The organism is Vibrio sp. 5S239 (assembly GCF_041439575.1).
Classification (GTDB): domain Bacteria; phylum Pseudomonadota; class Gammaproteobacteria; order Enterobacterales; family Vibrionaceae; genus Vibrio; species Vibrio kanaloae.
Genome location: NZ_JBGOOM010000027.1, coordinates 1 through 57,671, shown reverse-complemented (window position 1 = coordinate 57,671; position 57,671 = coordinate 1). Strand labels below are relative to the sequence as shown.

58 protein-coding genes and 1 tRNA gene (1 of these 59 running past the window's edge) are annotated in these 57,671 nt (G+C 44.5%); 34 read left to right on the top strand and 25 right to left on the bottom strand.

Translation table 11 applies throughout. The features are described from left to right. The 7 genes from flgF to ACED48_RS17735 form a co-directional block, all read right to left on the bottom strand. Window positions 1-97: the 5' end (the start) of a flagellar basal-body rod protein FlgF gene (gene flgF, locus ACED48_RS17765; protein WP_017056855.1), read on the bottom strand. The gene continues 653 nt to the left of window position 1, outside the view; 97 of the gene's 750 nt are visible here — the first part of the coding sequence; the start codon lies at window positions 95-97; its stop codon lies beyond the left edge, outside the window. Between the two features lie 253 nt (window positions 98-350). Beyond that, entirely contained in the window at window positions 351-1,655 is a 1,305-nt protein-coding gene (gene flgE, locus ACED48_RS17760) for a flagellar hook protein FlgE (protein WP_017056854.1), read from the bottom strand. Between the two features lie 49 nt (window positions 1,656-1,704). After that, a complete protein-coding gene (gene flgD, locus ACED48_RS17755; protein ID WP_017056853.1) occupies window positions 1,705-2,418 on the bottom strand; it encodes a flagellar hook assembly protein FlgD in 714 nt (237 codons plus the stop codon). A gap of 17 nt (window positions 2,419-2,435) precedes the next feature. Next, window positions 2,436-2,849: a flagellar basal body rod protein FlgC gene (flgC, locus tag ACED48_RS17750; RefSeq protein WP_017056852.1), complete on the bottom strand. Its 414-nt coding sequence runs from the start codon at window positions 2,847-2,849 to the stop codon at window positions 2,436-2,438. Window positions 2,850-2,853: 4 nt separating this feature from the next. Then, window positions 2,854-3,249, bottom strand: a complete 396-nt coding sequence (flgB, locus tag ACED48_RS17745) for a flagellar basal body rod protein FlgB (RefSeq protein WP_017056851.1) — start codon at window positions 3,247-3,249, stop codon at window positions 2,854-2,856. 255 nt (window positions 3,250-3,504) lie between these two features. After that, the gene (locus tag ACED48_RS17740; protein WP_017056850.1) at window positions 3,505-4,332 is read right to left on the bottom strand and encodes a protein-glutamate O-methyltransferase; all 828 of its coding nucleotides are present in this window, start codon (window positions 4,330-4,332) and stop codon (window positions 3,505-3,507) included. 11 nt (window positions 4,333-4,343) lie between these two features. Continuing rightward, entirely contained in the window at window positions 4,344-5,270 is a 927-nt protein-coding gene (locus ACED48_RS17735) for a chemotaxis protein CheV (protein WP_017056849.1), read from the bottom strand. Window positions 5,271-5,348: 78 nt separating this feature from the next. Between ACED48_RS17735 and flgA the strand changes: the two genes are divergently transcribed. From flgA to ACED48_RS17720, 3 genes are all read left to right on the top strand, one after another. Further along, window positions 5,349-6,095: a flagellar basal body P-ring formation chaperone FlgA gene (gene flgA / locus ACED48_RS17730; RefSeq protein WP_017056848.1), complete on the top strand. Its 747-nt coding sequence runs from the start codon at window positions 5,349-5,351 to the stop codon at window positions 6,093-6,095. A 181-nt stretch (window positions 6,096-6,276) separates the two neighbouring features. Further along, the gene (flgM, locus tag ACED48_RS17725; RefSeq protein WP_017056847.1) at window positions 6,277-6,594 is read left to right on the top strand and encodes a flagellar biosynthesis anti-sigma factor FlgM; all 318 of its coding nucleotides are present in this window, start codon (window positions 6,277-6,279) and stop codon (window positions 6,592-6,594) included. Between the two features lie 74 nt (window positions 6,595-6,668). Then, a complete protein-coding gene (locus ACED48_RS17720) occupies window positions 6,669-7,094 on the top strand; it encodes a flagella synthesis protein FlgN (protein ID WP_017056846.1) in 426 nt (141 codons plus the stop codon). A gap of 280 nt (window positions 7,095-7,374) precedes the next feature. On the opposite strand, the gene flgP is transcribed toward ACED48_RS17720, so the two are convergent. Next, window positions 7,375-7,806, bottom strand: a complete 432-nt coding sequence (flgP, locus tag ACED48_RS17715; protein WP_017056845.1) for a flagellar assembly lipoprotein FlgP — start codon at window positions 7,804-7,806, stop codon at window positions 7,375-7,377. 9 nt (window positions 7,807-7,815) lie between these two features. Continuing rightward, window positions 7,816-8,451 carry a FlgO family outer membrane protein gene (locus ACED48_RS17710; RefSeq protein ID WP_029627050.1) on the bottom strand — a complete coding sequence of 212 codons (636 nt, stop codon included), beginning with the start codon at window positions 8,449-8,451 and terminating at the stop codon, window positions 7,816-7,818. A 191-nt stretch (window positions 8,452-8,642) separates the two neighbouring features. Between ACED48_RS17710 and ACED48_RS17705 the strand changes: the two genes are divergently transcribed. Beyond that, on the top strand, window positions 8,643-9,776 hold the full coding sequence (locus tag ACED48_RS17705) for a flagellar assembly protein FlgT (protein ID WP_017056843.1): 1,134 nt from the start codon (window positions 8,643-8,645) through the stop codon (window positions 9,774-9,776). A 138-nt stretch (window positions 9,777-9,914) separates the two neighbouring features. Next, window positions 9,915-10,421 (top strand): hypothetical protein, encoded by a 507-nt coding sequence (locus ACED48_RS17700; RefSeq protein ID WP_017056842.1) that lies wholly within the window; start codon window positions 9,915-9,917, stop codon window positions 10,419-10,421. Between the two features lie 126 nt (window positions 10,422-10,547). Here ACED48_RS17700 and ACED48_RS17695 read toward each other — a convergent pair whose 3' ends face one another. The 3 genes from ACED48_RS17695 to ACED48_RS17685 are packed head-to-tail and all read right to left on the bottom strand — an operon-like array spanning window position 10,548 to window position 13,307. Further along, a complete protein-coding gene (locus tag ACED48_RS17695) occupies window positions 10,548-11,789 on the bottom strand; it encodes an NAD(P)/FAD-dependent oxidoreductase (protein ID WP_017056841.1) in 1,242 nt (413 codons plus the stop codon). A 23-nt stretch (window positions 11,790-11,812) separates the two neighbouring features. Continuing rightward, entirely contained in the window at window positions 11,813-12,886 is a 1,074-nt protein-coding gene (locus ACED48_RS17690; protein ID WP_017056840.1) for a methyltransferase, read from the bottom strand. Window positions 12,887-12,917: 31 nt separating this feature from the next. Next, on the bottom strand, window positions 12,918-13,307 hold the full coding sequence (locus tag ACED48_RS17685; protein WP_017056839.1) for a hypothetical protein: 390 nt from the start codon (window positions 13,305-13,307) through the stop codon (window positions 12,918-12,920). A 72-nt stretch (window positions 13,308-13,379) separates the two neighbouring features. Between ACED48_RS17685 and ACED48_RS17680 the strand changes: the two genes are divergently transcribed. From ACED48_RS17680 to ACED48_RS17600, 17 genes are all read left to right on the top strand, one after another. Further along, window positions 13,380-14,129 (top strand): beta-ketoacyl synthase chain length factor, encoded by a 750-nt coding sequence (locus tag ACED48_RS17680; RefSeq protein WP_017056838.1) that lies wholly within the window; start codon window positions 13,380-13,382, stop codon window positions 14,127-14,129. Beyond that, a complete protein-coding gene (locus ACED48_RS17675) occupies window positions 14,126-14,896 on the top strand; it encodes a 1-acyl-sn-glycerol-3-phosphate acyltransferase (protein ID WP_017056837.1) in 771 nt (256 codons plus the stop codon). The genes ACED48_RS17680 and ACED48_RS17675 overlap by 4 nt, the downstream gene beginning before the upstream one ends. Before the next feature lie 106 nt (window positions 14,897-15,002). Next, window positions 15,003-15,263 carry a phosphopantetheine-binding protein gene (locus ACED48_RS17670; RefSeq protein ID WP_017056836.1) on the top strand — a complete coding sequence of 87 codons (261 nt, stop codon included), beginning with the start codon at window positions 15,003-15,005 and terminating at the stop codon, window positions 15,261-15,263. A gap of 10 nt (window positions 15,264-15,273) precedes the next feature. Continuing rightward, a complete protein-coding gene (locus tag ACED48_RS17665; protein ID WP_017056835.1) occupies window positions 15,274-15,531 on the top strand; it encodes an acyl carrier protein in 258 nt (85 codons plus the stop codon). Further along, window positions 15,531-16,088: a septation protein IspZ gene (locus tag ACED48_RS17660; RefSeq protein ID WP_017056834.1), complete on the top strand. Its 558-nt coding sequence runs from the start codon at window positions 15,531-15,533 to the stop codon at window positions 16,086-16,088. The genes ACED48_RS17665 and ACED48_RS17660 overlap by 1 nt, the downstream gene beginning before the upstream one ends. A 6-nt stretch (window positions 16,089-16,094) precedes the next feature. Beyond that, on the top strand, window positions 16,095-17,483 hold the full coding sequence (locus ACED48_RS17655) for an AMP-binding protein (protein WP_017056833.1): 1,389 nt from the start codon (window positions 16,095-16,097) through the stop codon (window positions 17,481-17,483). Window positions 17,484-17,570: 87 nt separating this feature from the next. Further along, on the top strand, window positions 17,571-17,933 hold the full coding sequence (locus tag ACED48_RS17650) for a 3-hydroxyacyl-ACP dehydratase (protein ID WP_017056832.1): 363 nt from the start codon (window positions 17,571-17,573) through the stop codon (window positions 17,931-17,933). Further along, on the top strand, window positions 17,926-19,749 hold the full coding sequence (locus ACED48_RS17645) for a glycosyltransferase (RefSeq protein ID WP_017056831.1): 1,824 nt from the start codon (window positions 17,926-17,928) through the stop codon (window positions 19,747-19,749). The genes ACED48_RS17650 and ACED48_RS17645 overlap by 8 nt, the downstream gene beginning before the upstream one ends. Continuing rightward, window positions 19,727-21,274, top strand: a complete 1,548-nt coding sequence (gene hutH, locus ACED48_RS17640; protein WP_017056830.1) for a histidine ammonia-lyase — start codon at window positions 19,727-19,729, stop codon at window positions 21,272-21,274. The genes ACED48_RS17645 and hutH overlap by 23 nt, the downstream gene beginning before the upstream one ends. 56 nt (window positions 21,275-21,330) lie before the next feature. Then, the gene (locus ACED48_RS17635) at window positions 21,331-21,861 is read left to right on the top strand and encodes a thioesterase family protein (protein WP_017056829.1); all 531 of its coding nucleotides are present in this window, start codon (window positions 21,331-21,333) and stop codon (window positions 21,859-21,861) included. Further along, window positions 21,848-22,534, top strand: coding sequence for an outer membrane lipoprotein carrier protein LolA (locus ACED48_RS17630; protein ID WP_017056828.1), 687 nt, complete (start codon window positions 21,848-21,850; stop codon window positions 22,532-22,534). The genes ACED48_RS17635 and ACED48_RS17630 overlap by 14 nt, the downstream gene beginning before the upstream one ends. After that, a complete protein-coding gene (locus ACED48_RS17625) occupies window positions 22,506-24,878 on the top strand; it encodes an MMPL family transporter (protein ID WP_017056827.1) in 2,373 nt (790 codons plus the stop codon). The genes ACED48_RS17630 and ACED48_RS17625 overlap by 29 nt, the downstream gene beginning before the upstream one ends. Further along, window positions 24,875-25,504, top strand: coding sequence for a DUF3261 domain-containing protein (locus tag ACED48_RS17620; protein ID WP_017056826.1), 630 nt, complete (start codon window positions 24,875-24,877; stop codon window positions 25,502-25,504). Before ACED48_RS17625 ends, ACED48_RS17620 begins: the two co-directional genes overlap by 4 nt. A gap of 5 nt (window positions 25,505-25,509) precedes the next feature. After that, window positions 25,510-26,709 (top strand): beta-ketoacyl-[acyl-carrier-protein] synthase family protein, encoded by a 1,200-nt coding sequence (locus ACED48_RS17615; RefSeq protein ID WP_017056825.1) that lies wholly within the window; start codon window positions 25,510-25,512, stop codon window positions 26,707-26,709. After that, on the top strand, window positions 26,702-27,166 hold the full coding sequence (locus ACED48_RS17610) for a hotdog family protein (RefSeq protein WP_017056824.1): 465 nt from the start codon (window positions 26,702-26,704) through the stop codon (window positions 27,164-27,166). Before ACED48_RS17615 ends, ACED48_RS17610 begins: the two co-directional genes overlap by 8 nt. Beyond that, window positions 27,163-27,888, top strand: coding sequence for a 3-ketoacyl-ACP reductase FabG2 (locus tag ACED48_RS17605; RefSeq protein WP_017056823.1), 726 nt, complete (start codon window positions 27,163-27,165; stop codon window positions 27,886-27,888). The genes ACED48_RS17610 and ACED48_RS17605 overlap by 4 nt, the downstream gene beginning before the upstream one ends. Then, window positions 27,885-29,108, top strand: a complete 1,224-nt coding sequence (locus ACED48_RS17600; protein ID WP_017056822.1) for a beta-ketoacyl-ACP synthase — start codon at window positions 27,885-27,887, stop codon at window positions 29,106-29,108. The genes ACED48_RS17605 and ACED48_RS17600 overlap by 4 nt, the downstream gene beginning before the upstream one ends. An 86-nt stretch (window positions 29,109-29,194) precedes the next feature. On the opposite strand, the gene gltX is transcribed toward ACED48_RS17600, so the two are convergent. Continuing rightward, on the bottom strand, window positions 29,195-30,622 hold the full coding sequence (gene gltX / locus ACED48_RS17595) for a glutamate--tRNA ligase (RefSeq protein WP_017056821.1): 1,428 nt from the start codon (window positions 30,620-30,622) through the stop codon (window positions 29,195-29,197). A 317-nt stretch (window positions 30,623-30,939) separates the two neighbouring features. Here gltX and ACED48_RS17590 point away from each other — a divergent pair, with 317 nt between their 5' ends. Further along, on the top strand, window positions 30,940-33,723 hold the full coding sequence (locus tag ACED48_RS17590; RefSeq protein ID WP_017056819.1) for a heavy metal translocating P-type ATPase: 2,784 nt from the start codon (window positions 30,940-30,942) through the stop codon (window positions 33,721-33,723). After that, window positions 33,713-34,159: a DUF411 domain-containing protein gene (locus ACED48_RS17585; protein ID WP_017056818.1), complete on the top strand. Its 447-nt coding sequence runs from the start codon at window positions 33,713-33,715 to the stop codon at window positions 34,157-34,159. The genes ACED48_RS17590 and ACED48_RS17585 overlap by 11 nt, the downstream gene beginning before the upstream one ends. Before the next feature lie 189 nt (window positions 34,160-34,348). Here ACED48_RS17585 and ACED48_RS17580 read toward each other — a convergent pair whose 3' ends face one another. Continuing rightward, complete coding sequence (locus tag ACED48_RS17580; RefSeq protein ID WP_017056817.1) at window positions 34,349-35,116, bottom strand: ABC transporter ATP-binding protein; 768 nt, start codon at window positions 35,114-35,116, stop codon at window positions 34,349-34,351. Window positions 35,117-35,118: 2 nt separating this feature from the next. After that, window positions 35,119-36,171, bottom strand: a complete 1,053-nt coding sequence (locus tag ACED48_RS17575; protein ID WP_017056816.1) for an iron ABC transporter permease — start codon at window positions 36,169-36,171, stop codon at window positions 35,119-35,121. A gap of 183 nt (window positions 36,172-36,354) precedes the next feature. On the opposite strand from ACED48_RS17575, the gene ACED48_RS17570 reads away from it, so the two are divergent. Continuing rightward, on the top strand, window positions 36,355-37,437 hold the full coding sequence (locus ACED48_RS17570) for an ABC transporter substrate-binding protein (RefSeq protein WP_017056815.1): 1,083 nt from the start codon (window positions 36,355-36,357) through the stop codon (window positions 37,435-37,437). Window positions 37,438-37,674: 237 nt separating this feature from the next. Here ACED48_RS17570 and ACED48_RS17565 read toward each other — a convergent pair whose 3' ends face one another. Continuing rightward, window positions 37,675-40,329, bottom strand: a complete 2,655-nt coding sequence (locus ACED48_RS17565) for a beta-N-acetylhexosaminidase (RefSeq protein ID WP_017056814.1) — start codon at window positions 40,327-40,329, stop codon at window positions 37,675-37,677. 408 nt (window positions 40,330-40,737) lie between these two features. On the opposite strand from ACED48_RS17565, the gene ACED48_RS17560 reads away from it, so the two are divergent. Next, a complete protein-coding gene (locus ACED48_RS17560; protein WP_017056812.1) occupies window positions 40,738-41,625 on the top strand; it encodes a TraB/GumN family protein in 888 nt (295 codons plus the stop codon). 270 nt (window positions 41,626-41,895) lie between these two features. Here ACED48_RS17560 and ACED48_RS17555 read toward each other — a convergent pair. Then, window positions 41,896-41,972, bottom strand: a tRNA-Pro gene (locus tag ACED48_RS17555). 255 nt (window positions 41,973-42,227) lie between these two features. Here ACED48_RS17555 and ACED48_RS17550 point away from each other — a divergent pair. The 3 genes from ACED48_RS17550 (at window position 42,228) to rluF (ending at window position 44,442) form a co-directional block, all read left to right on the top strand. Beyond that, window positions 42,228-42,368, top strand: a complete 141-nt coding sequence (locus ACED48_RS17550) for a DUF3149 domain-containing protein (RefSeq protein WP_017056811.1) — start codon at window positions 42,228-42,230, stop codon at window positions 42,366-42,368. 167 nt (window positions 42,369-42,535) lie between these two features. Then, window positions 42,536-43,117: a DNA endonuclease SmrA gene (smrA, locus tag ACED48_RS17545; protein WP_017056810.1), complete on the top strand. Its 582-nt coding sequence runs from the start codon at window positions 42,536-42,538 to the stop codon at window positions 43,115-43,117. A 191-nt stretch (window positions 43,118-43,308) separates the two neighbouring features. After that, window positions 43,309-44,442 carry a 23S rRNA pseudouridine(2604) synthase RluF gene (gene rluF / locus ACED48_RS17540; RefSeq protein ID WP_017056809.1) on the top strand — a complete coding sequence of 378 codons (1,134 nt, stop codon included), beginning with the start codon at window positions 43,309-43,311 and terminating at the stop codon, window positions 44,440-44,442. 106 nt (window positions 44,443-44,548) lie between these two features. Here rluF and ybaK read toward each other — a convergent pair whose 3' ends face one another. The 8 genes from ybaK to hemA all read right to left on the bottom strand — a co-directional run bounded on the left by ybaK (window position 44,549) and on the right by hemA (window position 52,773). Further along, window positions 44,549-45,022, bottom strand: coding sequence for a Cys-tRNA(Pro) deacylase (gene ybaK / locus ACED48_RS17535; RefSeq protein ID WP_004736243.1), 474 nt, complete (start codon window positions 45,020-45,022; stop codon window positions 44,549-44,551). Between the two features lie 118 nt (window positions 45,023-45,140). Then, window positions 45,141-46,802: a bifunctional UDP-sugar hydrolase/5'-nucleotidase UshA gene (gene ushA, locus ACED48_RS17530; RefSeq protein ID WP_017056808.1), complete on the bottom strand. Its 1,662-nt coding sequence runs from the start codon at window positions 46,800-46,802 to the stop codon at window positions 45,141-45,143. A gap of 430 nt (window positions 46,803-47,232) precedes the next feature. Beyond that, window positions 47,233-48,087, bottom strand: coding sequence for a 3-deoxy-8-phosphooctulonate synthase (gene kdsA / locus ACED48_RS17525; RefSeq protein ID WP_171351091.1), 855 nt, complete (start codon window positions 48,085-48,087; stop codon window positions 47,233-47,235). Between the two features lie 22 nt (window positions 48,088-48,109). Continuing rightward, entirely contained in the window at window positions 48,110-48,919 is an 810-nt protein-coding gene (locus tag ACED48_RS17520) for a SirB1 family protein (protein WP_017056806.1), read from the bottom strand. A gap of 28 nt (window positions 48,920-48,947) precedes the next feature. Continuing rightward, the gene (locus ACED48_RS17515) at window positions 48,948-49,331 is read right to left on the bottom strand and encodes a SirB2 family protein (RefSeq protein ID WP_009848726.1); all 384 of its coding nucleotides are present in this window, start codon (window positions 49,329-49,331) and stop codon (window positions 48,948-48,950) included. Window positions 49,332-49,518: 187 nt separating this feature from the next. Then, window positions 49,519-50,391, bottom strand: a complete 873-nt coding sequence (prmC, locus tag ACED48_RS17510) for a peptide chain release factor N(5)-glutamine methyltransferase (protein WP_017056805.1) — start codon at window positions 50,389-50,391, stop codon at window positions 49,519-49,521. Window positions 50,392-50,396: 5 nt separating this feature from the next. Continuing rightward, a complete protein-coding gene (gene prfA / locus ACED48_RS17505; RefSeq protein ID WP_017056804.1) occupies window positions 50,397-51,485 on the bottom strand; it encodes a peptide chain release factor 1 in 1,089 nt (362 codons plus the stop codon). 28 nt (window positions 51,486-51,513) lie between these two features. Next, the gene (gene hemA / locus ACED48_RS17500; protein WP_017056803.1) at window positions 51,514-52,773 is read right to left on the bottom strand and encodes a glutamyl-tRNA reductase; all 1,260 of its coding nucleotides are present in this window, start codon (window positions 52,771-52,773) and stop codon (window positions 51,514-51,516) included. Between the two features lie 160 nt (window positions 52,774-52,933). On the opposite strand from hemA, the gene lolB reads away from it, so the two are divergent. The 5 genes from lolB (at window position 52,934) to ychF (ending at window position 57,339) form a co-directional block, all read left to right on the top strand. Continuing rightward, on the top strand, window positions 52,934-53,581 hold the full coding sequence (gene lolB / locus ACED48_RS17495) for a lipoprotein insertase outer membrane protein LolB (protein ID WP_017056802.1): 648 nt from the start codon (window positions 52,934-52,936) through the stop codon (window positions 53,579-53,581). Next, entirely contained in the window at window positions 53,578-54,453 is an 876-nt protein-coding gene (gene ispE / locus ACED48_RS17490) for a 4-(cytidine 5'-diphospho)-2-C-methyl-D-erythritol kinase (protein WP_017056801.1), read from the top strand. Before lolB ends, ispE begins: the two co-directional genes overlap by 4 nt. Window positions 54,454-54,480: 27 nt before the next feature. Continuing rightward, window positions 54,481-55,425 carry a ribose-phosphate pyrophosphokinase gene (locus ACED48_RS17485; RefSeq protein WP_012603389.1) on the top strand — a complete coding sequence of 315 codons (945 nt, stop codon included), beginning with the start codon at window positions 54,481-54,483 and terminating at the stop codon, window positions 55,423-55,425. Between the two features lie 221 nt (window positions 55,426-55,646). Further along, on the top strand, window positions 55,647-56,237 hold the full coding sequence (gene pth / locus ACED48_RS17480; protein ID WP_017056800.1) for an aminoacyl-tRNA hydrolase: 591 nt from the start codon (window positions 55,647-55,649) through the stop codon (window positions 56,235-56,237). A gap of 10 nt (window positions 56,238-56,247) precedes the next feature. Next, window positions 56,248-57,339, top strand: coding sequence for a redox-regulated ATPase YchF (gene ychF / locus ACED48_RS17475; protein WP_017056799.1), 1,092 nt, complete (start codon window positions 56,248-56,250; stop codon window positions 57,337-57,339). The last annotated feature ends 332 nt before the right edge of the window (window positions 57,340-57,671 follow it).

Genomic DNA, 57,671 nt, shown 5'->3' with positions numbered 1-57,671 from the left:
CCGTGGTACTTACGTTGGCAAGGTTGTTTGCACGTAGCTGCAACGCCTGCATATTTTGCTTTGCGCCACTCATGGCAAGAAACAGTGCGCGATCCATAATTTTGCTCCAAAAAATCATCTTCTAGAGCTTACAAAGCAAACACTGTGCCAATGTTTTTAACTGTTATTTATCAATAATTTAAATAGAAAATGAACAAAGAGGGGTGATCATTAAAGGAGCATACAGGAAGAATTGTTGCCAGTGGCACTACCGGGCGGCAATAGGAGCGGCAAATAAGAAGACAAACAACAATACCCAATTCAATAACATTGAATTGGGTATTTGCAGATGATTCAAACGCTCGAAACGATTAACGAATCTGAAGAATATTCTGTTGTAGCTGGTTGTGTACTTCTAGAGAACGTGAGTTCGCTTGGAAGTTACGTTGAGCAGAAATCAAATCAACTAACTCTTGTGTCATGTCGATATTCGATTGCTCTAGCGAGCCGTTGTTAATCCCACCAAATGAACCTTTATTCGATTCACCCCAGATTTTATCACCAGAGTTGTTAGTAGAATCCCACTGAGTACCGCCTTTCTTATCTAGACCTTGCTCATTAGGTACACGAACCAGACCTACACGGCCAAGCATCACGTTTTCACCATTTGAGTAAGTACCTAGAACACTGCCGTACTCATCGAAATCGATCTTGGTTAAGAAACCTGTTGTTGCGCCATCTTCATCAAACTTAGTCAATTCAAACGGTGCAGCAAACTGAGTTGAAGAATCGAGACCGAACTTAAGTACTTGCGTTGGATCGGCACCGTTTAAATCAACAGGGTTCGCACCAGCGCCTAATGGCTCAGAATTAATTGGCTGACCATTGTTAAGGCTTGCTAACGTACCGTCATTGTTGAATTTCATGGTGTGGCCAATATGACCTTGTGCATTCGTCGCATCACCACCTGTAATGTTCACCGGCTTTTCGCCGTTCTCATCTGACATGGTGTAGTACGTCTGCCAAGTGTTTGGTTGAGTCTGATCTTTGAGGTAGTAAGTCGTTAACTTGTAAGACTGACCCATAGAATCGTATACCGTCGAAGACGTCGCACGGTTATAGGTGTCCGCATCTTCGAAGTTAAATGCAGCCGGATCTTTAAGATCACCATTTGCAGGCAGGTTAACCCCTACTTCAATGTTTTCTGTCTGTTTTGGCTTACCAAACTCAGCAGGAATGTCGAGAGGCTTTGGCGCGTAAGAAAGAACTTCACCCGAATTAGGATCGACATCATAACCCAAAAGAAACTCATCATTAGCTGTAACCATGTAGTTGTCTTTGTTTAGGTGAAATGCACCATTACGCGTTAGTTCATTGATCTCTGGTACCATGCGGTCTTTCGATACGGCAAAGAAACCTGTACCACTGATACGCAAATCCATTGGGTTATTCGTATAAATACTTGAACCTTCATGGAACTGTTGCGCCACTTGGCTAGCTTGCGCACCGCCGCCTGCCGCCGTTTTTGCGTTAGTGAACAACGAGTTTGAATAAACATCACCAAACTCGGCACGAGACTCTTTAAAGCCAAATGTGTTTGAGTTCGCAATGTTGTTACTGGTTGTATTCAGGTCTAATTGTGCAGCGGACAGACCGCTTAAAGCTACATATGACATTCCAATATTCTCCTAATCTATCTAGCTAGCATAGTCACTTTGCAAAAAGCTACGCTTTACCAACTTCTAGTACTTCAGCAAGTCGTACTGGCGATGTAAAACCAGCCAGATTGAGTAGTACGTTGCCATCACCCTTACCAAGAAGCACACTGTTCACGTTCGCATAACTCGACACCTGGAACTCTGTACTCTCGCCATCCAATAAACCCGACGCTTTCACGTTGTACTTACCGGCCGGCAATGGGTTACCGTCTTCGTCTTTTCCGTCCCATTCAACACGTGTATCACCTGATGGTTTAGAGCCGATATCAAAAGTGCGAACCAATTGGCCTACTTCGTTCTCAACACGGACCATTACATTGTCCATTGCCTGAGGAAGTTTAACCATTGCCGCCATACCGCCATCACCGGGTTTCACACCTGCCGCACCAGGAACCAATACATCACGGCCAACCAAAGAGGATGCCTGCAGTGCTTGGTTAGAGGTCATTGATGAATTCAAGCTTTCAAACTGTGTATTCATTTTGCCAATGCCATCTACGGTCGCAAATGAAGCCATTTGCGCAATCATCTGGTCATTGCTAACCGGCTTAAAAGGGTCTTGTTGTGCTAGTTGCTTAGTCAACAAAGATAAGAAATCTTCTTGTTTAAGATCCTGCTTACCTGTTGTTTCATCGGGCTTCTTAGCGCCATCTTGAAGACTCTTCAGCTGGTCAACATAGGACAAGCCGCTTTGACCAACATTGTTGTTGATTCCAGCCATGTGCTACCTCCTTATCCTTATTGACCCATCTGCAGCGTACGCAGCAGCATTTGTTTACTAGAGTCAGCAACCTGTACGTTTGTTTGGTACGCACGTGATGCCGAAATCATGTTCGCCATTTCTTCCATAACATTCACGTTAGGCTTGTAAATATAGCCCTCGTTATTCGCTAATGGGTGATCCGGGTTGTACTCCGCGCTCAGCGGCTTATCGCTTTCCACAATACCTAATACTTTCACAGGCACAGTGTGACCACTGTTGCGTGCTTTATTTAACTCAGCGCCGAACACGGCGTGACGAGCTTTGTAAGTTTCTTTAGCAGAACTACTTACACTATCTGCGTTCGCCAGGTTGCTCGAGGTCGTATTTAGACGAACAGATTCAGCACTCATCGCAGAACCAGTCACATTGAATACATTAAATAAGCTCATCTAATTATTCCCCTTTAATCGCTTTCGTTAAATTCTTGAACTTACTTCCTAGGAAGTCGAGAGAGGCTTGATGCCTAATTTGGTTTTGCATGAAAAGGTTTCTTTCCAAATCCAAATCAACCGTATTGCCATCTCCTGTATCAGGTTGGGTAGGAATTCGATACTTCGTTTCCCCGTTCACCGTTGTTGAGGCAGAAATGTGCCGACCATCTGTGCGGCTAAGACCAATGCTTGCCCCAGAACTTGCCGCTTGCAGTGATTTCTCAAAGTCTAATCCCTTTGCCTTATACCCAGGCGTGTTCGCTTGCGCGATATTGGTGGAAAGCACCTCAGCGTTACGCTCACGTACACCAACTGTGTGCTGGTGAATGCCTAAAGCATTGTCAAAAGAAATAGCCATGTAAACCTCAACTCAAGAACTGACTGTTATGAAATAACCAAAGCAATATATATACCAACTTTTAAAACAAAGTGGTCTATCAATACTTTCACAGGTTACTCGTGGGTAAACTTGCAATATACAAGCCAAAAAATAGAGTAAATTGGAATGTCACTCTGACTTAAAGATATAGATTAAACAGGAAAAAGAAAACCCAGCACTTGGCTGGGTTTTGAAATTAAACAGTAACGCCGCACCTTATTCTGGTGCCAACCATTACTTTAATTTGTAGATGATGCCTGGATTACAACGAACCATTTCAAAACGATCCGTTAAGCCTGTTAACGATTCAGACGCCCCCAATAACAGGTAACCACCAGGGTTCAGGCTGTTTGCCATCTGGTTAAGTACCTTTGACTTCATTTCAGGCGAGAAGTAAATCAACACGTTACGACAAAAAATAATGTCGAACTTGCCTAACAATGCATAGCTTTCCATTAAATTTTGAGGACGGAAGTTCACCATACGCTTTACGTTATCTTTCACTTTCATACGGCCATCGCCCGCATCTTCAAAGAAGGTACGGCGACGTTCAGGAGAAAGGCCTCGACCTAACGCCAAATTGTCATATGCGCCTGTGCGACACATATCCAACATACTTGCTGATATATCCGTTCCCGTGATCGATACGTTCGGCAACATACCTGGCCTGCGAGCTTGAGTTTCAATAATCGTCATAGCCATTGAGTATGCTTCTTGACCTGAAGAACTGGCCGCTGACCAAATCTTAATAGGACGTTTATTTGCCGCTATTTCCGGTAGAAGTTTATCCGCAAGCACAGCAAACGGGTAAGTATCACGGAACCAAAGTGTCTCGTTTGTCGTCATGGCATCAACTGCAGCCACACGCAGTTCACGGTTTCGACCTGTTACTACGTCCTTCAATAAATCAGATAACGAAGCTAAATTAAACTTCGCTACTAATGGGCTTAGACGACTGCGCACCAAATACTGTTTGCTGTCACCTAATACAATGCCACATTGAGATTCTAAGAAACGGCTGAAATCGCGATACTCTTGATCACTTATTGTTATAGCAGTCATTAATGTCTCTTTTAGTTAGTTAACGCAGCTTTAACTGCTGCACCAAGCTCATCAGGATTGAATTTAGCGATGAAAGAGTTAGCCCCCACGCGCTCAACCATAGCTTGGTTAAATACACCACTCAGTGAAGAGTGTAAAATTACGTATAGATCTTTAAGTTCAGCGTGACGTCGAATCTCGGCGGTTAGCGTATAGCCATCCATCTCTGGCATTTCAATATCAGAAATAACCAATGAGATTTGATCGTAAATACTGCCTTCTGATGACATCTGTACTAGCTTCTCATAGGCTTCTTTACCATCTTTCACTGAGACAACTTCAAAGCCAATCGACTCAATAGCACGCTGAACCTGCTTACGAGCCACCGTTGAATCATCAGCAATCAAGATACGGCGAACTAATGGTTTCTCTTGCTCTACTTTCGCAATATCTTCAGCAATTTTACTGTCCATTGTTTCATCAACAGGCGAAATTTCCGCAAGGATCTTTTCAACATCAAGAATTTCTACCAATTCATTATCAATATTGGTTACCGCGGTCAAGTAGTTTGCTCTACCCGCCCCATCCGGCGGCGGAAGAATAGATTCCCAATGCATGTTAATAATGCGCTCTACTGAACTGACCAAGAATCCCTGAATGGTTCGGTTAAACTCAGAGATAACCACAAAACACTTTTCAACATCCGTTGTAGGACGGCCACCAGTCGCTAAGCTCAAATCGATAACAGAGATCGTCTGACCACGAATGTGCGCTACACCTTTAACTAGTGGGTTTAAGTTTGGCATCTTTGTCAGCTTAGGGCATTGAAGCACTTCTTTTACTTTAAAGACATTAATGCCGTAACGCTGACGCCCCATTAGGCGAAAGGTTAGTAATTCTAATCGGTTTTGACCGACGAGTTGCGTACGCTGATTCACTGAATCAAGAATACCCGTCATGAGCTCATCTCCATATCAAACTTTTTTGGATAAAAAAGTGTTAGTCTACTGCAAGCTACGAACTACTAGAGAAACAGAATGACGAATCGTAAAACAAATCTGCCTGCTTTTTCCATAGCAATGTGTAGAGCTACTTTTAAAACTGTCGTTAAGTTTATCGGCATTTTATCAATATTGTTTAGTTTTTTTATACAAGCTGCGACTCCAGAACAAATTGAAATGATTCAGTCTACGGCAGAGCAACACATCCTTGATACCGTTGAGCAACCACAAGGTGGCGAACTCTTTGTAAATTCAGCAAATGTTGACTCAAGAATCAAAGCAACAGATTGCCCTATCCCACTTGAAACCAGCGCCTCGACGACTACCAATACCCGCAGCAGTATTACGGTTTTAGTGCAATGTATCCCTGATGAGTGGCGAGTTTATGTCCCGGTACGTATTTCGATGTCAGTACCACTCGTCACCACTACTCGTTTAATCGCAAGAGGTGAAATCGTCGGCCAATACGATGTCACCACAGACATGATTTCCCTAAACAAATTTCGTCGTCAAGGCTTTACACTTCCAGAGCAAGTCATCGGGGCGAAAGTGAAAAAGAACTTACGCCCAGGCGATGTTGTCGAAAGAAGCGATGTCTGTGTCGTCTGCCGAAACGAGAAGGTTATCATACAGGCAGTAAAAGGTGGCATGACCATTACCACTAAAGGTACAGCATTGACCGATGGTTCGATGGGCGATCAAGTAAGAGTGAAAAATGATAAATCACAGCGTATAATTGAAGGTATTGTTACCAGCATGTCTGAAGTCACGGTTTATTTTTAACTCTTTACTTCTAAAGTGACGGTATCGTTAGCTAATTTGACTCTCAACACTTAACGCCAAATATAACGGCTGTGGTGTGGCGTCCCTTTTCGACTATTGAGCTAAAAATTTGCTAAAGTATTCGAACCCTTGGTCGATATTGACTGTACAGGTTCCCATTTTTGAAGAAAAAGGCTTAACGATGGCAGGTATTGATAATATACGTTCAGGGCATACCCTAACGACCACTAACCGATCAGCAGCGCGCTCTGATTCTAGCCCTCAAACATCTCATTCTGATGTTGCAGCTAAATCTCCAGCAAGCAAAGACGCGGTTTCTTTGAGCCAACAAAGCAAAGCGATTGGTCAACTGCACCAAGACATGGCCGCACAGCCTAGCTTTGATACAGCAAAAGTAGCAGCGATTAAAGAAGCGATTACAAACGGTTCATATACGGTCGATCCAGAGAAGTTGGCTGATAATATGATCAAGTTTGAGAACGAATTAAAAGACCTTTGATAGATGACTCAGTACGAAGTCATCTTTATTTTAAGATTTCACTTTTTACCACAGAAGTTCAGCAGGTTTAAATTATGGCGGCACTCGCAGACTTAGTTAATTTCCAACTTCAAAATGCCAAAGCCTTATCTGATCTTTTAAGTTCAGAAAAAACCGCTATCACCAGCAGAAAATCAAATGATATTGAACGAATAGCTCAAGAAAAAGTTGTCCTTGTCGAACAACTAAGATCAACCGATCAACGAATCTCTTCCCATACTAATGTCTCAGAACTGACCGATAATCCTGAACTGGCTCAAATAGTCGCGACAATCAAGTCCATAGTGCACGACTGTCATCAAGCAAACCTAGTTAATGGCGAAGCCCTGAACCGAGCACAGCTTAGCTTTAAAAAACTCAGCAATATGATGCAACAAAGCCACGGAAAGGTTGGCATGACTTACAACGCCGGTGGCCAAACTCACACCATCTCTACCTTGGGAACCAACATAAAAGCTTAGTTAGGCTAACCCTCTTCGTAACAACCCCCTTCTTGCTTGTATCTGTATCTGTATCTGTATCTGTATCTGTATCTGTATCTCAGCCTATTCTTCTCGCTCGACCCGTCAAGCTTTCATAGAACCTGTAAATGTGCCCAATAAACCTATAAACAAAAAAGCGGCAAGTATTTTCATACTTGCCGCTCTGTTTTCATACCTGTTACTTGTTGCCGTTACGCCATCTGGAAAGCGAATGACAGCCAATATAACTGGATAATCTTATAACTAGATGATTCTTAAGTTAGAACAACGTTTGTTGTCTTTTCTGAGGTACTGCTTGAACTTCACCGTAATTACGTAGCTGTTCCATCTTACGGATATCTAACTGAAGCTCAGTGACATAACTATCACCGACAGGGTAACTGCGGACCACTTCTGCGCCACGGATTACACCATCAACAGCACCGGAAGTTCTCTCGGTGCCAAGACGTTGATCTTCAAGCTCAGCTCGACCACTCACCCGCATACCATAGACTTGTTCAGCAAGCTCACGGTAGGCATCAATTTTAGAAGCTCTCATCGCTCGGATACGTTTTTCTTCGTCATTACGTCCTTTTTGCTCACTGATACTAGCGTAACCTACAGCAACTAGAAAATCATTTGGCCTCATGTTTTGCAATGGTTGACAACCAACAAGCAATAAAGCGACGACAACAAATATTAACTTCTTCATCACGAACTCCTAAGGGCGAAGAATAACAGTATAAGGCTGAGTCATCGTTGGATCAGAACGAATGATGACACCATCTTGAGTTCGAATACTATTCAGAGTATCTAGGTCACGACCAATACGATCCGCTGGTAAGAAACCTTGAGCAGAAGCAACAACGATACGAGTTTGCATGCCAACCACACGAGCATTCACAAGCACACCGCCTTCTTGGCGAAGCATAGTGCCCGTCAAAACGTACTGGACATCTTGCTCTTGAGCTAGGTCTTTCCAGTCACGACTTAAAGAGAAGTCGCCCTGCTGAGTCACCTGAATTGAGCCTGTGGTTTTGAAATCAACGACTTTGAAACCACGACGCTGAAATTGATGGATAAAGCCTTCTGAAACTGAGTTACCTAACCAGTTTGTTGTGTCCATATGTTGTAGGTCAACAAACGACGTAATGGCAATCGGTGTTCTTGCTGAAATACTCGTATTCGAAATGATCAAATCTTCAGTCATACTTTCCACGAAGAAATCCATGGTATGACGAGGGCTAGCCATCAACATAAACTGACTTCCTGAATACTCAGACTTGCCGTTATATATAGGCGAATAAGCGCATGATGTCATCAACATGACACTCATTACTACGAGCCATTTTTTCATTCTCTTATCTCCAGATGTTTATAGTGCTTACTGTGCCAATATCTTCTCACCATTATTTTTTCAATGGATTACAATGTTGGAACAGTCTTTGCTTTTCAGTAATGGTTCAGATTAAGAAAAACACACTTAAGTCAGCTTCAAGCTTATAGTTATTTGTTAAGCAATATTTATACCCAACTGGTAACGAATAGATGAAAAAAATAATTTCTTACTTATTTTCAATAAGTTTATTAGTCACAATAAACTTCAATGCTCATGCCTCTTGGTATGAAGTTACCGGTACTGCAGCCATCGTATCGTCAGAAGAGACCGCAAGGATTCACGCCCTGGAAGACGCGGTTTATAAAGCCGTGCAGTTCTCAGGAGCCGATATAGGCAGCATTTCCAACCTCACTCCCTACTTAGACGCAAAGAAAAAAGAGTTCCAGTTTACCAATCACGAAGTACGCTACATCTTAGTTGAGAAAGAGAAAACACGCGGTGGCAATTTAATGATCACTGCAAAGATCGACATCTATCCTTCGGCAAATGCTTGCCATGAGAGCCAATATAAGAAGACATTCTTGGTCGGTAATATTGATGTGACTTCCCCTCAACAAGCCGTGATGGGCAGGATCTATAACCTCGGAGATGATTTCGGCCATGTCGTTGACCGCCAACTCGCACAAGAGTCTCGCAGCTTTGTTTCTGTAGGCACGACCGACTACGACATCGATAAACGTCAACCTGAAGTCATCAAGATGATCGCTCAAGATACTGGCGCACAATACATTATTGGTGGCGATATTACCGACTTAACCGCAACGGTCGAGTCTAAGTTGTTGAAAGATGACGTTATCAATCGCCAGTTTGCATTAGAAATGCAGGTATTCGATGGCAAAACAGGTCATCAGGTATATAACCGTAGCTATCGTGAAGTAGCAAAGTGGCCATTCGCTAAGACCAGTGAAGTCGATACCCGGAGTGCGCGTTTCTGGGCATCCACCTACGGCACTATGATGCTTCGTGTCAGCCGCAACATTATGTTGGACTTGGAGTCTGAAGTATCATGCAAGATCACCCTTCCAGAAGTTGCCGCAGTGTTTGGTAACACAGTGACCATCGATTTAGGTCGGCTGCATGGCGTACAACGAGGTGACAAACTGCAACTGTGGCATACAGGTTCCTTTATCGACCAACGAGGCTTACCACGTAATAAAGTATCTCAAAGTGATATCACTCTGACAGTTTCTCGCGTCTACGAAAATGAAGCGGAACTCACTATTGATCAGCCAAGCCTTGCAGGAAGTATTCAGATTGGTGATGTGATGCAAAAGATCATGTAGTTAGCGACATGTTCGCTTCATCGTTTTTCATAAAGCCTTAGCAAAAGTACTAAGGCTTTATTTTTTTCTGATGATTGGTTTCGGTTTAGACGTATTTGTCGTAACCTTATTAATAACATAATCATCATTTAGTAAGCTATGAGTCAGAATAACCTAATTGGTGCGACCGGTTACCGCTTTATTTCGAAAGGTCAAACCGCTTTTAAAATCCATATTCATACTCCCGAAGATACGGTGCTGCATCGCTCTGTCGGCTTTGTTCGTATGGGTGAAAATAAGGCACTGAAGAAAACTATAAAATTGAGAGATGAGCTAGGCAGAAAGCTTTGGGGTAAATTTTGGCCCAAAGTCCTCAAAGAGCCCTACTTGATGACGCGCCTACCCCATAGTTTAGAACCCAAAATTGTATTCAAGCCAAACCCGACTCAGAGTGACCCTGAACACCGTGACGAATGTTATATCGCGAAATGGCGTGTATTCTCTGAGAATGGCGATTACAAATACAAAACTAAGGTGTGCTCAATCAGAAAACACGGTCGACTTGCCGCTTATAGCCAAACCAAACGTGCACTGCTTGATGCTCACAAAGATGTGATTGATTTGCTTATTTTTATGGGACGATTGAACAGTATCGATCTGAAATAGCCTTCACTCGAATACGCTGACTACTCATATTGTTCAGATACAAACACAGCCGCAAATGCGGCTGTGTTTATTTTTAGGCTAGTTACCTTGGCACTTTAAGGCGTCATCGCACGCTAAATAGAGCACCTAGCTTCGGCAGATCTCTGCCAAAGTCGTCAATCGGCGTTGCGAGTCTTTCACATAAGGATTGGTTTGATCCCATGCGTAGCCCGCCAAAATAGAGCACACCATTTGCTTAATCTTCGGATTTGGATCTTGATAGAAAATCACATCCTGCAAAGTACCTGAATACCACCCTTCAACATACGTTCTAAAGGTATTTACGCCAACCATCAATGGATCGGCATAATCGCGTTCCCAATCAACTTTTTCACCATTAAGCTGCTTTTCCACACACTCAACCGCAAGCTGAGCCGACTTCATCGCAATCGTCACGCCCGACGAGAATACAGGATCAAGAAACTCACCAGCGTTACCGAGCAGTGCATATTTGTCTGTGGCAAGATGTTTTACGTTAGAAGAATAGCCACCGATTTCACCCGCAGGGTTCGGATACTCTGCGTGTGCCAATATCTCAGCTAAACCCGGCTCTTCCATTGCCAATTGCTTAATCGCGGCAATCTTGTCTTGTGGGTAGGATTCAAAGAACTTTGGCTCCCCTACCACACCAAACGAAGAGACACCGTTGCTAAATGGGATCAACCAATACCAAACATCAGGGTTAGTTGGGTGCACGGAAATCAGGATTTTATTACGGTCATATTCAAGGTCGGTATCAGCCTCTGCAATATGATCGTTAATGTGCGTGAAAATAGCTTTGCGTGGAGGAAGTGATGACGGCTCTTCCAAGTTAAGCATTTTTGGTAACACTCGGCCAAAACCACTGCCATCTAAAACGTATTGCGCCTCTAGCTGATAGCGCTCTCCATCAAGCACTTGTACATCTAAAACGGTGCTATCTTCGGTGAAGTCAATGCCCATCAACTCATGCTGGTAATCGATAGCAACACCCTGTGCCTCGGCAGTGTCTGCTAGCACCTTATCAAAAGCGCCTCGCTGAACCTGAAACGTAGTTCCCGGCCCAGAAGAAAACTTGTTTTCAAAATTGAATGCGGTGTACACGCCATTTTTGCGAAAGGCAGCGCCATCTTTGTATTGGAAGTTGGCGTTGATTACCGCATCAGTCATCCCAGCCTGTTCAATCACTTCCATACAAGCTGGTAATAGGCTTTCACCAATAGAAAAGCGAGGGAATACGCTCTTTTCAATCACTCGAACATCGATGCCTTTTTTATGAAGCAAAGACGCAGCAATAGACCCTGACGGCCCAGCTCCGATGATCACCACTTGAGTTGATAGTTTTTTCATTATTTAAGCCATGTTTGTTATTTTTATTGTGCGCCAGCTTTCAATTCAAGAAGCGTGTGACCAAGACCGATGTCATCGGTACGAGTTACCACTTCAAAGCCCGCTTCTTCAACGATCTCTAAGAAATCTTCACTGCGGTAAAAACGGCTGTTGCCATTTGCCAAGCAGGTAAAGTAGAGAGACGTCGCGTTTAAGCTATAAGAAGCCGCGTCGTATTTCTGTGCATCCCAAAACAGTTCAAGGATATAGACAGTCGCGTCTTCTGACATATGAGAGCGAACACGCTTTAATATGCTCAGAATCTCCATTGGCGAGAAGCAATCAAGGAACTGACTCATCCACCACACATCGGCGCCCGTTGGCAGAGCTTGCTGTTTATCCAACATGTTGGCCGGGAATGGCGTTACTCGGCCTTGATGACCGTGTTGCGTTGCATTTGCCATTGCCATTTCTAGCTGCTGTGGCAAATCAACAATCGTCACCTCAACGTCCGAGTCGTGATTACAACACTGCATCGCCCACTTCCCCGTGTTACCACCAATATCCACCAGCGACTTAGGTTTCTTACTGAAGACTTTCTCAAGCAACACTGGGAACGAACGGTCTGAATAGAAATGATCAAACTTGAACCAGCTCTCTTTTGCTTTTTCTGGCAATTGAGATAAACCTTGGTAAATGGTTTCCCAATCACCCAGCTCTTGCAAGCCCGCAGGTGTTCCTTCTTCAATCGCTTCCGTTAAATGCATCATCGCGGCATAACAAACATCGGCAGTGAAATCCAAGTTGGCATTAGTCATGCCGTCGTGCAGAAGGTAAAAACCAAGGTTGGCTATTTTATAGTTAGGTTTGTCCCAAGTAACAATATGAGCACTTAGCGCCATATCGAGTAGAACTTTCACGCCGTACTCGGATACACCGGTGATTTCCGAAAGCTTCTCGGCTGGTAAACCATCATTATCCACCTCATCTAGGGCCTTTAAAATACCTAAATCACGAAGTGTACGAGCTGTATGAAAAACAATAGGAGCAAAAGATAATTTTTGCGCTTCTGTTTTTGCTTCTAATGCGTTGAATGGATCTAATTTATATTCCGACACGAAAAACCTAACTTTCAAATAATAGGAGGGATTACTCTGCAGCCATTTGTGCAAGCTTGCGTTTAATATCAACGTTTAAGTTATTAACCCAGCGGTTGTAATTACGGTGTATTTCACCATCGTCGTATTTTAAATTCTCTGATTCAACGTAAAGAATAGAGTAAAACTTGTCACTATAAGGAATTTCAACCACAGCATGGTGTGAACGAACATACAGCTCGGCACGAATCAATCCTGGCTTTATTTCTGAAACCAACCAGCCTCGATTCTCAGCGGACTCATAAATAGCTGATTTCACCTGTTTACTTTGAAGATTCAGTGCAACTGGAGTATCCTCAACATTCATTACAGGCTGGACACGTCCACACCCTGCAAGAACGAGTATGAATAACATTGAAACGGCTATTTTTAGTAATTTCATTTAAATTCCTTATCTGTGTTTATTTATAAGCACGCATAGTATTTAGTTAGACCCAAAGCAAATCAATACTCTATGTCAAATCAAGCACAATTAATGTCATTTAATATCGAGAAATGGTCTGCAAATTCGGCTGGCCTCAACTCTATTGTTGAATGGAAAGCGTGGAGCTCTAACTTAGATTGGCCGAAAAATGGCTCAACTGAGTTTAAAGCTATTCCTCCGATGATGCGCCGTCGCATGAGTGTGCAAAGCAAACTTGCCGTCCAAACCGCATTAACCTTATTAAAAGACACCGCGATTGATTATCTGGTTTTTGCCAGCCGACATGGTGAGCTACACCGAACTGCCACATTAATTCAGTCAGTACTGGAAGGTGACGATGCTTCTCCAATGGCGTTCTCGCAGTCGGTGCACAATACCGCAGCCGGGCTAACCACCATTGCCGCGAAAGCACCAATTCCACTGACCTCAATCGCCGCTGGGCAAGATACTTTCCATAACGCGCTAATTGAAGCTTACCTTTACCTTCACCAATACCCATCGCATCGTGTGTTAGTCATCGACTTCGATCAGCCTCTGCCTGAGCTTTATCAAGAATACGAAACTCAGCACTATGCCGATTATGCTCTGGGTTTAGTGCTAACCGCAGGCAGTGACTTCTCTGTTTCAAGGACAGTAACCAGTGATAGAGCAGCGGCTGATTTACCGCAAAGCCTGCAAACACTGCAGAGCATTCTACAAAATGCACAACGTTGGACTATTGCCGGAAAACACCAAGCTTGGTCATGGATAAACAACGCGAAACCTGGAGCTCAAGAATGAGTAAGATCGACCAATATTGGCGAGTATTCGCGACAGGGCTTTGCTTCACCACCTTCGGTATAGGAGGGTTAGTGCTTAGCTTCTTGATCTTGCCTTCGATCGCGCTCACCACATCAAACACCATCCAAAGAGAGCTTAATACTCAACGACTGATTCGTTTTTCATTTCATGCTTTTTGCCGGATTATGAAGTTCACGGGCGCGATTGATTATCGAATTGATGGTGCCGAACTTCTACGTGAAGACCGTAATTGCATCATTGTTGCCAACCATCCGAGCTTAATCGACTACGTGCTGATCGCCTCTCAACTTCCTCAATGTGATTGCCTCGTCAAAGCGGCAATATGGGAAAACCCGTTTATGAAGAGGATTGTTAAAGCGGCGGGTTACATACCCAATCAAGCACCTGACGATCTTTTAGAACGTTGTGAAGAACGCTTTTCACGTGGCAATGTACTGCTGGTTTTTCCAGAAGGAACTCGCACAACGCCGGGAATTGAACCATCCTTACAACGTGGTGCGGCACAAATAGCGACTCGAACACAAACCGATTTACGCATTATTCATATTACAGTTTCTCCGACATTCTTAACGAAAGAGAAAAAATGGTATCAAGTTCCTGCTACGAAACCCTTTTTTCATATTGCGGTGAAAGGTAAAATAGAAGTCGCACCCTTTATTGAGAATGCAAATAACTTAACTTCGGCAGCAAGACGCCTTAATCACCACCTTGCAGAGACTATTTTCCCTTCCGAAGACAACATTTAGCTCATCAATAAGACAACTGGCGATATCAGTATTTGGAAAATACCTCGCATAATGTAGAATCGCATCCCTTAAAGCAGCATTCAGATAAAGTACTAAGTAGGCCAAAGTGGAAACATTACACAACGAACTGAAACAACTGATCATCGAGGCATTGAACCTTGAAGACATGAGCATTGATGAGATTGAAACAGAAGCTCCACTATTTGGTGATGGATTGGGACTAGACTCTATCGATGCACTTGAACTTGGCCTTGCTATCAAGAAGAAGTACAACATTGTTATTGATGCCGACGACTCAAACACTCGCCAGCATTTTGCATCGGTAGAAAACCTAGCAAACTACATCTCATCTCAAACGAACAACTAGACAGATCTTTATGACACAAGCTAACCAACAAGAAGTATACAACCAGGTTAAAGATGCGCTTATTGAGCTGTTCGAGCTTGATGCTGAAGATATCACGCCTGAAGCTCACCTTTATCTAGATCTCGACCTAGACAGCATTGATGCGGTTGATTTGGTCGTTCACCTACAAAATGTAACCGGTAAGAAGATCAAGCCTGAAGAGTTCAAAGCAGTACGCACCGTTAATGACGTTGTTGAGTCTGTGATTGAACTATTGAAGGACGCGTAATGCGTTCTCTGCTGACTTTACTGTCGGCAATCATACTTTTCACTTATCCAATAGCGGTTTACTTTGGACTCAACAAGTTTGGCCTACAAACCGTTGGTATCGTCTTAGCCGCTATTTTTGCTGTCCGCATTTTCTCTGCTGGTCAGGCTAAAATCAAAGAGCTAAAACACTTAGCTTGGATCAGCGGAAGTGCTGGAATTGTTCTGTTGGCCTTAGGTTTAACCTTTAAACAGCATGGTTGGTTAACCTATTATCCCGTTATCGTTAATGTTTGTATGTTGGCTGTATTTGCTTCAAGCCTATGGCAACCTCAAACGATTATCGAACGCCTTGCTCGCCTTCAAGAACCTGAACTTCCGCAAAGTGGGATTGATTACACACGAAAAGTCACTAAGATTTGGTGCTTATTCTTTGTTATCAATGGCTCTATTGCCCTTTATACCTGCTTCCAACCTCTTGAAATATGGACCCTATACAACGGCTTACTCAGCTATATGTTCGCAGGGTTACTCTTTGCAGGAGAATGGGTGGTAAGACAGCGTATTCGTCAGAGTTAAATTGTTATGACCCAAACCGTATCTTACATCTCGTTGTCTGACCTTCTCAGTCAAAAAAGAGCCCCTGAATCTATTGTCTGCTTTGACGACAATAGCAAGATTACGTGGCAAACCTTTAACGACGACTTATCTCAACTCGTAAACCTTTTATCTTCATCCCCTGTTCAACGAGTCGCGATTTGCGCCCAAGATAGTTACCAATTTTCGGTGGCCTTTTTAGCATGTGCCGTCAGCCACAAACACATCATATTGCCCGGTAACTATCAACCTTGTGCACTTGCCGAACTGAGTGAACATTTTGATTGCCTACTGGTCGATAACTCGATTGGCGAAGTCGAGGTGAGTGACGTTCGCAATATCCAAACCATATTGGACTCAAGCACCGAAGTACAAAATCCTCTAACCGATGATCTTACGACCATTGATTTGTCATCAACCCACTTGACCCTGTTTACTTCAGGTTCGAGTGGTACGCCCAAAGCTATAGATAAAACCTTAGAGCACCTAGACATTGAGACGGCTCAGCTAGCTAAAAACTGGGGAGAGTTACTCAAGGGAAACCAAATCCAAAGCACCGTTTCTCATCAACATATCTATGGTTTACTGTTTAGAATCTTATGGCCACTCTGCTCTGGTGTTCCATTTGCTCGAAACAACCTCGAGTACCCAGAACAGATCTTGTCTCATGCCAATAAAAACTGTGTGCTGATCAGCAGCCCTGCTCTACTCAAGCGATTAAAGCACGAGAGCAAAACCGCGCAACTTGCAGGAATCTTCTCTTCGGGTGGTCCACTGCCTACCGAGTCGGCTCACCAGTCACGAGATCTACTTGGTCATTTACCTATCGAAGTGTTTGGCAGCACAGAGACCGGAGGCATCGCCTTTCGCCAACAAGAGAGCGCTCAAACGCCTTGGCAACTTTTTGACTGCCTTGAGGCCAGTCTCAACAGTGAGAATTGCATTAAGTTATTGTCGCCGTACATCGACAAAAACAACTGGTATCAAACCGCCGATGAGTGCGAAATGGTCTCGGATAATCAATTCATATTGAAAGGCCGAACCGATCGAGTCATCAAGATAGAAGAAAAACGAGTATCACTGGTTGAAGTCGAAAAGCGACTAGAACAACTGCCTTGGATAAGTGAATGTGTGGTGATTCCGTTTGAAGAGCCTGATCGCTTAATATTAGCGTCGGTTTTGGTACTATCAGAGGAAGGCCAAGCAACACTCGCCACCATGAGTAGAGGTAAGTTCTGGTTGATGCTGCGTTCAGAACTCAGAAAATGGTTAGAACCGATCGCTATCCCAAGAAAATACCGTGTTGTCTATGAGATCCCCCTCAACAGCCAAGGTAAGCGATTAACATCTCACATAGAACAGCTAATAAAATCATAGAAACCGCTGATCGTATTTTACACTGAGATTATCTTTTATATTTTTGTCAAAGAACCAATATTTGCCCAAGGATTCTAAGCACGCCCTATGGATAAAAGAAAACCAAACATCATTGCTGTAGACACGGTAAAGAATGAATCGACCCTGATACTCCATATTACTGAAGACATCACCGATTTTAAGGGGCACTTCAAGAACTTCCCTATTCTTCCTGGTGTTACACAGATTGATTGGGCACTTCACTATGCAGTTCAAGAGCTGAGTGTCCCTGGTTTCTTTAAAGGCATGGAAGTCATCAAGTTCCAAGAGCCGATCCTGCCCGACTCGACCATTCAGCTGTCACTCAAGTGGGATGCTGACAAAGATAAATTGAGCTTTAGTTACACGTCGAACAATGGCGAACAGACTCACTCTTCAGGCAAAATGAAGCTGGGAGAGAAAAGTGAATAGCGCTGAGGCTGTTTCTCAACACGCACTTGAAGAAAGCAACTACAAGGCTTGCTTCCTGATTCCGTGCTTTAACCATGGCGCAACCATGCCTGCGGTGGTTTCTTCGCTCCATCATTTTGAGTTGCCGATCATCATCGTTGACGATGGCAGTGAACTCGCGACTAAGCAGTTTCTGGCTCCACTTGCCGATAGCCCAAGCGTAACTTTGGTGACGCTGGAACAGAACCAAGGCAAAGGCGGCGCTGTAAAAGCTGGCATCAAACGAGCACAAGCGCTCGGCTTTAGCCACGCTATTCAGATTGATGCAGACGGCCAACACGACCTTGAAGCACTACCCGCATTAATCCAAGCTTCGCAAGCCAAGCCGATGCGCTTGATATCAGGTCAGCCTATCTACGATGACAGCGTGCCCAAGGCAAGGCTCTACGGGCGCTACGCGACACACATTTGGGTATGGATAGAAACCCTATCTCTATCAATTAAAGACAGCATGTGTGGCTTTAGATCGTATCCGGTCAACCAGACACAAGCAGTGCTCAGCAAATACGATGTAGGGTCTCGAATGGACTTCGATATCGAGATTCTGGTTCGCCTGTATTGGGAAGGCTGCGACATCGACTTCGTTGAAACACGAGTCATCTATCCTGAAAACGGCATCTCTCATTTCGATGCGCTGTGGGATAACGTAAAAATCAGCTGGATGCACACGCGATTGTTCTTCGGCATGCTGCCAAGAGCACCAAAACTGATCGCGCGTCATTTCAAGTCGGATTCAGCGAAGAAGTTATCGGCTGAAAATAGCCTAGGTTCCTCGGCAGATTCAAGACAGGTAAATTCCGAACAAATAGGTCCAGAACAACCCCATTGGTCGCGAACTCAAGAACGCGGCACTGTGCTGGGAATCAAACTGTTATTGGCCGTTTATACTTTGTTAGGCCGAGGCGTATTTAATCTGATTTTGCGCGGTGTGATGCGTTACTACCATCTAACGGGCAAACGTGCACGAAACGCCTCAGAACAGTACCTATTTCAGCTTAAGGCATACGCTGAACAACAGAATATAGAGTTACCCGCTGAATTAACCAGTTATAACCATCTACTCTCGTTTGGCCATACCATGCTAGACAAGTTGGCTGCATGGAAAGGAGATTTTTCGGTCGATAACCTGAGCATTCATGGTCAAGAACAATTCGAGAACATGGTTGCAAATAAGCAAGGTGTACTAATCTTTGGATCTCACCTTGGTAATATTGAACTGTGCCGTGCTTTGGGTCGCAGACATTCGAACATCAAAATCAACGCGCTGGTTTTTACAGAACACGCCGAACGTTTTAATTCAGTTATGAAAGCGGTCAACCCGCAGTCTGATTTAAACCTGATTCAGGTAACTTCAATGGGGCCTGATACTGCTATCTTGTTGCAACAGAAGCTGGAACAAGGTGAGTGGATTGTGATTGTTGGCGATAGAACCTCCACCAGCAAAGAGAGCCGTTCAGTATGGGCTGAGTTCTTGGGTAAGGAAGCGCCCTTCCCTCAAGGGCCATTTATGTTAGCCTCTGTTCTCAAAGCGCCAGTATTTCTATTATTTGGGCTACGTGATGATTCACAATCTAAGCCGCATTTTAATGTCTATTTCGAGCATTTTAGCGACAAGATAGAACTCCCCAGAAAGAATCGCGAACAATCTTTACAGCAAGTCGTGCAAAAATACGCAAATCGACTTGAGCACTACACACTGAAAGCACCGCTTCAGTGGTACAACTTTTTTAATTTTTGGACATTGAGCAAGCACCATGACGAAAAAGAATCCAAATAGCATCACCTTTGGTGCCGAACGCCTCACAATTGAGGATGTTGTCGCTATCTCACAAGGCGCAAAAGCCTCGATGAACTCAAGTGAAGCATTCACATCAAAAATCGACCGTGGTGTCGCTTTTTTAGAACGCCTATTGAAAGAAGAAGGCGTGATCTATGGTGTGACAACGGGCTACGGTGACTCATGTACCGTTGCGATTCCACCAAACCTTGTTGATGAATTGCCACTGCATTTAACACGTTTTCACGGCTGTGGTTTAGGTGAAATACTGTCTCACGAACAATCTCGTGCAGTATTAGCAACGCGCCTTTGTTCATTGTCACAAGGTGTATCTGGGGTGACTCACGATTTGCTCAACCAGATCGTTACTCTGATCAACCAAGATATCTCACCACGTATTCCTCAAGAAGGATCGGTTGGCGCCAGTGGCGATTTAACGCCGCTGTCTTACTTAGCGGCAGCACTGATTGGTGAGCGCGATGTTATCTACAAAGGCGAAGTTCGCCCTACTAGTGACGTCTACAAAGAGCTAGGAATTAATCCTATCAAGCTTAAGCCAAAAGAAGGCTTAGCATTGATGAATGGCACGTCAGTAATGACGGCTTTGGCTTGTATCGCCTACAAACGTGCAGAATATCTAGCTCAGCTGTCGACTAAGATCACGGCAATGGTGTCTGTTGGTATGCAAGGCAACGATTTCCATTTCGATGAAGCACTGTTTGCAGTGAAGCCTCACCCTGGTCAACAACAAGTTGCAGCATGGCTGCGCGATGACCTGCAAGCCGATCGCCCGCCACGTAACAGTGATCGTCTACAAGATCGTTATTCACTGCGTTGTGCTCCACATGTTATTGGTGTGGTTCAAGACTCTCTACCTTGGCTACGCCAAATGATTGAGAACGAACTAAACAGCGCTAACGATAACCCAATTATCGATGGCGACAATGAGCGCGTACTGCACGGTGGACACTTCTACGGTGGCCATATCGCAATGGCAATGGATACACTAAAAACAGCGGTAGCCAACCTTGCAGACCTACTTGACCGCCAAATGGCGCAGTTGATGGATTACAAGTTCAACAACGGCTTACCATTTAACCTAACGGGTGCTGAAGGCGAACGTAAACCAATCAACCACGGTTTCAAAGCGGTACAGATTGGCGTTTCAGCTTGGACAGCAGAAGCATTGAAACACACCATGCCAGCAAGCGTGTTCTCTCGTTCAACAGAGTGCCATAACCAAGACAAAGTCAGTATGGGCACCATCGCAGCTCGTGACTGCTTACGCGTTCTTGAACTGACTGAACAAGTAGCGGCAGCATCACTTCTGGCGGGTACACAAGCACTTGGACTTCGTAAGCGTCACAATGAGCTTGATGAGCACCATATGAGTGAAAACCTAAAGCACATTCGCGACGAAGTACTTAAAGAGTTTGAATTTATCGTTGAAGATCGACCACTTGAAGGCGATCTACGCCACTTCATTGCTCGTATTCAAAGTCAGCACTGGTCACTTTACTCATAGAGTAGCTAACCTCATAAAGTAGCTAACCCTTTACGCAATATTGTTGAGAGCGATTTATGTCTGAAATCCTTCATCCATTACAATCTGAGGTGACTCTGATTACTTCATTCCAAGATGCCGACCCAATGGGCGTGATCTATCACGGCAACTACTTCCGGTTTTTTGAAGAAGTTAGGCGCATCATGATGGATAAGATTGAGTACAACTATCATGAGATGAAGGATTCAGGCTACATGTGGCCGATCATCGACACGCGTGTAAAGTACATTAAGGCGATACCGTTCAATCATCAGATCAAGGTATCGGCTAAGTTGACTGAATGGGAAAACCGCCTGCGTGTTGACTACGAAATTCACGATGCCAACACGGGCGCTCGTATGACACGCGCCCACACAATGCAGGTTGCGGTGACTATTGAAGAACAAGAGATGTGCTTCGCTTCACCGAAAGTGTTTACAGATAAAGTCGAGCACTGGCATCAATTTGGCGACTTACCCCAAACAACTGAGAAGCAACCAAGCGACCAACAATCAGACCAACCTCAAGTATCTAACACACAGCAGCAGGTGAAACATGAGTCTGTTTAAACGCAGTCGCAAACACATCAGCATCGCACTACTAGGGCTTGCCTCAATGATGGCGAGTAGTTTTGTTATTGCTAATGAAAGTACAGCTATGGTTGGTTCTATTACAGACCTGCAGACAGTATTAAGCGCAAACAACATAGTGCGTGGTGAGTTCACCCAAACGCGCAACATGGAAATGTTCGCCCAGCCTCTAACATCACAAGGTGCTTTCCTGTTAGACAAGTCGAATGGTTTGCTTTGGACACAAACTACCCCCTTTCCTGTTCGCTTGGTGCTAACCGATAACAAACTGAGTCAAAGGTTTGCCGATCAACCCGCTAAGATCATTACCGACAAAGAAAACCCAATGGCGTTTTATTTCAGCCATATATTCTTATCGGTGTTTCATGGGGACACGCAAAAACTTCAAGAACAGTTCGCACTCGATTTTGAGCCAGCAACTGTCACAAGCTCTGATGAAAATACAGAGAATAAATCTTGGACACTCACTCTAAAGCCTAAAAGTGCTCCGATGGACGCGGTATTTGAAGCCATTACTCTGCAAGGTCAAAATGATATTGAACGCATTGAACTGAGAGAGATTCGTGGAGACAGCACGGTGATCGAATTTAGTCAGTTAAGCCATCTACCGGAAGTATTATCAGATGCTGAAGCGCAACAATTCCAACTCTAGCCTTGCCCTTGTTTGGCTGGTTATCGTGGTGCTTTTTAGCGGACTGTTGATCAAACAGTTCGCTTTTTCTTCGTCGGTACCGATTGAAAGCAATATTCTAAAGTTACTACCAGAAAACCAGCAAGACCCAATGGTAGAGCAAGCCTTTCAGCAGATATCCAGCTCGATGAGCGAGCAAGTGGTGTTTATCATCAGCGCCCCCGACATCGACCAAGCCATGACAGCGACTGACGTTTTTGAAAAAAAACTCAACCAAAGAACCCTCTCAAGCCAGCCAACTCTGTTTCAGCAAGTTCAAGGCAAAATCAGCGCCAACACCCAAAGCCAATGGAGCGATTTCTACTTTCGTCACCGTGCTCAACTACTGACTCAACAACAAAAAGAGACGCTGACCCACTCGCCTGATTCACGAGCTCAATACGTCATTCAGTCTCTGTACAATCCGTTCTCAGGCGTCACTGCAGCCGAACTGTCGATGGATCCATTTCTACTATTTCGCGACTACATCAGCGCAGTTGGCGTTCAATCAAGTAACTTTGTTCTGAAAGGGGGCTACCTCACCGCTCAATCTAATGACCAAACTCATATTTTGGTCACGGCGACTCTGGCGGGGTCACCTTATAGCTTGGCCATTCAAGAGCAAATTCCCGATCTTGATTCAATTGAGCGCGAAGTCGAAAAGCAGTTTGGCGTCAAAGTGCAGCATACCGGTGTGGTGTTCTACGCCAATTACGGTACCGAAAGTGCGAAATCAGAAATCAGTACCATTGGTTTGGGCTCTTTGGCCGGTGTTATTTTATTGGTGTGGCTGACGTTTCGTAGTGCCCTACCACTTGCCTTATCTTTGCTATCAATCAGTACTGGGTTATTGGTTGCGCTGGCAAGCACCGTCGCTATCTTCGGTAAAGTTCATCTGTTTAGTTTGGTGTTCGGTGCTAGCTTGATTGGCGTATCGATCGATTACTCCTTTCACTACCTGACTGACCGCTTGGCAGCTGGAAGTAAATGGCAAAGTGACAAAGGCTTGAAGCACATTCTCATTGCGATCACCTTGGGTCTGATCACCAGTTTGATTGGCTACTTAGGTTTGTTGGTCGCGCCTTTCCCAGGATTGCAGCAACTTGCTCTGTTTTCGTCGATTGGACTGATCGCAGCTTACGCCAGTGTGGTGTGTTGGTATCCCGTTTTAGCGTCAAAACCAAGCCAAGAACGCCCTCTTCCTTTGTCGACGCTTTGGCATACTTGGTTGAGTCTCTGGAGCAACCAAAAGTTTAGAATTGGCTTACCGTTAACTCTGACTGTCTTGAGCCTGATGTCACTCAGTCAAATTCGCTACGACGACGATATTCGCCAACTTCAGGCGATGCCAGAGCAACTCAAACAGCAAGAGCAAGCCATTACGGAAATCTCAGGATTAGGCAGTGGTCAAAATATGCTTTTGGTGACTGCCAAGAGCGACCAAAAGCTACTCAAAAAACTGGCAGAAATCACCACAAGCTTAGATTCTCTAGTCGATAGCCAAGCTATCTCTGGGTATCGCAGCATCAATCAACAGTTGCTAAGCGAACAAGAACAACATGACAACTATCAGCTAGTTGAACAACTCTATCGCCAACAAAGCCATATATTAAAAAAGACGCTAGGTTGGTCTACTTTTCCACAATTACCAAAATTCGACCCCATCACGGTATCTGGATTTTTGGAGTCACCGGTGTCAGAACCCGTTCGACCACTTTGGTTAAAGCCGATCGACGGGCAAGCGGCGTCAGTCATTTTGATCAAAGACGTCACAAATTCAGAACTGTTCTCTCAATGGCTCGATTCAAGCTTTGCTCAGCAACAAGGTGTTAAATACCTCAATAAAGCCGATGAAATCTCTGCTCTCTTTGCGGAATACAGAGTCAAAATTACCGAGCTATTATTGATAGCGTTAGCCGCTATTGGGATGGTTTTAGGCTGGCGTTACGGTGTGAAGCAAAGCCTATTCATGCTGTTGCCGTCATTGATTGCCGGAGTGGCAGGCTTAGCGGTTACGGGTATTTTAGGCTCGACACTGAATTTGTTTAACCTGCTTGGACTGATTCTAATCTTAGGGATTGGTATCGACTATACCCTGTTCTTTGCTGAGCAGAAAAAATCACTAAGCACCTTATTAGCGATTACCCTATCAGGTCTCACGACGTTGCTTTCATTTGGCTTATTGTCACTAAGTCAGACTCATGCCATTCATAGCTTCGGTGTTACTGTTCTGACAGGGATCTTTGTCGCGTGGCTACTTTCGCCACTCGCGATCAACAATAGCAAAAACGTAGAACGACCAACCTCTCGAGAGGCTTTTAGATGAATAAGACGTTAAAGGTAACCTTCGCCACACTAATGGGTATTTTACTCACTGCCTGCTCGATGGTTTCTCAGCAACCGAGTGGTGCCAGTGTGTCGATCAACAATGACACCGAGCTAGCACTGCCATTGCCATTGCCAGCTGAACTGGGGTACTCCCTCACGGCCAGTCAGTTGATTAGCGCCACGTGGGAAACCGACACACAGCAGCTTCCTGTTCAAGTCGAAGTCACACCAGATAAAGTCGTGCTAGCGGGTTTTTCCTCTTGGGGAACGCGAATCTTATCGCTGCAATACCAGAATCAAGTGATCGACACACAAGTTCTATCTGGCCTTGGCGCGACTTTACCGCAACCCGAACAGGTGCTTTTTAATTTAATGCTGACCTTATGGCCAGCAGACGCATGGGCGCAACCTTTACAAACCATAGGTTGGCATCTAGTCGATACTGACAATACAAGAACCGTGTTTGACGACGACCAACAAGCCATCATTCGTATTGAATACCAAGCAAAAGTTGGCGAACCAAAGACATCTGGAGACATTGTTTTCAAGCATTTGATTCAAGGCTACACCATCACCATACAAACGTTGAACTCAACGATTGTCGATAACCCAAGTAAGAGCTGAATACTATGCCTATTTATATCCAAGACTGTGGTTTCCACTCCGCATTAGGCTCAAGCGTTGCTGACATTCATGGCTGCCTCAAAGATACGCGCGAATCAAACATGATTGAAGTCAGCGATATGCTGAACGATGGTAAACATACTGTCGTTGGTCAAATCGCGGATGAACTGCCACCGATTCCTTCAGATCTTACACAATACGCCACTCGCAACAATCAACTGGCGTTATCAGCTCTAAATCAAATCCAAGATTCTATAGTGCAAGCAAAATCACAATTTGGCGCAGATAGAATTGCAGTGGTTATCGGCACCAGTACTTCGGGAATTTCGGACGGTGAGGCTGCTTTTAAGCACAAACTCGATCAAGGTTCTTTTCCCGATCATTACCACTACTCAAAACAAGAGCTAGGGAACACTTCCGAGTTCGTTAGCCAATACTGCTCATTAACCGGGCCAAGCTACGCGATCTCGACCGCATGCTCATCAAGCGGCCGTGTTTTTCTTACCGCTCAACGTTTGTTAGATTCTGGAATGGCTGATGCTGTATTAGTCGGTGGTGTGGACACCTTATGTAAGCTGACGCTCAATGGTTTTCATGGTCTTGAAGCACTTTCGACCAAACATTGTAAGCCGTTTAGCGCCTCTCGTGATGGTATCAATATCGGCGAAGCGGCGGCATTTATGTTGCTCAGCAAAACAAAGTTAGCCGGTGTTAATGCAGCACAAGACATGTCGAGCATTGCCTTATTAGGCTGCGGTGACAGCTCTGACGCACACCATATTTCAGCTCCTCATCCAGAAGGCAACGGCGCCGAGCAAGCGATGAGAAAAGCGTTAGATTCTGCACAGTTACAAGCAGAGGACATCGGTTATATCAATGCCCATGGCACCGCAACGCCACTCAATGATTCAATGGAAAGCAAAGCCATCCATCGTATTTTTGCAAACAAGGTTCCCGTTAGCTCAACCAAGCCGCTTACCGGGCATACTCTAGGAGCTGCAAGTGCGATTGAGGCGGCAATTGCATGGCATATTTTAAAATATGACTTACCGCTTCCCTTACAAAAATGTCAGGATAAAGCTGAAGATATTGAGATTGATTTGGTAAACTGTACCCAGAAACTTAAAGTAAAGAACATCTTAAGCAACTCGTTCGCTTTTGGTGGCAACAACATTAGCCTGATCTTTGGTGTAGTAAATGACTGAACTCCCTTCTATAGAGCAACTTCTTCCACACGATGATCCGATGATATTAATCGATCGTGCTATCAGCGTAGAGGCGTTGTCGATTCACTGTCAGGTCGATATTGGAGCTCATAATCTGTTCTTTAATGCTGAATCTCAAACCGTACCGGCTTTTGTGGGTATCGAATTTATGGCGCAGTCTGTCGCGGCATGGTCTGGATATCACGCACTTAAAAACGGCACCACTCCCCCAATCGGATTCTTACTCGGTTCTCGCCGTTACAAGTCACTGTGTGATGAGTTTACTCAAGATCAGACCCTTGATATCTACGCCGAGCAACTGATGGAAGACAATGGCATGGCCGTGTTTACTGCCAGAGTTGAAGACCAAGGCAAGTTAGTGGCTCAATGCCAACTCAACGTCTATGTTCCGACCGAACAAAAATTACAAGAAATGAAAACTAGGAGCCCATCATGACCCGTCAGGTTTTAGTCACAGGAGCCAGCAAAGGCATTGGTAAAGCGATCGCTATTCAACTCGCGAAAGACGGATTTGAAATCGCCGTTCATTACATGGGTGACAAACAAGGTGCTGAAGAGACGCTGCAGTCGATCACCGAAATGGGTGGCACGGGGCGTCTGCTCCAATTTGATATCAGCAACCGCAGCGAATGTCGCGAAACGCTTGAGTCAGATATTGCTGAGCACGGCGCTTACTATGGTGTGGTGAACAATGCGGGTATTACTCGTGACACCGCATTCCCTGCGATGACGGAAGAAGAGTGGGATGGCGTGATCCATACCAACCTCGACAGCTTCTACAACGTACTTCACCCGTGCGTGATGCCAATGGTTCAAAAACGCAAAGGCGGTCGAATCGTTACTCTGGCGTCGGTATCCGGCATCATGGGTAATCGCGGTCAAACCAACTATGCCGCAGCAAAAGCGGGCGTGATTGGCGCGACTAAGTCTCTGGCTTTAGAGCTAGCAAAACGTAAGATCACGGTAAACTGTGTCGCTCCTGGCTTAATTGATACCGGAATGGTTGATGAGCACGTGAAAGATCACGCGCTTCCTCAAGTACCACTGCGCCGAATGGGTGAGCCAGAAGAAGTAGCAGGCCTAGTCAGTTACCTAATGTCAGATATTGCGGGCTATGTTACTCGCCAAGTGATTTCAGTGAATGGAGGCTTAGTATGACCCGCCGCGTTGTTGTAACAGGCATGTCTGGTGTTACTGCCTTTGGTAATGATTGGCAGCACATCGAACCAAAATTGAAAGCGTGTAAAAATGCGACTCAATATATGCCAAGCTTCGAGCAGTATGATGGCCTCAACACTAAACTCGCCGCGCCTATTGATGACTTCCAACTTCCTAAACACTATAAACGTAAGCAAGTACGTGGCATGGGTCGTGTCTCTCGCCTAGCCACCGTTGCGTCAGAAAACGCATTGGAGCAAGCAGGGCTGATTGGTCACGACATCTTAACCAACGGCGAAACAGGTATTGCTTACGGTTCTTCAACGGGCAGTACCGATGCGGTTGGCGCGTTCGGTGTGATGCTGAATGAGAAATCGACCCGAGCAATCACAGCCACCACTTACGTTCAAATGATGCCACACACAGCTGCAGTAAACGTAGGTCTGTTCTTTGGTCTGCGCGGCCGTGTGATTCCCACTAGCAGTGCATGCACTTCAGGCAGCCAAGCGATAGGTTACGCCTATGAAGCGATCAAACACGGTTACCAAACCGTGATGGTTGCCGGTGGTGGTGAAGAGCTATGCCCAACTGAGTCTGCCGTTTTCGACACCCTTTTTGCTACCAGTCTAAAAAACGACACGCCAGAAAAATCCCCTAGCCCTTACGACAGCGAGCGTGATGGCTTAGTTATTGGTGAAGGTGCCGGCACGCTTGTTCTTGAAGAGTATGAACATGCCGTTGCTCGTGGCGCAAAGATCTACGCTGAGATCATCGGTTTTGCCAGCAACTGCGATGCCGCTCATGTGACCCAACCTCAGATGGAAACCATGCAAATCTGTATGGAAAAAGCACTGAAAGATGCGCAGCTTCCGGCAGAAAAAATCGGTTATGTTTCTGCGCACGGCACTGCGACTGAGAAAGGTGATATTGCAGAAAGTAATGCCACCGCGAACATTTTTGGCGAAGTGCCAATCAGCTCATTGAAAAGCTACTTTGGTCATACGCTTGGGGCGTGTGGGGCGATTGAAGCTTGGTTAAGCCTAGAAATGATGCATTCAGGTTGGTTCAACCCTACCTTAAACCTTGAAAATATCGACGAACGCTGCGGCAAGCTTGATTACATCACAGGTTCAGGTCGTGAATTGGATGTTGAATATCTGATGAGTAACAACTTTGCTTTTGGCGGAATCAACACTTCGATAATCTTCAAAAGAATCTAGGCTTAGCTAGATAAAACTCCAAACAAATAAAAAGGGTCAGTAACCAAGTTACTGACCCTTTTTTAATCTAGCAAACGCTTATTAAATTATGCGTTAGCTTCACGCTCAGCGATGAACTCAAGAGCCATCTTGATACGAGCGATGACGCGCTCTTTACCAACAAGCTCCATCACTGCATCAACAGAAGGAGACTGACCGCCGCCTGTTACTGCTACGCGAAGTGGCATACCGATTTTACCCATGCCGATCTCTAGCTCTTCACATACTGCTGCAATCACACCATCTTTGATGTTTGCAGTCGTGAAATCTTCAAGTGCTTCAACCTTAGCAAGAGCAAGCTCTAGTGGGCCTTTAGCAACACCACGTAGGTGCTTCTTCGCTGCGCCAGCTTCAAACTCAGAGAAATCTTCGTAGAAGTAACGAGATTGCTCAGCAAGTTCGATAAGTGTGTTACAACGCTCGCCAACTAGCTTGATCACTTCAGTGATCGCTGGGCCGTTTGTTGTATCGATCTTCTGTGCGTCTAGGTGCCATTGCAGGTATTTTGCAACGTACTCAGGCTCAGAAGTCTTAATGTAGTGGTTGTTCAACCAAAGTAGCTTGTCAGTGTTGAATGCAGATGCAGACTTGCTGATTGCTTTTAGGCTGAAGAATTCAATCATCTCTTCTTGAGAGAAGATCTCTTGGTCACCGTGAGACCAGCCTAAACGAACTAGGTAGTTGTTTAGCGCATTAGGTAGGTAACCTTCGTCGCGGTATTGCATTACAGATACAGCACCGTGACGCTTAGAAAGTTTCGCACCGTCATCACCTAGAATCATTGCACAGTGAGCGAACGTTGGAACTGGCGCGCCTAGTGCTTCATAGATGTTGATTTGACGAGGTGTGTTGTTGATGTGGTCTTCACCACGAACAACGTGTGTAATCCCCATATCCCAGTCATCCACTACCACGACGAAGTTATAAGTAGGAGCGCCGTCTGTACGACGAATGATTAGGTCATCAAGTTGGCTGTTAGCGATTTCAATGCGACCACGGATTTGATCATCAAATACGACGCTGCCCTCTTTAGGATTACGGAAACGGATAACGCACGCATCGCCTTCTTTTGCTGCTTCGTTTGCTGCAACAATTTTAGGGTGGTTCGCATCGTAACGAGCCATCTCTTTGTTTTCTTCTTGCTCTGCACGAATTTCGTCTAGTGTCTCTTTAGATGCATAGCATTTGAATGCTTTGTCTTCAGCAAGTAGCTTATCAACCATTTCGTTGTAACGGTCAAAACGCTTAGATTGGTAGTAAGGACCTTCGTCCCATTCCATACCCATCCATTGCATGCCTTCTAGAATTGCATCAACCGCTTCTTGAGAGTTACGCTCAAGGTCTGTGTCTTCGATACGTAGAACGAATTCACCGCCTTGGTTCTTAGCGAATAGCCAAGAGTAAAGTGCAGTACGTGCACCACCAACGTGAAGATAGCCAGTTGGGCTAGGAGCAAAACGAGTTTTAACCGTCATTTAAATACCTTGATTATGTAGGTGATTCTTTTAGTGATCGCCATTACAAAGCCTGTAACATACAAATATCACTAAATTTTGGGCGCTATTTTATCACCACCGCTTAAATCTACAATCAGTAGTGAATGATTAATGTGCTGATCTTGTACGAAAGCTACCGTAGAAGGAGAAAACCAATAGCATAAGCACATGTCATATGATCTAAAAGGTAAATTCTCGCCACGCTCGCGATAAACCTCATCCATTCCACCACTCAATATTCTAACAAATATTAAATTCTTTAATTTATGTTTGACCTTACCCTTACGGGAAGGTTTATGTTAGACGTAGATGAGAATTGGAGTATCGATATGAACCATTACACAGCCGCGCTCAACGGCCTAAATTGCATGGGTTGTGCGAAGAAAGTTCGCACACTGTTTGGCGTTCTCGACAATACGACGATCAATGATATATCGCCGACCTACATCGATATTTCGACTCCTTCTAGTTACGTTCAACTCAACGAACAACTTGCGACGCTTGGTTATAGCATAGGTAATAAACTGCACCTTTCGCTATCTGGTCTTAGCTGCGGTAAGTGCGTGAACAAACTGACTCAAGTACTTGAACACACCGAGCAAATCTCAAACCTAGAAGTCAGCAAGCATGAATTGTCGTTAGTTACTCTGCTTTCTGAATCCGAGGTTATCGAGCTGATCGAAAGCGTGGGTTATCACGCGACTCCCTACTCTGAAGCTAGTGAGCTTTTATCGACTTCAGATTCAGAAGACGATAAAAAAACAGCGCCTACAGAAGCGACGTCAACTGAACCCGTTGCGAGCCAATATATTTATCACCTTGTTCTTGAGGGAATGACGTGTGCGAGTTGTGTTTCATCAGTCGAAAAAGCACTGAAAAAGAACGAGTTCGTCGACCAAGCTCAGATCAACCTAGCAGAACAGACAGCCTTAGTTTTCACCTCTAAAACACGTGACATCATCGAAAACGATCTAATAGCGTCCGTTAAAGCCGCAGGTTATGGCGCCGAGTTTGTAGATGATGCGACAACACAACAACAAAAGCAGCAAGAGCAACAACTTCGTACTCAACAAGCCTTCCTTAGAAACTCAGTAAGTGCGCTGGTCATCGGTGCTCCGCTGATGGCATGGGGCGTGTTCGGTGGCAGCATGACCATTGCCACATTTAACGATCAATTGGCTTGGGGCTTGGTTGGTGTCGTTTGTTTGATACTGCTTGCTACCTCAGGTCATAGCTTCTTCACGAATGCTTGGCAGTCGCTTATGCATAAGCGTGCGACCATGGATACCTTGGTTGCTCTAGGTACGGGCGCGGCATGGTTCTATTCAATGCTGGTTGTGCTGATTCCATCATGGTTCCCAGAACCATCGCGCCATGTCTACTTTGAGGCGAGCGCGATGATTGTCGGCCTTATCTCGTTAGGGCACTACATCGAAGCCAAAGCCAAAGCTCGTACTACGAAATCTTTGCAGGCACTGATTAACTTACAGCCACAAAAAGCGGTAGTTATTGTCGATGGCAAAGAACAAACCATCGCCGTAGAAGCCATTCAGGTCGGCATGCAAGTAAGAGTAAAACCCGGAGAGAAAGTGCCGGTTGATGGTGTCGTAGTCTCAGGTGAATCTTATATCGATGAGTCGATGCTGACCGGTGAACCACTACCCAACGTTAAATCAATTAATGATGGCGTTTCTGCGGGCACCATTAATGGTGATGGCAGCTTAGTTATTGAAGCAACTGGGATTGGCTCAAGCACCATGTTGGCTCGAATCATTCAAATGGTTCGCCAAGCACAAAGCAGTAAACCAGCAATCGCCAAGCTTGCAGACTCTATATCAGCTATTTTCGTTCCGGTTGTCGTCGTGATCGCTGCTGTTGCTGCCCTAGTTTGGTTATTTGTTGGTCCACAACCGAGTGCGAGCTACATGCTTGTGGTATCAACAACAGTACTGATTATCGCCTGTCCATGTGCCTTAGGCCTAGCCACACCACTTTCAATTACTGTCGGCGTAGGTAAAGCCGCTGAATTTGGCGTTCTTATTAAAGACGCTGATGTGTTGCAATCAGCCAGCAAAATCGATGCTGTTGTGTTTGATAAAACAGGCACATTGACCCAAGGCAAACCAAGCGTTCAACAGGCCTTTTACCCTAATCTAACGGAGCAAGAGTTACTGGCTTACGCCTATTCGGTTGAAGTCGGTTCAGAACACCCTCTTGCCAAAGCCGTTTGCCAGTATGCCGAGAACTTGGAAGTATCAGCACTCCCACACAGTGAATTTGAGAACCGCCGCGGCCTTGGAGTACAAGCCAACATTAACGGAAAAAACGTGCAAGTTGGCTCGCTTAAATACCTAACACAACTTAATGTTGACACTGAAATTGGCGCGGATTTTATCGAGCTTTGTCGTACACAAGCATGGACACCCATCTTCGTTGTAATCGATCAAAAACTGGAAGGCATATTTGGCATTTCAGACGCATTAAAAATAGATAGCAAACAGGCCATTGCTCAACTAAAATCCGCCGGAATTCACACTGTTCTATTAACGGGTGACAACGACTCTGTGGCTCAAGCAATAGGTAAAGACGTCGGTATTGATGAGGTTATCTCGGAAGTGCTTCCAGAGCAGAAAGCTCAACATATTGTTCAGCTGCAACAGCAATATAAGAGTGTAGCCATGGTTGGAGACGGCATTAACGATGCACCTGCTCTTGCTCAAGCAGATATAGGAATCGCAATGGGCAGTGGCAGTGATGTCGCGATTGAAAGTGCGCAAATGACGCTACTCAACTCATCGCCATTATCAGTAAGCAATGCGATCGAGTTGTCCCAAGCGACCGTGAGAAACATGAAGCAAAACCTGTTTGGTGCCTTCATCTATAACTCACTTGGTATTCCTATCGCAGCCGGTGTGCTCTACCCATTTTTCGGATTTCTGCTTAGCCCTGTCGTTGCAGGCGCTGCGATGGCAATGTCGTCAATTACGGTAGTGAGCAATGCCAACAGGCTGAGATTGTTTAAACCCACACATTCTAATATCAACAAAAACCATATTCATGAGGTTAACCATGATTCGTAAAATTATGACTCTTACAGCACTCGCTGCAATTTCAGGACAGGCTCTCGCGACTGATGTTCTAAACCATAAGTCTCCCTACTGCGGCTGCTGTACAGAATGGACTGAACATATGCGAGATGCTGGGTTCGATGTGACAGAGAAACTCCACGATGATATGAATCCAATAAAACAGAAGTTAGGAGTAACGCCAGAGTTGGCTTCTTGCCATACGGCAGAGATCGACGGTTACGTATTTGAAGGGCACATTCCAGCAGAGGACGTGAAAGCCTTTTTAGAAAACCCACCACGCAATGCGATTGGCTTAGCGGTTCCAGGTATGCCAATAGGTTCGCCAGGCATGGAGTATGGCGGTAAGAAAGACGAGTATTCTGTTTATGCGTTTAATGAAAAAGGTCAGGTGTTTGAATACCGTCACTACGCTGGAAACAGAGAGTAAGTTAACCAAGGTTACGTTATAAAAAATAAAGAGTCATCAGCAGTATGGTGATGCGGGGTTAACGAATGGGCTAGGACGCTAATCCGTTGCTGTATATTGCACACACCGCATATTCATAAGTATGACTAGATAACTTTTGAGAGACGTCTATCTAGTGAAATTTAATCAATTTCAGAGTGCTGAGCTTCACTAACTGGCTTTCATGGTTCTTATGAATGGGACGCCGTCTTCGTCGTGATGGACTTTCGCTTCAACTTGATAAATCTCTTTGACTAACTCTGTCGTCAAGACGTCTTTTGGTGAGCCAACACTAACTAATTCACCCTGTTTTATCACTAATAGGTTATCGGCATATTGAGCTGCAAGGTTGAGATCATGCAATACCATTATACTCACATAATTTTTCGCGCGAGTTTGGGTAACAAGGTGATTGAGTAATACATGTTGATGATGTAGGTCTAAAGCACTAACAGGTTCATCCAGCAGCATAATCTCAGGATTTCGCATAATCGCTTGAGCGAAAAGGATCATTTGGCGTTGACCGCCGCTGAGAGAACTCACATTACGGTTTGCCAAATCCGCCATGCCGATACTATTGAGTATCTGTAACCCTTCACCAAGAAGCTTGTCATCGATGCGTAAACTTAAGCTATCTAATCTCCCCATTAGCACGACTTCGATGACACTCAAGCTCACTTGTAAACCAATATCTTGAGGCATGTAACCCAACTTGGCGCGCCATGATGATAGAAACTTAGTATCGAGTTCGTCATCGTAATGAGAAACCGAGCCACTTGTCATATTCACATCACCAAAAATGGCCTTAAGTAAGGTGCTTTTACCAGCGCCATTTGGCCCTAAAACAGCAGTAACCTGACCAGGCTCCAGCGTGAAGCTAAAGTTATTAGCAAGCGTTAATGTGTCAATGTTAATGTTTACTTTGTTCGCGACTAACATGATTAACCTCTCTTCGCCAAGATCAGCCAGAAGAAGAACGGCACACCAATGATTGCCGTTACGATACCGATAGGAAACAGGGCGCCCGGAACAATAGTTTTTGACAGCACAGATGCGCTAGAAAGCAGGAAAGCTCCAATCAAGAAAGAAAGTGGTAAATAGAATCGCTGATCTTCGCCCACCATAGATTTCGCCATATTTGGTGCAACAATGCCAACAAAGCCGATGATTCCTACAAAGCTAGTCACCGTGGCAGTGATAAGCGCGACAATAAATAAAGTTTTGAAACGTAAGCGAGTGATATTTACGCCCACACTTTTGGCACGCTCTTCACCTAAACGAAGTGCAGTCAACTTCCATGCATCCTTCAGCAACAACACGCCGCCAATAAGAACAACAGCAGCCGTAATCGCGACGGTGTTCCAAGTTGCTTTTGTCAGGCTACCGAATAACCAGAACAGAATCTGTTGGCTAAGTTCGGGCGAAGAAACAAACTGAACCAGAGATAATAGCGATTGAAACAAGAACAAAAGGGCAATACCAGCCAGAATTAGTTGCCCGGAACTAATATGACGAGTAGACGCTAACGAGAATAGAAAGCATGCAGACAACATACAACATAAAAATGCGCCCAGCGGAACAGCGTAGTAGCTGCTTAACCCGAATGAGCCCATATACAGAGTGATTGCGGCGCCAAAACCAGCCGCGGCCGCCATACCTAACGTATAAGGGCTCGCCATCGTGTTATTGAGCAAAGTTTGCATCTCTGCTCCTCCCATACCAAGAGCACCACCAACAACAATAGCCATTATTGCAATTGGCAGTCTTAGTTCGGTCACAATAATTTGTGTAGACGGCTCGACTTGGTATGGCAAACCGATGAACTCGAACAGAGAGTGAAGTACTTTCGTCGCATCGAGCAAAGACGGACCTGTCATAATGTCCAGAATAAAGGTGGCCAGAATAAGTACACAGAAAGCACCGATAACCAAAAATCGACGTTTTTCACTTTTTCTCTGTTGCTGGATGAGCTGTTCTAATACTTCGGATTGCACGCCATATTACCTAGTTTGTTTTTGTTTATTGTTGATACACGGCGGGCTAAGGACTCGCGGTAGGGGCGCGATAATATCATTAATGATAGTTAGTTGCATTATCATTAACAAAACAATTAATATACTCCTCCACAGGCGGATCTGGAGCCGTCTCACACATTGAATCTAAAAGGAACCTTGTTGATGCTGAAATATATACTGACACTTGCTGCTACATGTATTAGCACACTGTCATTTGCCGAAGTGACAACCGTAACCGATGTGCTTGGACGTGAGGTGACGTTTGATTCGCCAGCTCAGCGAGTTGTTGTGGGGTTCTACCCTGAAGACTACATGGCCATCGGCACAGAAGCGGCCTATGACAACGTGGTAGGTATGTCAAAGTACATTTGGCAGGCACGCTCAGCGAGCTGGAAAGCGTATGTGACCCATCGACCATCGCTTGATGATATTCCAGAAATTGGTCGCGTAGATACTAACGCTTTTTCTATGGAGAAGGTAATCAGTCTGAATCCAGACGTTGTGATGCTTGCGGATTGGCAATTCAAAGCTCTGACATCAGACGTTGAACGTATGAAGAATGCCGGTATTGCCGTTGTTGTCGTAGATTACAATGCGCAAACCGTTGAACGTCATGTTCAGACTACTAAGCTAATTGGTGAGCTCACTGGTCAGCAAGAGCGTGCCGAGATCATTGCCAATGAATATAAACAAAATATTGAGATGATCGGCGAGCGATTAGCCAAAGCAAACCTAGATAAGCCAAAAATTTACACCGAATTCGGCGCTTCTGGTGTTGATGAAGTTGGTTATACGTTTGGTAAAAACATGTGGGGCGCTATCGCAACAATGGCAGGGGGTGACAACATCTCGTCTCCATTTGTAGAATGGTGGGGCAAATTAAACCCAGAACAAATCATTGCTGCAAACCCAGATGTGATTGTAATGACGGGCTATGAATCTGGCAGTGCAGATGACGCAATGCTCATGGGGGAAGGCGTAGAGTCTGCATTGGCAAAAGAGCGATTAGCAGGATTTAAAAACCGTATCGGTTGGTCTTCAATTTCTGCAGTAAAGAATAATCGTATGTACGCAGCTTACCACGGTGCTTCCCGTACCATCATTGATGGAGCCTTGATTCAGTTCTATGCAAAAATCTTGTATCCAGACGTATTCAGTGACCTAAACCCGGAAGCAGCATACGCAGCATTTTATGCCAAGTATCTACCAATAAAACCGGTTGGCACATTCATGACAGAGCTCTAATCTTACTCTGTAATACCTGGCAAGCTGGCCGATTGATTTCAGGCAACGCCATTTCTGAGTTCATGCCTTGAAGCTTCGGGAACAAAAAAGCGTACACCCCATTATAGAGTGTGTACGCTTTTCATTTATACAGAAACATTACGAATACAGGGCTATAACTCACTCCTCCCCGAATAGATACTTTTTCTACTGTTTACTCAAATTACGGGTAGCCCTTCTATTAATGTTGCTTATCGATTATTTTATCGAAGTCACTCGACTTACTTTCTCGCCACTTTCATAGATAGAGCGGATGTAAGTTTCGCCAGAAACCAATGGACGTTTTTGCTCATCATACGTTAGCCAGTTTTCACCATCAGCTGAGTATTGAAGCTCTACGCCTGGGAATTGAACGTTCATTGCAAGCTCGCCATCAACCACTTTTGCACCCGGAACTGGCAGTCGGTAATCAATACCCGCTTTTCCAAGCTTAGCCAGCTCACGTTGGCCAACAATATTCGCGAAACGATTAAAGTCACTGTTTAGAGCCTGCTTATTCACTAAGTCAGTATCTTGAGAATACTCAACGCCCACTTTGTAGTCGTTTTCCCAATCCGCTCTGTGCCATGCGCGCTCTGCTGCTGCAAGAACTCGTGGGAATACCATGTATTCATACTGCTCGTCAGTACGTACCGTCTCAGACCAAAGTTGTGCCGACAAACCGTAGAAAGGTTTCGCTTCAATCTCGCCTTTACCACTGAAGCCATTGCCGTCACGGTCTAATGACGTTTCCGCATTTTGTGGCATGTTTTCCGGTGCGAAACCGAACATCTTACGAGTATCCGTTGCACGCGTTGCCCAATAGTAACCGCGCTCTGCTGCATCTACTTCGTATGGCATATCCATGTATACGTAATCTGGGTTAGAGACAATCACGTCATAACCTTTCGCAGACCAGTCGTAAACTGATGAAGTGCCGCCCCAGTAAAGAACGTCCCAGAAGTTAACGCGAGTCGTTTCAGTAGCGAAGCCAGATTCCCCCTCTTCCACATACTTCAAGCCATCTTGCCAAGCTTGGAAGTGAGGAATGCCTTTGTCTGCAACAATTTTTGATACTTCTTTTGCAAAGTAGCCAGGCAGGTGACCGAAATCACTCACTGAACCATCAGCAATCAAAGACTGACATTGTGGAGACTGTTGGAATGGTTTGTCTTGCTTGTCTAGCTCAATGTTACCTTTCCATGCCACTTTGTCTTCTGCATTAATATCTTGGAAGCCTGCGCCTAGCTTGATGTTTTTCGCTTCATCACCACCAAAGTGCCAAGTCGTTAGCGGCATACCCGCCTCATTGTGCATTGCTGCAATTTCAGTAATCACTTTATCAACAAAGCGAGTCGATGATTCCATACATGGGTTAATGAAGCTGTGTTTATCGTAGAACTGAATCGTCGTCACGTTTGAAGTATCTTGTGGATCCATCAAGCGATATTCACTTGCTTCAGCTTCTTTGCCTTCCGCCGTTAGGCGAGTGTAACGAGCTTCCATTGATACCACAGCAGAACGAGCGTGTGCCGGCATATCAATTTCTGGAATTACTTCGATGCTGCGCGCTTTTGCGTAGCTTAAGATCTCGACGTAATCCGCTTTACTAAAGAAACCAGAGCCAAAGTTGTCTGTTGTTGGACCCGAACCTAGCTGAGGCAGTAAACAGCTTTGCTCTTCCAAATCAAAACAACGATTAGACCCTACATCTGTTAGCTCTGGTAAACCTGGGATTTCTAAACGCCAGCCTTCATCATCCGTTAAGTGAAGGTGCAGTTTGTTCATCTTGTAGGCTGCCATTTGATCTAGCGTTGCTAGGATGGCATCTTTTGAGTGGAAATTTCGAGCAACATCCACCATCACACCACGGTAATCAAAGCGTGGCGCATCTTGGATCGACAGTTGTGGTAATGATTCAGCGTTCTGACTGTCTATTAGGCCAAAAATAGACTGAACTGCGTAGAAAGCACCTGTTTTATCAAACGCTTTAATCGCAATCCCCTCTTCCGAGATGCTTAGTTCATAAGCGCCAGATTTCGCTAAATCACCCGTAAACAGAGTAGGAACAACAGCGACACTCACAGGTAGGTCGCCACTCACATCTACGTTTACCACATCTGCACGTTCTTCAATTGCTGCGAATTGCTCAGCATCGAATGCGTCTTTAGGTAGGGCAATGCCACCAGCGATGCTCACTGAACCTTCACCCGCTTCTACTGACATTGGTGTTGGTAGTAGAGTTGTTGAAACGTCTTGCGTTGCTAGATCTGCATTCTTTTCAAAGCGAGTAACCGCGGTTGCCATGACATTGTTGTCATCAGGTGTACGCTTAAGGTTGTTTCCTTCCAAACCAGTTACGAACGACGCGACATCTTCCGTATTCAATGAAGCAATCATCTTAGGTTCAGCGTTTGGCGCCGTTACAAATGCACCCGGCATAAAGTCGGTTTCAAACAGTTGCCAGTATTCACTTGTTAGTGGAAGAAGCACTTCTTCACCAGCGGCAAAACCATCGAACTTATCTGTCGGTTCTAGTTTGTGTAGGTCACCCGTTACACGAGTGATTTTAAACTGCTCATTATCAACATCTAAGATAAGACGAATACTGTGGAAGTAGATGGCCCAATCTTTCGAATCAATAGCTTCACCATCATTAGTTAGCGTCATGTTCACTTTGTTACATGATGCCCACTCTGCGCCGAGATCCTGACAAGCCATACCCTCATTCGCAACGTGATTGGTTAGAATTTCATATTGCACATCAAGGTTATCAGCCAGTGCATTAACCACCAGTTGTTCTGGTGCTTGTGTTACAGCACAACCCGCCAAACCAGCCAGTACCGCTACAGATAGTAAGTTTCTCTTCAACATCGTATTCACCCATAAATTTAGAAAATTGAGTAAGAAGCAAAGTGGAGCGCTTCTGAAAGTTAGGTAAACTATATGACCTTATTTTTTGCTGTGAATTAAATCAGACTAATTCAGTGATCAGCTTCAAACCTCAGAAATACAGCAAATATTATTTTCATTAAAATCATAATCTTAGCGTTGACGACACTTCCGTCACTTTTATTTTGACGTAATAAATGAGAATTAAATCACAATATTTTTAGAGAATTTCATAAAATCGTATCGCTGATGGAGAGAAAGGTTTATGAGTTGGTTCGTGTTGTTATACTTTTCGTACAAACAACGTGACGTCGTTCTCAAAAAAAACCGTTAAAAAAACGCCGTCAAAATCTTTTTTAACGAGTTTATGTCTTTCTAAAGGAGCTTTCTTTGCGCACATTTTTGTACCTTACGTTACTCACACTTGCCTTTTCAGCAAAGCAAGCTGTCGCCGAACCTCTTTATTGGCAAGCTAAAAAAGATGATCTGACCCTCACTATCTTAGGTTCCGTGCACGTTGGGGATGAGAGCATGTACCCTCTTCCTTCACAGGTCACTGACACGTTAAAAGAGAGCGACGGATTAATTGTCGAGACAGATATAAGAAAGACAGAGGGTGTGGTGTATCCCACGACCACAGTGACCTCGGGTGATGTATTAAACGAAGAACAAAAACAGTTGTTAACGAGCATTTCCAAGTCTTTGGGTATGCCGACACAACAACTACTGAGCTCCCCACCTTGGGCAACCTCTCTATCGATACAAATGCAGCAGTTAAAAAACCTTGGTTACGGCTCGGCTGGCGGTGTAGACGCAACACTCGCCTATAAAGCAACAATACAAGACGTTCCAGTGATCAGCTTAGAGCCGCTACAATTTCAAATAGACCTCATTGCAGGACAAAAAGATTCTGGTAAAGAGTGGCTAGTGACTAGCATTGAAGAGTTTGACCAAACAGACCGTGTGGTTCGTTGCCTTATTGAGGGCTGGAAAGCGGGTGATATAACCAAACTCGAGGATTTTGCGAAACTGTCTGAAATGCCATCTGAACTTGAGAAAGCATTTTTAACTGATCGCAACGTTGATTGGGCAAAAAAACTATCTGCCAATGATTGGAAGCTCAACTCAAAGGGACACTACGTACTGGTCGTTGGCACTTTACATCTGATTGGAGACGGTAACCTTTTACAGTTATTAGAAGATAAGGGGTTCAGTGTGACTCAACAATCACAGAGCCAACAAGCTCAGTGTCAATTTGAGGTTAATGCGAAAAGCTAGCGAGGTTCACCCTCATTACCTTCTCGCCATGAGGATAAGACTGGCATCCCAGCCCCCCCCCTCATGCTCTAAACCATATAAGCGCTTTAACTATTTCAAAATGCAAAAAAGCCGTAACCCTATCTATTATAAAAGGGGCTACGGCTTTCTTTAATGTGATCAACAAAGAGCTTATTTTGAACATCAGGCGAACCCCCACTTAAGTTCAAATCCTATTTTCAATCCCCTTAAACGACGAAAGCCTGCTCAATGAGCAGGCTTTCTTTAATGTGGTCGGTGAAGAGGGATTCGAACCCCCGACCCTCTGGTCCCAAACCAGATGCGCTACCAAGCTGCGCTATTCACCGAGATATCTAACGGGCTTATTGCCTGTCGATGCAGCGTATAATACGGATTCTGAATTTATCCGCAAGGGCTTTTTTCACTCTTTTTTACAAAGTTTAATCATTCGAACAAAAGACGTACAACCTAACGCCTAACGTGACGAAAAACACACACTCACCAACAAATATTTAACTTATGAAACAGGATTGATCCAGATCAGTGAATCAATAATGCCACTTAATACACTAACCCGTGTCATATAACTTTGAGGTATACACATGGACTTTTGGCTAGAACTCCTATTTGGTAATGCGGTGGGGCTATCTTCAATGATAGTGATCTTCGGGGCTTTGGGTCTCATGATGTTCTATGGAGGTTTCTTCATCTACAAAGTTATGACTGACAAATCTCCTCATTAGAATTGCTCAGCCTAACTCATTTACTTTTAAGTATCATTCTTGATAGGTAAACGTTAAAACGCTTTGCACCGGAGTAGGCTTCTTGTCTTCTCCGGTTTTTTCATTTTTAAACACCATACTAACTTAGGTATACTGACCCTACCCTTATCCAACTTGAGATACCCGCTATGTCTCATGATGACGACTTAGATCTATTCCAAGAAATGATGGGCGATGTTAAACGTATCGACAATGACACCGCCGAACACCAGAAAGTACACCGAGTCACAGAATCTCATCTTGCCAAGCGTGAAGCTGCTATGTGGCTGTCTGATGACGAGAAAGATTATCTCTCGCTCGACTATTCTCCGATGTTAAAGCCAGATGATGTTATCGCCTATAAAAAAGATGGCGTGCAGGAAGGCGTATTCAAGAAACTGCGCTTAGGTAAATATCCAATTCAAGCTAAGCTCGATCTGCACAGGAAAACACTGAAAGATGCTCGTAATGAAGTGCTTTCATTTTTACGTCAATGTCTAAGAATGGATGTGCGCACCGTGATTATTGTTCACGGTAAGGGTGAGCGCTCTAACCCACCTGCCATGATGAAAAGCTATGTGGCGAATTGGCTCTCGCAAATTAATGATGTTCAGTGTGTTCATTCAACACAGCAATTTCATGGTGGCACAGGTGCCGTTTACGTCATGCTGAGAAAAAGTAATGACAAGAAACTCGAAAATAGAGAGCGACATCAGAAACGATCGAGTTAATCATATTGTGTCGAGAACACCAGCTACACGTTCTTTAATGCTCTAACCTGGTGCGCAATAGATATTTAGTGCCGAAGTACACTCTAGGTGCTAAAATTGTCGTCAATTAACGAATTCAAACGTAAAAGCAACTATCCTGTAGTTGCTTTTTGTTTATCTATATTTCCGTTGTGAAACGCTAAGAGAATATCATGTCACAAGAATCCCAAGCTAAACGCCTTAATAAATACATCAGTGAAACTGGTTTTTGTTCACGCCGCGAAGCCGACAAACTCATTGATGCAGGCCGAGTTACTATTAACGGTAAGATCCCTGAAATGGGTACCAAAGTCTTGCCCGGTGATGATGTTGAGATCGACAATAAACCTGTTCGCTCAAAAGAGAAGCCGATCTACATTGCTCTTAATAAACCAACAGGCATTACCTGTACTACTGAACGTGATATTCCTGGCAACATCGTCGACTTTATCGGCCACCACAAACGTATTTTCCCTATTGGTCGTCTAGATAAGCCTTCTGATGGTCTTATCTTCTTGACCAACGATGGCGACATCGTAAACAAAATCCTACGTGCAGGTAACAACCACGAGAAAGAATACGTGGTGCGTGTAGATAAGCCGATTTCGACTGAGTTCTTGAAGCAAATGGGCGCTGGCGTTCATATTCTCGATACTGTTACCTTGCCATGTAAGGTCGAGAAAGAAACCAAATTTTCGTTCCGAATCACACTAACGCAAGGCCTTAACCGTCAGATTCGCCGTATGTGTGAAGCATTGGGTTACGAGGTATTTAAGCTGCGCCGTGTTCGTATTATGAACATCTCATTAGACGGCATTCCTAACGGGAAATGGCGCTACCTGAGCGACGAAGAGATCACTGAAATTTTAGCGATGTGTGAAGGCTCTGTAAGTACTGAAGATGCATCAAAAATGAACGCGAAAGGTCAACGCATTCGCAAAGCGACAGACGCAAAACTTTTTGATAGCCGTGAAGAAAACCAAACTTCAACAGCGCGCCGTAATCAAAACGAGAACCGTACTCGCACTTACCGTGGTAATAACGCGGATGAATTCCGCCATGCGCCAAACTCAAAGCGTGGTCGTAATTCGTCGAATAGTGAAAGCGGCGGCAACACCGAGAACTGGAAATCGAACTCTCGTTCAGAGCGTTCAAATTCAGATCGAAACAGCTCGGATCGCAATCGCACAGACCGCGACAATAACGATCGTAGAAGCGGTAAGCCAGCAAACCGTAGTCAAGATTCAAACAGACCAAATAAACCAGCAGCAAAACGCGTTGGTGGTACATTAGGCCTGAAGAAGTAGTCAGAATCAGTAAGACGAGACACTCGATATAAAAACGCCCGCTAGATTAGTCTAGCGGGCGTTCTTGTATGTAATTCGATAGTTTTATCATCATGACGACGACAATCTATAAACATAGATCAGCAAACTGACCGCGAGTCAGTAGCGCTAAGTCTTTCGGGTCGAGCTCAATTTCTAGCCCGCGCTTCCCTGCACTCACGCATATCGTTTCAAAATCGGTAGCGCTGGAATGAACAAAGGTAGGCAAGGCTTTTTTCTGACCAAGAGGGCTGATCCCGCCCACCACATAACCCGTGGTTTTCTGAGCAATATCAGGATTCGCCATCTCTGCTTTTTTGCCTTTTGCCGCTTTTGCCGCAAGCTTCAGGTTTAGCTTCTGATCAACGGGAATAACGGCAACAGCTAAATCTTTAGCGACGCCATTCAAACAGAACAAAAGCGTTTTAAATACACGTTTGGGATCTTGACCAAGCGCTTCGACAGCCTCTAATCCATAATTCGTGTTATTCGTATCGTGGTGATATTGATGCACGCTATGAGCGATTTTCTTTTTCTTGGCGAGATTGATTGCAGGGGTCATAACAAATCCAAACGATAGATAAACAAAAAGCGACGCCGAGGCGTCGCTTTAGTTAAATTTATCATGGTGCTGGAGTCAATCTAATTCAGCATCTAATGACTAAATTTATTGGGGTCAATTACTTGTAAACCATTTGACCAGAAGGTGCATACTTGTTCACGTCGACCGGGCTATTTGCTTCTAGGTACTCTTTCAGTACTTCAGCATCAACAAAACCAGTGTTTACGTAACCTGGGTGGTCAGACAATTTAGGATAGCCATCACCACCAGCAGCATTAAAGCTTGGTATTGTGAAACGATATGTCTCGTCCAAGCGAAGCTGTTTACCACCGATGAATACATTCGATACTGCACCATTTTCTACTGTCATAGAGATACCAGCAAACTGAGCGTAAGCACCAGAATCGATTGGTTTAGTCGCCACTACGTTTAGGTAATCAAGTACTTCTTTACCCGTCATATCTGTGTAAGTCAGAATGTTTGCAAATGGTTGTACTTTTAGCACGTCTTTGTAAGTTACATCGCCCGCTTCAATTGAATCACGCACACCACCAGAGTTCATCACAGCGAAGTCTGCTTTTGCACGCTCCATGTGTGAAGTAGCAATCAAACGACCTAAGTTAGTCTGTTGGAAACGAACGACGTTACGATCACCTTCAAGCTTGCCATTTGTCTCGGCGATCTTAACTTCTAGCTGAGCTTGACCTTCCTCTTGGAAAGGACGTAGGAATTCAAGGAGCTCTGGATCTTGGGCGATTTCATCTTGAATAAGAACTCGTTGCTTCTTACCATCAATCTTAACTTTCTTCTTAAGGTTAACAGGAACCAGATCGTAGCTCACCATTTCTAGCTCACCATTACGGAATTCGTAATCAGCACGACCAACGTACTTACCCCACTCGTGAGCTTGAACGATGTAAGTACCGTTTTGTACGTCGGGTCTACACTCATCACCCGGTGTGAAGTTTTTCTTCGCAACGTTAGGGCCTTCCATACAAACAGGCTCTTGAGAATGACCACCTACGATCATGTCGAGATCACCTTCATTGAGGTAACGAGCCAATGCTACGTCCCCAGGTGCGTTAACACCACGTTGGCCATTTTCGTAGTGACCCATATGAGTGACAGCAAAAATCAGATCCGGACTTTCTGTTTCTTTCAATTCAGCGATTAACTTTTTCGCTTCTTCTTTAGGGTCACGGAAGTCGATACCAGCGATAAACTCTGGATTCCCAATTTTCGCTGTGTCTTCAGTTGTTAGGCCGATAACTGCAATCTTAATGCCTTGCTTTTCAAACATCTCGTAAGCTTGAAACTTACGTTCACCAGTCGCTTTATCGTAGATGTTTGCAGAAAGCATTGGAAAGTTAGCCCAGTCGATCTGCTTTTGTAGTACGTCTAGTGAATTATCGAACTCGTGGTTACCCAATGCCATTGCATCGTAACCAATCTTGTTCATGCCTTTGAAATCAGGTTCTGCATCTTGAAGATCGGACTCTGGTACACCAGTATTAATGTCACCGCCAGAAAGAAGCAACACGCTACCACCTTCGGCTTCAACTTCAGCACGAAGTTGATCAACCAGCGTTTTACGCGCAGACATGCCGTATTCGCCGTATTTGTTCTGCCAGAAGCGACCATGATTGTCGTTAGTGTGAAGAATCGTTAGCTTGTAAGTTTCATCTTGGTTCCAATCTAGAGTAGATTGAGACGAACACCCAGCTAGAGTAGCTAAGATTGCAGCACTTAGTGCTGTCTTTAGAATAAGGCGTTGCTTCATTGTCATACCTTTGAACTTTTTAGGGGAATCCACTGCTTTTTATAATCTATTGCGACCCCTTTCCTGGAGTTCGTACAATAAGACTTCAACATAACTAATCTTAAATTAACATTCTCGATGTAACACGACGATTTCATATTTATGTCGAATTGGTCACGCATAGATTAATAGTTAAGTGTAACAAAATTATGAGATTACACTCAAACTTCCCCTGCATCACAGGCAATCGTTTACTTAAAAAGTGTGATAAATATCAGCAATTTACTATAAATAGAATAAGCCTTACACTAATAGAATAATACAACAAGTAATCACCTACATTGTTAATACCAATCGTAGTAAATAACGGGTTACCCTAGCTGATAAAAAACGCCCAGTTCAAAGAACTGGGCGTTTGCTGTTTATCTTAATGTTAAATAACTATGCTGAGTTATTTAATGTCAATGTGGTCGAATCCTTTGATAAGATCATCAAGCGCTTTCATCTGCTTCAAGAACGGCTCTAGTTTATCTAGAGGTAGCGCTGACGGACCGTCACAACGAGCTTGATCTGGGTTCGGGTGCGCTTCAATAAACAGACCTGCAATACCTGTAGCAAGACCCGCTTTCGCAAGCTCAACCGTTTGCTCGCGACGACCGCCAGATGCAGCACCTGATGGGTCACGCATTTGAAGCGCGTGAGTCACGTCAAAGATGATTGGGCTACCGTTCGAAGACTTCTTCATTACACCGAAGCCAAGCATATCAACAACTAAGTTGTCATATCCCATGCAAGAACCACGTTCGCAAAGAATGATGTTGTCGTTACCGCACTCAGCAAACTTATCAACGATATTACCCACTTGATCTGGGCTCATGAACTGAGGTTTCTTCACGTTAATCACAGAACCTGTTTTCGCCATCGCTTCAACAAGGTCAGTTTGACGAGCTAGGAATGCAGGAAGCTGGATTACATCAACCACATCAGCGACTGGCTGAGCCTGTGCTTCGGTGTGGATATCAGTAATGATCTTCACGCCAAAGGTATCTTTCAGTTCTTGGAAGATTTTAAGACCTTCTTCCATACCTGGACCACGGTATGAATGCACTGAGCTGCGGTTCGCTTTATCAAAAGACGCCTTAAATACATAAGGGATGCCCAGCTTCTCTGTTACTTTTACGTAGTGCTCACAAATCTGCATAGCGAGATCACGAGACTCAAGAACATTCATGCCTGCAAATAGCGTAAATGGCTTATCATTAGCAATTGGCATATCGCCAATATGGACTGTTTTCTGTTCCATCATATTCTCTCTAAATAATTATTAATTAGTGAACAACCACGGTCTTTTCGTTCATGACATTCACTTGAGATTTCAGTAATTCAGATGCAGGGTCATCTGGGCATTGGTCGATAAAATATTGATAATCTGTTGCGGCCACTTGATGACAGTCTAACTGCTGATAAATAAACCCGCGATCACGGATTTCATACGGGTCATCCGGAACAAACGTCAAAGCAAGATCTGTACATTTCAATGCCAGCGTATAACGCTCCTCTCGCAGTAATGCACTCTTAAGCAACGCTAGCCATTTACCGATAATCGTTGGGTGATCAGCGACCTCTAAATGCTCTGCTTTCAACTTAGCGAGTGGCCCATCATGGCCAATCAACCAGGCTCGTAAGGTTTTTACACCAACATATTCGCCGTTGTAAGGATTGATATAGAGAGCAGCTTGGCCATACCAACTCACTTTAAGCAAGAACTGAGTTGGAAAAGAAATCCCCTCTACAGGGAAGCCTAGCTTGCGACCTAGAAAAAGGAAGATCGCGCCAAGACTCACTGGAATCCCCTTCTTTCTCTCAAGTACTTTGTCTATAAATGCGTTCTCCGAAGAGAAATACGCCTCTTTATCGCCAGCAAAGCCCCATTCAAAAAAGAATAGTCGAATAAAGGACTCAAACTTCTGCTGCTCATCGGTTTCATTCACCAACGCGAATTCAGCATCTTTTAGTAATCTTGAAAGCTCTTGCTCAGCCCAACTGTCTTGAGTTTCTGGGTTAATCGCTTTATTTAAGATCAATGCACCTTCAGCTAACTCTAGCTGGTCAAAGTCTTCATCAAAAAATTCGTACATAGGTAGTTAACCGAAAATAAGGAGATAATTAACCGAAAAATGTTGGTGTCTTCGTCATTGCGATTTTGCCTGCCATTGCTAACCAGCCAAGAGCGCCAAAAAACGAGAACACTCTCAATAGCTTGTTCTTACCCAACTTAAGTGCAAAGAAGCCTAATGCGATGTAAGCCATAACACAGGTGAGTTTTTCGGTTAACCATGGTGCTGCAGGCGTAAATGGAATAAAACCCGTAATAAAAATCAAGCCAATACCCGATAACAGCAGTAACGAGTCGTTGATATGAGGAAAACGCTGCAAGAAAGGATGCTTAAGCTTTGGAGAGTTAGCCATCATAAGAGCGAAACGAATCGAAAGCAGCAGTGCGCTTATCGCAATTGTTAATAGGTGAAAATGTTTTAAACCTTCGTACATGGTATTCCTTTATATTTTTATATGTGCTTTCGTTAACACGAGCCACACAATACCCGTTAATGCTCTGTATTTCTGCGTTAAATGCATCACCGAGTGAAATGTATTGTCGAGTTAAAGGTATAAATTTAGCAACTTCATCATCTATTGCTCACAAGATGATTAACCGCAGCCGATGGACAGTCACTATCTATGAACAGTAACGACCTAATGTCACTCGGTCATTACCACCGTAATCTTTCTCTGTGGCAACATCGAGATAACCGAGCGCCTGCATAATCTCACGTACCGCCAAGCCTTGGTCGTAACCATGTTCAAACGCTAGCCAGCCTTCGTTTTCTAAAAAGCGGCGTGCGTTTTCAGAGATGTATCGAATATCCGCGAGCCCTTTCTCTTCAGCGACTAACGCAGTAATTGGCTCAAAACGTACATCTCCTTGAGATAAATGAGGGTCATCTTTCTCAATATAAGGCGGGTTAGAGACAATTAAAGAGAACTTGGTATCGTTGCCATCAGAAGCTAATTCACTTAAAGGCTCAAACCAACTGCCATGTAAAAACGTAGCGTTGGTGATTTTTAAGCGCTTCGCATTTTCTGTCGCAAGCTCTTGAGCTTCAGGACGCAGATCAATACCCGTCACTGGTCTATTTGGCATTTCAGACGCTAACGCCAATGCAATTGCACCAGTGCCAGTTCCTAGATCCAGAATCGCCCCTTGTTTGCCAGAGGCTTTATCCAAAACGACTTCAACCAAACGCTCAGTATCTGGGCGTGGGATTAAGGTAGAAGGAGAAACTTTTAATGGCAATGACCAGAACTCACGTTCACCAACAATATAAGCCACAGGCTCACCGGTTAAACGTCGCCTTAAAAGTGCATTGAATTCGGACTCTTGTTCTGAGGTAAGAAGCTTCTCCGGCCAAGTAAGCAAGTATGACCTTGGTTTGTCTAAGACGTGACAAAGCAGTACCGCAGCATCAATAGAGGACGATGTGTTATCACCCTTTTGAAGCTGTACGATTGCTGATTTTAAAGCGCTTTCAACCGTATATGCTGACTGCATACAGATTAGTTGTGCTCTGAAAGTGCAGCAAGTTGGTCGGCTTGGTGCTCTTGAAGAACAGGATCAAGCAAGCTTTGCATATCGCCTTCAAGCACTTCGTTCAGACGGTAAATTGTCAAATTGATGCGGTGATCAGAAACACGACCTTGTGGGTAGTTGTACGTACGAATACGATCACTACGGTCACCAGAACCTAGCAGGTTACGACGTGTGTCTGAAACTGCTGCCGCGCGGCGCTCTTCTTCTGCCTGAACAATACGAGCCGCAAGCACAGCCATCGCTTTCGCCTTGTTCTTATGCTGAGATCGCTCATCTTGACACTCTACTACGGTACCGGTTGGTAAGTGAGTAATACGGATTGCTGAATCCGTGGTGTTAACGTGTTGACCACCCGCGCCAGAAGCACGGAAAGTATCAATTTTAAGATCGCCAGCCTTGATTTCTGGAAGATCAGCTTCTGGGATCTCAGGCATCACTGCGACCGTACATGCAGAAGTATGAACACGGCCTTGTGATTCCGTTTCAGGAACACGCTGCACACGGTGACCACCCGACTCAAATTTCATGGTACCGTAAACACTGTCGCCACTTATTTTGGCGATCATTTCTTTAAAGCCGCCCTGCTCTGAAACATTGCTGCTCATCACCTCGACACGCCAACCTTTTTTCTCGGCAAATTTAGAGTACATACGGAAAAGGTTACCCGCAAAGATACCCGCTTCATCCCCCCCCGCACCTGCGCGGATTTCTAGGAAACAGTTACGCTCATCATTTGGGTCTTTTGGAATAAGAAGAATTTGCAGCTCATCAGTCAGACGTTCAATGTTCGCTTTCGCCTCTTTGATTTCTTCTTGCGCCATTTCGCGCATTTCTGCGTCATCTTCATTTGCCATCTCTTCAGCAGCTTCTAAATCTTCTTGAGCTTGCTGGTATGACTGGAAACAAGCCGTCACTTCTTCAAGTTGAGAATACTCTCTTGAAAGTGCACGGAATTTGTCTTGATTCCCGATTACATCTGGATCACCAAGTAGATGTTGAACTTCTTCATAGCGTTCAACAAGTGTTTCAAGCTTTACTAGAATCGAGGCTTTCATAATGTCTTATCTTATTGGGGGTCTAATATTATTGAGGGTTTTCTAGGCCCAAACTCTGTCTAATGACCGTTAATTTTGCAGGTTCTCCTTGCTCTGCTGCACTTTGGAGTGCTCGCGTTGGAGCATGGATCAATTTGTTTGTGAGCTTATTACTGAGCTCAAGTAAAACTTTCTCGGGGTCACCGCCAGCAGCAAGTGATTGCAAACTCTTACTTAATAATTCTTCTCGTATTTCGTTGGCCGATTTACGGTAATCTCGAATACTGTCTACTGCTTGCAATGAACGCATCCAACTCATAAATGCAGCACTTTCTTCGCTGACAATCGCTTCAGCTTGAATCGCTTCAACTTTACGTTGCTCAATATTACCATCAACAATCGACTGCAGATCATCCACTGAATATAGATACGCATCATTCAGTTCGCCTACCTGAGATTCAACGTCGCGAGGCACGGCGATATCAACCAACAACATTGGTTGGTGCTTTCTTGTTTTCAAAGCAGTTTCAACCATTCCCTTACCTATAATAGGCAATGGGCTTGCTGTTGAGCTAATCACAATATCCGCTCGATGCAGATGGTCTGGAATCTCATTGAGGCTAATCACTTCAGCGCCAAACTCTTTTGCAAGACCTAAAGCACGCTCACGAGTTCGGTTAGCCACAATCATCTTGGTACAACCATTCGCCGACAGGTGCTTCGCCACCAGTTCAATAGTTTCCCCTGCACCGACCAATAACACCGTTGATGCGGCAATTGATTCAAAAATCTGTTTGGCTAACGTACAGGCGGCGTAAGCAACTGAAACTGCACTACCGCCAATTTCAGTTTCCGTTCGAACTCGTTTCGCAACAGAGAAGGATTTCTGGAATAGCTTTTCCATTGAAGCATCAACAGATTGGTTCTCTCTTGAATCTGTATAAGCTTGTTTCACCTGACCTAAGATCTGCGGTTCACCTAACACCAAAGAGTCCAAACCACAGGCCACACGCATTAAATGTTTTATTGCAGCTTGCTCTTCATGGATATACAGGCTTGGCTTTAACTCTTCAGGGCTCACTTGATGGAACACTGATAACCAATCGATCAACTTGTTTTTTGCCACGCCTTTAACGTCACAATACACTTCAGTTCGATTACAGGTAGAAAGTATGACACTTCCATTTACGTGTGCATTTGCGTTGAGTTGCTTAAGTGCCTCAGATAATTTATCTGGACCAAAAGCGACTTTTTCGCGCAATTCAACCGACGCAGTGTTGTGATTGATACCTACGGCAAGCAAAGACATGTATCAGAAGTTCTCGATCAGGGAATGGAAACAAGGGGCGAATTTTACTTGATGCATGGCTCTATTTAAAGAGCAAGCGGGATTTGTTTTCCTGAGTTCGTGAATTCAATGCTATAGTTGAAGCGTTTTTTAGATAAATTTGAACAAGTTGTGAGCAAATATGAGCAAGCTTCGTAAAATCACGTCTCTTCTTTTTATGACCATAATTATGGTGGGTTGCTCGTCTATACCCGAACAGCCGACCAGCGTTGAATGGCAAACCCACCAAAACCGACTTCTACAGATAAAAAGCTACCAAGCCTCGGGCAAGCTCGCCTACATATCTCCAGAGCAGCGCCAAAGCTTAAACTTCATTTGGAAACATTCACAAAATCAAAGTCAATTAAGACTCACAACCTTCCTAGGTCAAACCGTATTGAACCTGACCATAGATCCGTCGGGGGCTAAAGTCGTGACCTATAACGACCAAGTATTTACTCACGCAAGTGCGTCTGTATTAGTTGAGCAACTGACAGGTTTGCAGATACCGATAGATCACCTGCCCCAATGGCTCCTTGGCATTCCAGATCAAGCCGATAGCTACCAACTCAATAGCACAAACACACTTGAGTCTCTGTCGAAACAAGTCAGCAACCAGCTATGGACGTTAAATTTTGATCATTACCGAAATACAGAAATGCCGAGTAAACAATTGTCGGATGAAGACAACGCAAATGTAGAGACCATCCCCCTCCCTACCCGATTATCGTTCAAGCAAGACGGTAACAAAATCAACATTGTAGTTTCGAAGTGGACACTGAAAAAATGATAACAACGCCAACGCACTGGCCTTCTCCGGCTAAATTGAATTTATTTCTTTATATCACTGGTCGACGTGACAATGGCTATCACGAACTTCAAACCTTGTTTCAATTCGTCGATTTTGGCGATGAACTGACGGTTACCGCCAATGAGAACACGAGCTCGATTACCATCACACCAGACATCCCAGACGTTGCGACCGAAGACAACCTGATTTGGAAAGCGGCTACCGCCCTTCAACAATATACATCGACCTCTTTCGGTGCCGATATTGTGCTAAAGAAGGTGCTTCCTATGGGAGGGGGCATTGGTGGAGGCTCTTCAAATGCCGCAACCGTGTTGGTCGCGCTTAATTATCTATGGCAGCTAAATCTGTCTGATGATGAGCTTGCAGAGATCGGATTGAAGCTGGGTGCTGACGTTCCTGTGTTCGTTAGAGGCCACGCAGCCTTTGCTGAAGGAGTTGGAGAACAACTGCAACTCGCTCACCCGGATGAAAAATGGTACCTCGTTGCTAAGCCTCAAGTGAGCATAGCTACTGTAGACATATTCACACATTCAGAATTAACTCGAAATACCCCAAAGCGAGCGCTATCAACGCTTCTAGAGCAAGAATACGTAAACGATTGCGAAAAAATTGTGCGAATGCTGTACCCAGAGGTTGATAAGCAACTTTCATGGCTGCTACAATACGCGCCGTCGAGACTGACTGGTACTGGCTCGTGTGTTTTTGCTGAATTTAACAGCAAAAAAGAAGCCGAGTTGGTACTAGAAAAACTGCCTGACATGGTTTCCGCTTTCGTGGCGAAAGGACGAAACATTTCGCCTTTAAGAGAGACTTTGGCTGAGTATCAATCAGCCCACCCACAATCTATTTAAAACTGGACGCAACCCGAGGTTTCCACCGTGCCTGATATGAAGCTATTTGCTGGTAACGCAACACCTGAACTAGCCCAACGTATTGCTGATCGTCTATACATCTCTCTTGGAGATGCTACTGTAGACCGTTTTTCTGATGGCGAAGTCGCTGTACAAATCAATGAAAACGTTCGTGGTAGCGATGTATTCCTGATTCAATCAACTTGTGCACCAACCAATGACAACCTTATGGAGTTGGTGGTAATGATTGACGCAATGCGCCGTGCTTCTGCTGGCCGTATTACTGCTGTAATCCCTTACTTCGGTTATGCTCGTCAAGATCGTCGTGTACGTTCTGCTCGTGTACCTATTACTGCAAAAGTTGTTGCAGATTTCCTTTCTAACGTTGGCGTTGACCGCGTTCTTACTATTGACCTACACGCAGAGCAAATTCAAGGCTTCTTCGATGTACCAGTTGATAACATCTTCGGCACTCCAGTTCTTTTAGAAGACATGGCGAACCGTGGCCTAGAAAACCCAGTTGTGGTTTCTCCAGACCTTGGTGGTGTTGTGCGTGCTCGTGCTACAGCTAAAGCGCTAGGTGATGTTGACATCGCTATCGTTGATAAGCGTCGCCCACGCGCTAACGTTTCTGAAGTAATGAACCTAATCGGTGATGTTGAAGGTCGCGACTGTGTGATCGTTGATGACATGATCGATACTGGTGGTACTTTATGTAAAGCCGCTGAAGCGCTTAAAGAGCGCGGTGCTAAGCGTGTATTCGCTTACGCAACTCACGCGGTATTCTCTGGTACTGCTGCAGAAAACATCCGCAACTCAGTACTAGACCAAGTTATTGTTACTGATTCAATTAAGCTTTCTCCAGAAATGGCAGCGACAGGCAAAGTTACTGAGCTAAGCCTTTCTCGCATGCTTGCTGAAGCAATTCGCCGCATCAGCAACGAAGAATCAATCTCAGCGATGTTCAACTAATTAGAGCCTCATAGTTTTTTACAATAGCTTTGGTTTAGAAACACGTTAGAGAAAGACATTAAGCACTTCATTAAATGAAGTGCTTTTTTTATGTCTGAGTTATATCGCACGACTATTTATCACAATCAGGAATAATCGTGTTGCTGTCAGCTAGCTCGCACCTTTTTCATAAACTGTGATATCATACGGCGCTTTTTGAAATCCCAAGAGAGATCCATACCTTGAGCCAACAAATAAAACTTCTCGTTGGACTGGCTAATCCAGGTCCAGAATACGCCAAAACTCGCCACAATGCGGGTGCTTGGGTAGTTGAAGAATTAGCACGAGTACACAACGTGACACTAAAGAACGAATCAAAGTTCTTTGGCCTTACGGGTCGTATCATGGTTCATGGTGAAGATCTTCGTTTGCTGATCCCAACGACTTTTATGAACTTATCAGGCAAAGCAGTTGCGGCTCTGGCAAAGTTCTACCAAATTAAACCAGAAGAGATCATGGTGGCTCATGATGAGTTAGATCTCCCTCCTGGCATTGGAAAGTTTAAAAAAGGTGGTGGTCACGGCGGACACAACGGTCTGAAAGACATCATCAGCAAACAGGGTAACAATAAAGAATTCTATCGTCTTAGATTAGGCATTGGCCATCCAGGACACAAAGATAAAGTTGCAGGTTATGTATTAGGCAAAGCTCCACAAAAAGAGCAAGAGTGTATCGAGGCCGTCGTTGACGAATCGGTTCGCAGCCTAGACATCTTATTAAAAGATGGCCTACCAAAAGCACAAAATCGCTTACATACGTTCAAAGCAGAATAAGGTTTATATCATGGGTTTTAAATGTGGCATCGTTGGTCTACCAAACGTTGGTAAGTCAACTCTGTTTAACGCACTGACTAAAGCAGGCATCGAAGCAGCAAACTTTCCATTTTGTACGATCGAACCAAACACAGGTATCGTTCCGGTCCCAGATCTGCGCTTAGATGCATTAGCAAAGATTGTTAATCCACAGAAGATCCTTCCAACAACAATGGAATTCGTAGATATCGCTGGCTTAGTTGCTGGCGCGTCTAAAGGTGAAGGCCTTGGTAACAAATTCCTTGCAAACATCCGCGAAACTGACGCTATCGGTCACGTTGTTCGCTGCTTTGAAAACGAAAACATCGTTCACGTTTCTGGCAAAGTATCTCCTATCGAAGATATCGAAGTGATCAACCTTGAACTTGCGCTGGCTGACTTAGACAGCTGTGAGCGTGCAATTCAACGTAACGCTAAGAAAGCAAAAGGCGGTGACAAGGACGCTAAATTCGAGATCACTGTACTAGAAAAACTACTACCAGTTCTTACTGAAGGTGGAATGGCACGTACAGTTGAACTAGGGAAAGAAGAAGCGGCGGCTATCGGCTACCTAAACTTCCTAACGCTTAAGCCAACTATGTACATCGCAAACGTTGCGGAAGATGGTTTCGAAAACAATCCTTACCTAGACGCGGTTCGTGAATACGCAGAAAACGAAAACAACGTAGTTGTTGCTGTTTGTGCGGCTATCGAATCTGAACTTTCTGAACTTGACGACGAAGATCGCGAAGAATTCCTGGCAGACATGGGAATCGAAGAACCAGGCCTTAACCGAGTTATCCGCTCTGGTTACGAACTACTAACTCTTCAAACTTACTTTACTGCTGGTGTAAAAGAAGTTCGAGCTTGGACAATTCCTATTGGCGCAACGGCGCCACAGGCTGCTGGTAAAATCCACACTGACTTCGAAAAAGGCTTCATCAGAGCTGAAGTTGTTGGTTTTGATCACTTTATCGAATTTAACGGTGAGAGCGGTGCAAAAGATGCAGGTAAATGGCGTCTTGAAGGCAAAGAATACATAGTTAAAGATGGTGACGTTGTTCACTTCCGTTTCAACGTATAATTACTGATTTTACATCAGATAAAGGCCAGTGAGTTCACTGGCCTTTTTTGTTTTCCCTCTGGCTAAATAGCCCTGTATCTGAAACCTAACTTCCTATATATATCGGCTTTTTGACCTGTTTTTTGCCGACAAATACGCCTCTTTGACTAAAAAGAAACCGAACAGATGTTTATTCGTGATTTATTCAAAAAAAAAGTTGACGGGTTTCACTCAACTCCGCATAATGCGCCCCGTTCACAGCGAAGCGGTAACGTATCAAAATGAACAAAAAATTGGAATGGCTACTTAGCTCAGTTGGTTAGAGCACATCACTCATAATGATGGGGTCGCAG

What these genes read in the sequence shown, in the direction of transcription:
- flgE (WP_017056854.1), bottom strand. Translation starts at nt 1,655, where the DNA reads ATGTCATATGTAGCTTTAAGCGGTCTGTCCGCTGCACAATTAGACCTG.
- flgD (WP_017056853.1), bottom strand. Translation starts at nt 2,418, where the DNA reads ATGGCTGGAATCAACAACAATGTTGGTCAAAGCGGCTTGTCCTATGTT.
- flgC (WP_017056852.1), bottom strand. Translation starts at nt 2,849, where the DNA reads ATGAGCTTATTTAATGTATTCAATGTGACTGGTTCTGCGATGAGTGCT.
- flgB (WP_017056851.1), bottom strand. Translation starts at nt 3,249, where the DNA reads ATGGCTATTTCTTTTGACAATGCTTTAGGCATTCACCAGCACACAGTT.
- ACED48_RS17740 (WP_017056850.1), bottom strand. Translation starts at nt 4,332, where the DNA reads ATGACTGCTATAACAATAAGTGATCAAGAGTATCGCGATTTCAGCCGT.
- ACED48_RS17735 (WP_017056849.1), bottom strand. Translation starts at nt 5,270, where the DNA reads ATGACGGGTATTCTTGATTCAGTGAATCAGCGTACGCAACTCGTCGGT.
- flgA (WP_017056848.1), top strand. Translation starts at nt 5,349, where the DNA reads ATGACGAATCGTAAAACAAATCTGCCTGCTTTTTCCATAGCAATGTGT.
- flgM (WP_017056847.1), top strand. Translation starts at nt 6,277, where the DNA reads ATGGCAGGTATTGATAATATACGTTCAGGGCATACCCTAACGACCACT.
- ACED48_RS17720 (WP_017056846.1), top strand. Translation starts at nt 6,669, where the DNA reads ATGGCGGCACTCGCAGACTTAGTTAATTTCCAACTTCAAAATGCCAAA.
- flgP (WP_017056845.1), bottom strand. Translation starts at nt 7,806, where the DNA reads ATGAAGAAGTTAATATTTGTTGTCGTCGCTTTATTGCTTGTTGGTTGT.
- ACED48_RS17710 (WP_029627050.1), bottom strand. Translation starts at nt 8,451, where the DNA reads ATGAAAAAATGGCTCGTAGTAATGAGTGTCATGTTGATGACATCATGC.
- ACED48_RS17705 (WP_017056843.1), top strand. Translation starts at nt 8,643, where the DNA reads ATGAAAAAAATAATTTCTTACTTATTTTCAATAAGTTTATTAGTCACA.
- ACED48_RS17700 (WP_017056842.1), top strand. Translation starts at nt 9,915, where the DNA reads ATGAGTCAGAATAACCTAATTGGTGCGACCGGTTACCGCTTTATTTCG.
- ACED48_RS17695 (WP_017056841.1), bottom strand. Translation starts at nt 11,789, where the DNA reads ATGAAAAAACTATCAACTCAAGTGGTGATCATCGGAGCTGGGCCGTCA.
- ACED48_RS17685 (WP_017056839.1), bottom strand. Translation starts at nt 13,307, where the DNA reads ATGAAATTACTAAAAATAGCCGTTTCAATGTTATTCATACTCGTTCTT.
- ACED48_RS17680 (WP_017056838.1), top strand. Translation starts at nt 13,380, where the DNA reads ATGTCAAATCAAGCACAATTAATGTCATTTAATATCGAGAAATGGTCT.
- ACED48_RS17675 (WP_017056837.1), top strand. Translation starts at nt 14,126, where the DNA reads ATGAGTAAGATCGACCAATATTGGCGAGTATTCGCGACAGGGCTTTGC.
- ACED48_RS17665 (WP_017056835.1), top strand. Translation starts at nt 15,274, where the DNA reads ATGACACAAGCTAACCAACAAGAAGTATACAACCAGGTTAAAGATGCG.
- ACED48_RS17660 (WP_017056834.1), top strand. Translation starts at nt 15,531, where the DNA reads ATGCGTTCTCTGCTGACTTTACTGTCGGCAATCATACTTTTCACTTAT.
- ACED48_RS17655 (WP_017056833.1), top strand. Translation starts at nt 16,095, where the DNA reads ATGACCCAAACCGTATCTTACATCTCGTTGTCTGACCTTCTCAGTCAA.
- ACED48_RS17650 (WP_017056832.1), top strand. Translation starts at nt 17,571, where the DNA reads ATGGATAAAAGAAAACCAAACATCATTGCTGTAGACACGGTAAAGAAT.
- hutH (WP_017056830.1), top strand. Translation starts at nt 19,727, where the DNA reads ATGACGAAAAAGAATCCAAATAGCATCACCTTTGGTGCCGAACGCCTC.
- ACED48_RS17635 (WP_017056829.1), top strand. Translation starts at nt 21,331, where the DNA reads ATGTCTGAAATCCTTCATCCATTACAATCTGAGGTGACTCTGATTACT.
- ACED48_RS17630 (WP_017056828.1), top strand. Translation starts at nt 21,848, where the DNA reads ATGAGTCTGTTTAAACGCAGTCGCAAACACATCAGCATCGCACTACTA.
- ACED48_RS17625 (WP_017056827.1), top strand. Translation starts at nt 22,506, where the DNA reads ATGCTGAAGCGCAACAATTCCAACTCTAGCCTTGCCCTTGTTTGGCTG.
- ACED48_RS17620 (WP_017056826.1), top strand. Translation starts at nt 24,875, where the DNA reads ATGAATAAGACGTTAAAGGTAACCTTCGCCACACTAATGGGTATTTTA.
- ACED48_RS17615 (WP_017056825.1), top strand. Translation starts at nt 25,510, where the DNA reads ATGCCTATTTATATCCAAGACTGTGGTTTCCACTCCGCATTAGGCTCA.
- ACED48_RS17610 (WP_017056824.1), top strand. Translation starts at nt 26,702, where the DNA reads ATGACTGAACTCCCTTCTATAGAGCAACTTCTTCCACACGATGATCCG.
- ACED48_RS17605 (WP_017056823.1), top strand. Translation starts at nt 27,163, where the DNA reads ATGACCCGTCAGGTTTTAGTCACAGGAGCCAGCAAAGGCATTGGTAAA.
- ACED48_RS17600 (WP_017056822.1), top strand. Translation starts at nt 27,885, where the DNA reads ATGACCCGCCGCGTTGTTGTAACAGGCATGTCTGGTGTTACTGCCTTT.
- gltX (WP_017056821.1), bottom strand. Translation starts at nt 30,622, where the DNA reads ATGACGGTTAAAACTCGTTTTGCTCCTAGCCCAACTGGCTATCTTCAC.
- ACED48_RS17590 (WP_017056819.1), top strand. Translation starts at nt 30,940, where the DNA reads ATGTTAGACGTAGATGAGAATTGGAGTATCGATATGAACCATTACACA.
- ACED48_RS17585 (WP_017056818.1), top strand. Translation starts at nt 33,713, where the DNA reads ATGATTCGTAAAATTATGACTCTTACAGCACTCGCTGCAATTTCAGGA.
- ACED48_RS17580 (WP_017056817.1), bottom strand. Translation starts at nt 35,116, where the DNA reads ATGTTAGTCGCGAACAAAGTAAACATTAACATTGACACATTAACGCTT.
- ACED48_RS17570 (WP_017056815.1), top strand. Translation starts at nt 36,355, where the DNA reads ATGCTGAAATATATACTGACACTTGCTGCTACATGTATTAGCACACTG.
- ACED48_RS17565 (WP_017056814.1), bottom strand. Translation starts at nt 40,329, where the DNA reads ATGTTGAAGAGAAACTTACTATCTGTAGCGGTACTGGCTGGTTTGGCG.
- ACED48_RS17550 (WP_017056811.1), top strand. Translation starts at nt 42,228, where the DNA reads ATGGACTTTTGGCTAGAACTCCTATTTGGTAATGCGGTGGGGCTATCT.
- smrA (WP_017056810.1), top strand. Translation starts at nt 42,536, where the DNA reads ATGTCTCATGATGACGACTTAGATCTATTCCAAGAAATGATGGGCGAT.
- rluF (WP_017056809.1), top strand. Translation starts at nt 43,309, where the DNA reads ATGTCACAAGAATCCCAAGCTAAACGCCTTAATAAATACATCAGTGAA.
- ybaK (WP_004736243.1), bottom strand. Translation starts at nt 45,022, where the DNA reads ATGACCCCTGCAATCAATCTCGCCAAGAAAAAGAAAATCGCTCATAGC.
- ushA (WP_017056808.1), bottom strand. Translation starts at nt 46,802, where the DNA reads ATGAAGCAACGCCTTATTCTAAAGACAGCACTAAGTGCTGCAATCTTA.
- kdsA (WP_171351091.1), bottom strand. Translation starts at nt 48,087, where the DNA reads ATGATGGAACAGAAAACAGTCCATATTGGCGATATGCCAATTGCTAAT.
- ACED48_RS17520 (WP_017056806.1), bottom strand. Translation starts at nt 48,919, where the DNA reads ATGTACGAATTTTTTGATGAAGACTTTGACCAGCTAGAGTTAGCTGAA.
- ACED48_RS17515 (WP_009848726.1), bottom strand. Translation starts at nt 49,331, where the DNA reads ATGTACGAAGGTTTAAAACATTTTCACCTATTAACAATTGCGATAAGC.
- prmC (WP_017056805.1), bottom strand. Translation starts at nt 50,391, where the DNA reads ATGCAGTCAGCATATACGGTTGAAAGCGCTTTAAAATCAGCAATCGTA.
- prfA (WP_017056804.1), bottom strand. Translation starts at nt 51,485, where the DNA reads ATGAAAGCCTCGATTCTAGTAAAGCTTGAAACACTTGTTGAACGCTAT.
- hemA (WP_017056803.1), bottom strand. Translation starts at nt 52,773, where the DNA reads ATGTCTTTGCTTGCCGTAGGTATCAATCACAACACTGCGTCGGTTGAA.
- lolB (WP_017056802.1), top strand. Translation starts at nt 52,934, where the DNA reads ATGAGCAAGCTTCGTAAAATCACGTCTCTTCTTTTTATGACCATAATT.
- ispE (WP_017056801.1), top strand. Translation starts at nt 53,578, where the DNA reads ATGATAACAACGCCAACGCACTGGCCTTCTCCGGCTAAATTGAATTTA.
- ychF (WP_017056799.1), top strand. Translation starts at nt 56,248, where the DNA reads ATGGGTTTTAAATGTGGCATCGTTGGTCTACCAAACGTTGGTAAGTCA.